General features: G+C 74.8%; 49 protein-coding genes, 1 pseudogene and 1 riboswitch (1 of these 51 running past the window's edge). Of the genes and pseudogenes, 20 read left to right on the forward strand and 30 right to left on the reverse strand.

Features of this window, described 5'->3' with window-relative positions; translation table 11 throughout:
- From LQ51_RS31365 to LQ51_RS17475, 3 genes are all read left to right on the forward strand, one after another.
- Positions 1 to 699 (forward strand): MmpS family transport accessory protein (locus LQ51_RS31365; protein ID WP_231605786.1); only part of this gene is annotated, 699 nt, incomplete at its 5' end.
- Between the two features lie 48 nt (positions 700 to 747).
- A complete protein-coding gene (locus LQ51_RS17470; protein ID WP_046567098.1) occupies positions 748 to 1935 on the forward strand; it encodes a pyridoxal phosphate-dependent aminotransferase in 1188 nt (395 codons plus the stop codon).
- Positions 1932 to 3041, forward strand: coding sequence for a threonine aldolase family protein (locus LQ51_RS17475; protein ID WP_046567100.1), 1110 nt, complete (start codon positions 1932 to 1934; stop codon positions 3039 to 3041). The genes LQ51_RS17470 and LQ51_RS17475 overlap by 4 nt, the downstream gene beginning before the upstream one ends.
- A gap of 196 nt (positions 3042 to 3237) precedes the next feature.
- Here LQ51_RS17475 and LQ51_RS17480 read toward each other — a convergent pair whose 3' ends face one another.
- Positions 3238 to 3843, reverse strand: a complete 606-nt coding sequence (locus LQ51_RS17480) for a PadR family transcriptional regulator (protein WP_052744944.1) — start codon at positions 3841 to 3843, stop codon at positions 3238 to 3240.
- Positions 3844 to 3941: 98 nt separating this feature from the next.
- On the opposite strand from LQ51_RS17480, the gene LQ51_RS17485 reads away from it, so the two are divergent.
- From LQ51_RS17485 to LQ51_RS17495, 3 genes are read left to right on the forward strand one after another with little or no spacing between them, the layout of a single operon-like run.
- The gene (locus LQ51_RS17485; RefSeq protein ID WP_046567103.1) at positions 3942 to 6770 is read left to right on the forward strand and encodes an FtsX-like permease family protein; all 2829 of its coding nucleotides are present in this window, start codon (positions 3942 to 3944) and stop codon (positions 6768 to 6770) included.
- 2 nt (positions 6771 to 6772) lie between these two features.
- The gene (locus LQ51_RS17490) at positions 6773 to 7519 is read left to right on the forward strand and encodes an ABC transporter ATP-binding protein (protein WP_046567105.1); all 747 of its coding nucleotides are present in this window, start codon (positions 6773 to 6775) and stop codon (positions 7517 to 7519) included.
- A gap of 13 nt (positions 7520 to 7532) precedes the next feature.
- Complete coding sequence (locus tag LQ51_RS17495; RefSeq protein WP_046567107.1) at positions 7533 to 10355, forward strand: ABC transporter permease; 2823 nt, start codon at positions 7533 to 7535, stop codon at positions 10353 to 10355.
- A 12-nt stretch (positions 10356 to 10367) separates the two neighbouring features.
- Here the strand turns inward: LQ51_RS17495 and LQ51_RS17500 are convergent, their stop codons facing one another.
- Entirely contained in the window at positions 10368 to 10664 is a 297-nt protein-coding gene (locus LQ51_RS17500; protein WP_046567108.1) for a hypothetical protein, read from the reverse strand.
- A gap of 96 nt (positions 10665 to 10760) precedes the next feature.
- Here LQ51_RS17500 and LQ51_RS17505 point away from each other — a divergent pair, with 96 nt between their 5' ends.
- Both LQ51_RS17505 and LQ51_RS17510 read left to right on the forward strand, forming a co-directional pair.
- Positions 10761 to 13586, forward strand: coding sequence for an ABC transporter permease (locus LQ51_RS17505; protein ID WP_046567110.1), 2826 nt, complete (start codon positions 10761 to 10763; stop codon positions 13584 to 13586).
- 2 nt (positions 13587 to 13588) lie between these two features.
- Positions 13589 to 14335 carry an ABC transporter ATP-binding protein gene (locus LQ51_RS17510; RefSeq protein ID WP_082159501.1) on the forward strand — a complete coding sequence of 249 codons (747 nt, stop codon included), beginning with the start codon at positions 13589 to 13591 and terminating at the stop codon, positions 14333 to 14335.
- A 15-nt stretch (positions 14336 to 14350) separates the two neighbouring features.
- Here the strand turns inward: LQ51_RS17510 and glmM are convergent, their stop codons facing one another.
- The 7 genes from glmM to LQ51_RS17545 all read right to left on the reverse strand — a co-directional run bounded on the left by glmM (position 14351) and on the right by LQ51_RS17545 (position 19785).
- On the reverse strand, positions 14351 to 15706 hold the full coding sequence (gene glmM, locus LQ51_RS17515; RefSeq protein ID WP_046567112.1) for a phosphoglucosamine mutase: 1356 nt from the start codon (positions 15704 to 15706) through the stop codon (positions 14351 to 14353).
- 121 nt (positions 15707 to 15827) lie between these two features.
- Positions 15828 to 16292, reverse strand: a complete 465-nt coding sequence (rpsI, locus tag LQ51_RS17520; protein ID WP_018784602.1) for a 30S ribosomal protein S9 — start codon at positions 16290 to 16292, stop codon at positions 15828 to 15830.
- A 20-nt stretch (positions 16293 to 16312) separates the two neighbouring features.
- Positions 16313 to 16756, reverse strand: coding sequence for a 50S ribosomal protein L13 (gene rplM, locus LQ51_RS17525; RefSeq protein WP_046567116.1), 444 nt, complete (start codon positions 16754 to 16756; stop codon positions 16313 to 16315).
- Positions 16757 to 16965: 209 nt separating this feature from the next.
- On the reverse strand, positions 16966 to 18333 hold the full coding sequence (locus tag LQ51_RS17530) for a nitrate/nitrite transporter (RefSeq protein WP_046567120.1): 1368 nt from the start codon (positions 18331 to 18333) through the stop codon (positions 16966 to 16968).
- A gap of 123 nt (positions 18334 to 18456) precedes the next feature.
- Positions 18457 to 18750 carry a hypothetical protein gene (locus tag LQ51_RS17535; protein WP_046567122.1) on the reverse strand — a complete coding sequence of 98 codons (294 nt, stop codon included), beginning with the start codon at positions 18748 to 18750 and terminating at the stop codon, positions 18457 to 18459.
- Entirely contained in the window at positions 18740 to 19000 is a 261-nt protein-coding gene (locus LQ51_RS17540) for a DUF6364 family protein (RefSeq protein ID WP_046567123.1), read from the reverse strand. Before LQ51_RS17540 ends, LQ51_RS17535 begins: the two co-directional genes overlap by 11 nt.
- Positions 19001 to 19089: 89 nt before the next feature.
- On the reverse strand, positions 19090 to 19785 hold the full coding sequence (locus LQ51_RS17545; RefSeq protein ID WP_046567125.1) for a class I SAM-dependent methyltransferase: 696 nt from the start codon (positions 19783 to 19785) through the stop codon (positions 19090 to 19092).
- A gap of 238 nt (positions 19786 to 20023) precedes the next feature.
- On the opposite strand from LQ51_RS17545, the pseudogene LQ51_RS17550 reads away from it, so the two are divergent.
- The 5 genes and pseudogenes from LQ51_RS17550 (at position 20024) to LQ51_RS17570 (ending at position 27702) form a co-directional block, all read left to right on the forward strand.
- A pseudogene (locus LQ51_RS17550) lies at positions 20024 to 22094 on the forward strand (molybdopterin oxidoreductase family protein).
- Positions 22091 to 23542 carry an FAD-dependent oxidoreductase gene (locus LQ51_RS17555; RefSeq protein ID WP_046567129.1) on the forward strand — a complete coding sequence of 484 codons (1452 nt, stop codon included), beginning with the start codon at positions 22091 to 22093 and terminating at the stop codon, positions 23540 to 23542. The pseudogene LQ51_RS17550 and the gene LQ51_RS17555 overlap by 4 nt, the downstream one beginning before the upstream one ends.
- Before the next feature lie 89 nt (positions 23543 to 23631).
- The gene (gene nirB / locus LQ51_RS17560) at positions 23632 to 26184 is read left to right on the forward strand and encodes a nitrite reductase large subunit NirB (protein ID WP_046567131.1); all 2553 of its coding nucleotides are present in this window, start codon (positions 23632 to 23634) and stop codon (positions 26182 to 26184) included.
- 67 nt (positions 26185 to 26251) lie between these two features.
- Positions 26252 to 26614, forward strand: a complete 363-nt coding sequence (gene nirD, locus LQ51_RS17565; RefSeq protein ID WP_231605787.1) for a nitrite reductase small subunit NirD — start codon at positions 26252 to 26254, stop codon at positions 26612 to 26614.
- Positions 26614 to 27702: a uroporphyrinogen-III synthase gene (locus LQ51_RS17570; RefSeq protein ID WP_046567133.1), complete on the forward strand. Its 1089-nt coding sequence runs from the start codon at positions 26614 to 26616 to the stop codon at positions 27700 to 27702. The genes nirD and LQ51_RS17570 overlap by 1 nt, the downstream gene beginning before the upstream one ends.
- Positions 27703 to 27780: 78 nt before the next feature.
- Here the strand turns inward: LQ51_RS17570 and LQ51_RS17575 are convergent, their stop codons facing one another.
- The 4 genes from LQ51_RS17575 to LQ51_RS17590 all read right to left on the reverse strand — a co-directional run bounded on the left by LQ51_RS17575 (position 27781) and on the right by LQ51_RS17590 (position 32336).
- Positions 27781 to 28398, reverse strand: a complete 618-nt coding sequence (locus tag LQ51_RS17575) for a GTP-binding protein (protein ID WP_046567136.1) — start codon at positions 28396 to 28398, stop codon at positions 27781 to 27783.
- Positions 28379 to 28741, reverse strand: a complete 363-nt coding sequence (locus LQ51_RS17580; protein ID WP_046567137.1) for a DUF742 domain-containing protein — start codon at positions 28739 to 28741, stop codon at positions 28379 to 28381. The genes LQ51_RS17575 and LQ51_RS17580 overlap by 20 nt, the downstream gene beginning before the upstream one ends.
- Positions 28742 to 28809: 68 nt before the next feature.
- On the reverse strand, positions 28810 to 29217 hold the full coding sequence (locus tag LQ51_RS17585) for a roadblock/LC7 domain-containing protein (RefSeq protein WP_046567138.1): 408 nt from the start codon (positions 29215 to 29217) through the stop codon (positions 28810 to 28812).
- On the reverse strand, positions 29214 to 32336 hold the full coding sequence (locus LQ51_RS17590; protein WP_046567140.1) for a sensor histidine kinase: 3123 nt from the start codon (positions 32334 to 32336) through the stop codon (positions 29214 to 29216). The genes LQ51_RS17585 and LQ51_RS17590 overlap by 4 nt, the downstream gene beginning before the upstream one ends.
- Before the next feature lie 447 nt (positions 32337 to 32783).
- Here LQ51_RS17590 and LQ51_RS17595 point away from each other — a divergent pair, with 447 nt between their 5' ends.
- Positions 32784 to 33965 (forward strand): ABC transporter substrate-binding protein, encoded by a 1182-nt coding sequence (locus tag LQ51_RS17595; RefSeq protein ID WP_046567144.1) that lies wholly within the window; start codon positions 32784 to 32786, stop codon positions 33963 to 33965.
- 243 nt (positions 33966 to 34208) lie between these two features.
- Here LQ51_RS17595 and LQ51_RS17600 read toward each other — a convergent pair whose 3' ends face one another.
- On the reverse strand, positions 34209 to 35021 hold the full coding sequence (locus tag LQ51_RS17600; protein WP_046567295.1) for an ABC transporter permease: 813 nt from the start codon (positions 35019 to 35021) through the stop codon (positions 34209 to 34211).
- A 136-nt stretch (positions 35022 to 35157) separates the two neighbouring features.
- The gene (locus LQ51_RS17605) at positions 35158 to 36183 is read right to left on the reverse strand and encodes an ABC transporter substrate-binding protein (protein ID WP_046567146.1); all 1026 of its coding nucleotides are present in this window, start codon (positions 36181 to 36183) and stop codon (positions 35158 to 35160) included.
- Positions 36184 to 36468: 285 nt separating this feature from the next.
- On the opposite strand from LQ51_RS17605, the gene LQ51_RS17610 reads away from it, so the two are divergent.
- From LQ51_RS17610 to LQ51_RS17625, 4 genes are all read left to right on the forward strand, one after another.
- Positions 36469 to 37308, forward strand: coding sequence for an ABC transporter ATP-binding protein (locus tag LQ51_RS17610; RefSeq protein WP_046567148.1), 840 nt, complete (start codon positions 36469 to 36471; stop codon positions 37306 to 37308).
- A 2-nt stretch (positions 37309 to 37310) separates the two neighbouring features.
- Positions 37311 to 38261 carry an LLM class F420-dependent oxidoreductase gene (locus LQ51_RS17615; RefSeq protein ID WP_046567150.1) on the forward strand — a complete coding sequence of 317 codons (951 nt, stop codon included), beginning with the start codon at positions 37311 to 37313 and terminating at the stop codon, positions 38259 to 38261.
- Entirely contained in the window at positions 38258 to 38554 is a 297-nt protein-coding gene (locus tag LQ51_RS17620; protein WP_046567152.1) for a cupin domain-containing protein, read from the forward strand. Before LQ51_RS17615 ends, LQ51_RS17620 begins: the two co-directional genes overlap by 4 nt.
- Before the next feature lie 72 nt (positions 38555 to 38626).
- Positions 38627 to 41593 carry a hypothetical protein gene (locus LQ51_RS17625; protein ID WP_046567154.1) on the forward strand — a complete coding sequence of 989 codons (2967 nt, stop codon included), beginning with the start codon at positions 38627 to 38629 and terminating at the stop codon, positions 41591 to 41593.
- A gap of 174 nt (positions 41594 to 41767) precedes the next feature.
- On the opposite strand, the gene thiC is transcribed toward LQ51_RS17625, so the two are convergent.
- The 7 genes from thiC to thiE all read right to left on the reverse strand — a co-directional run bounded on the left by thiC (position 41768) and on the right by thiE (position 47662).
- On the reverse strand, positions 41768 to 43360 hold the full coding sequence (thiC, locus tag LQ51_RS17630) for a phosphomethylpyrimidine synthase ThiC (protein WP_082159502.1): 1593 nt from the start codon (positions 43358 to 43360) through the stop codon (positions 41768 to 41770).
- 17 nt (positions 43361 to 43377) lie between these two features.
- The gene (gene thiD / locus LQ51_RS17635; RefSeq protein ID WP_046567157.1) at positions 43378 to 44166 is read right to left on the reverse strand and encodes a bifunctional hydroxymethylpyrimidine kinase/phosphomethylpyrimidine kinase; all 789 of its coding nucleotides are present in this window, start codon (positions 44164 to 44166) and stop codon (positions 43378 to 43380) included.
- The gene (locus LQ51_RS17640; RefSeq protein ID WP_082159507.1) at positions 44163 to 44786 is read right to left on the reverse strand and encodes a thiamine phosphate synthase; all 624 of its coding nucleotides are present in this window, start codon (positions 44784 to 44786) and stop codon (positions 44163 to 44165) included. Before LQ51_RS17640 ends, thiD begins: the two co-directional genes overlap by 4 nt.
- 125 nt (positions 44787 to 44911) lie before the next feature.
- A complete protein-coding gene (locus LQ51_RS17645) occupies positions 44912 to 45691 on the reverse strand; it encodes a thiazole synthase (protein WP_046567160.1) in 780 nt (259 codons plus the stop codon).
- A complete protein-coding gene (gene thiS / locus LQ51_RS17650) occupies positions 45688 to 45888 on the reverse strand; it encodes a sulfur carrier protein ThiS (RefSeq protein ID WP_046567162.1) in 201 nt (66 codons plus the stop codon). Before thiS ends, LQ51_RS17645 begins: the two co-directional genes overlap by 4 nt.
- Entirely contained in the window at positions 45879 to 47042 is a 1164-nt protein-coding gene (gene thiO, locus LQ51_RS17655) for a glycine oxidase ThiO (RefSeq protein ID WP_046567164.1), read from the reverse strand. Before thiO ends, thiS begins: the two co-directional genes overlap by 10 nt.
- Positions 47036 to 47662 (reverse strand): thiamine phosphate synthase, encoded by a 627-nt coding sequence (thiE, locus tag LQ51_RS17660; protein ID WP_046567165.1) that lies wholly within the window; start codon positions 47660 to 47662, stop codon positions 47036 to 47038. Before thiE ends, thiO begins: the two co-directional genes overlap by 7 nt.
- Positions 47657 to 47767, reverse strand: a riboswitch (TPP riboswitch). (Overlaps the previous gene by 6 nt.)
- A gap of 120 nt (positions 47768 to 47887) precedes the next feature.
- On the opposite strand from thiE, the gene LQ51_RS17665 reads away from it, so the two are divergent.
- The gene (locus LQ51_RS17665; protein WP_046567167.1) at positions 47888 to 48802 is read left to right on the forward strand and encodes a DUF559 domain-containing protein; all 915 of its coding nucleotides are present in this window, start codon (positions 47888 to 47890) and stop codon (positions 48800 to 48802) included.
- Positions 48803 to 49263: 461 nt separating this feature from the next.
- On the opposite strand, the gene LQ51_RS17670 is transcribed toward LQ51_RS17665, so the two are convergent.
- The 3 genes from LQ51_RS17670 to LQ51_RS17680 form a co-directional block, all read right to left on the reverse strand.
- Complete coding sequence (locus tag LQ51_RS17670; protein WP_197087815.1) at positions 49264 to 50226, reverse strand: aldo/keto reductase; 963 nt, start codon at positions 50224 to 50226, stop codon at positions 49264 to 49266.
- A gap of 83 nt (positions 50227 to 50309) precedes the next feature.
- A complete protein-coding gene (locus tag LQ51_RS17675; RefSeq protein ID WP_046567172.1) occupies positions 50310 to 51986 on the reverse strand; it encodes an ABC-F family ATP-binding cassette domain-containing protein in 1677 nt (558 codons plus the stop codon).
- Between the two features lie 41 nt (positions 51987 to 52027).
- Positions 52028 to 52633: a class I SAM-dependent methyltransferase gene (locus LQ51_RS17680; RefSeq protein WP_046567173.1), complete on the reverse strand. Its 606-nt coding sequence runs from the start codon at positions 52631 to 52633 to the stop codon at positions 52028 to 52030.
- A gap of 442 nt (positions 52634 to 53075) precedes the next feature.
- Between LQ51_RS17680 and LQ51_RS17685 the strand changes: the two genes are divergently transcribed.
- Complete coding sequence (locus LQ51_RS17685) at positions 53076 to 53954, forward strand: hypothetical protein (RefSeq protein ID WP_231605788.1); 879 nt, start codon at positions 53076 to 53078, stop codon at positions 53952 to 53954.
- A 77-nt stretch (positions 53955 to 54031) separates the two neighbouring features.
- On the opposite strand, the gene truA is transcribed toward LQ51_RS17685, so the two are convergent.
- From truA to rpsK, 5 genes are all read right to left on the reverse strand, one after another.
- Positions 54032 to 54865 carry a tRNA pseudouridine(38-40) synthase TruA gene (gene truA, locus LQ51_RS17690; protein WP_046567175.1) on the reverse strand — a complete coding sequence of 278 codons (834 nt, stop codon included), beginning with the start codon at positions 54863 to 54865 and terminating at the stop codon, positions 54032 to 54034.
- 76 nt (positions 54866 to 54941) lie between these two features.
- Positions 54942 to 55505 carry a 50S ribosomal protein L17 gene (gene rplQ, locus LQ51_RS17695; RefSeq protein WP_046567176.1) on the reverse strand — a complete coding sequence of 188 codons (564 nt, stop codon included), beginning with the start codon at positions 55503 to 55505 and terminating at the stop codon, positions 54942 to 54944.
- 34 nt (positions 55506 to 55539) lie between these two features.
- On the reverse strand, positions 55540 to 56562 hold the full coding sequence (locus tag LQ51_RS17700; protein WP_007073009.1) for a DNA-directed RNA polymerase subunit alpha: 1023 nt from the start codon (positions 56560 to 56562) through the stop codon (positions 55540 to 55542).
- Positions 56563 to 56655: 93 nt separating this feature from the next.
- On the reverse strand, positions 56656 to 57282 hold the full coding sequence (gene rpsD, locus LQ51_RS17705) for a 30S ribosomal protein S4 (protein ID WP_046567178.1): 627 nt from the start codon (positions 57280 to 57282) through the stop codon (positions 56656 to 56658).
- A gap of 14 nt (positions 57283 to 57296) precedes the next feature.
- Positions 57297 to 57671: the 3' portion of a 30S ribosomal protein S11 gene (gene rpsK, locus LQ51_RS17710; RefSeq protein ID WP_007073011.1), read on the reverse strand. Its footprint extends 33 nt past the window's final position; the window shows 375 of its 408 coding nt (coding positions 34-408); the start codon falls outside the window, past its right edge; the stop codon is at positions 57297 to 57299.

The following is a 57671-nucleotide window of genomic DNA, read 5'->3' on the forward strand; positions in this document are numbered from 1 at the left end:
CCGGGGCCGGGCGGCTGGCCCACACCGGCAGCGGGCGGCTGGCCCACACCGGGGCCGGGCGGTCCGGGTGCTCCGGCCGGCCCGCCGCCGGCCTCCGGTGGCGGCCCGCCCGTGCCGGTCTGGACCGGCGGCGCGCCCGGTTCGGGCTGGCCCCCGGCCGGCTACCCGCCGCCGTACGCGCCCCCCACGCCGGCGCCGGGCCGCTCCGCCGGCGGGTGGGTGGTGGCCGTCGTGGTGACCGTGGTCGTCGCCGTGGTGCTCGCCTTCTGCGGCTGCATCGGGCTGGGCGTGCTCGGCAGCGTCCTGGACGACCCGGGCGCCTCCGGCGAGCCGTACCACCCGCAGTTCGACGAGCCCGACGCCGTCCCGACCGACGACCCGGCCGAGGAGGCGGGACCGGCCCCGGCCACCACCCCCTCCGGCGGGCCCGGCCGGTTCACGGTGCGGTACGAGGTCACCGGCACGGGCCCGGCGAACGTCCAGTTCTACGACGCCGATGGCGTCTTCCGCACCGCCAACCGGGTGGCGCCGCCCTGGCGGCTGGCGTTCACCGCCAACGACCGGAAGCAGGTGCAGATCGTCGCCCTGGCCGCCGACCAGCGCAACGACGGGGTGACCTGCCGGATCACCATCAACGGCACGGTCGTCTCCCGGGATTCGAGTGCGACGGGCGGGATGGCGAGCTGCTTCGGCTCGTGACGACCGGGCGGTCGTGCGGCATCCGCGCCGGCCCGTAGGCTGGCCGGCGTGAGCACGACCGATCCGCTGGTGGCCCGGATGCGGCCGTTCGGCACCACCATCTTCGCCGAGATGTCCGCGCTGGCCGTCCGCACCGGCGCGGTCAACCTCGGGCAGGGTTTCCCGGACACCGACGGCCCGCCGGAGATGCTCGCGGCCGCCGCCGAGGCGCTGCGCTCCGGCCACAACCAGTACCCGCCGGGCCCGGGGATCTCGGCCCTGCGCGCGGCCGTCGCGGCCCACCAGCAGCGGTTCTGGGGGCTGGCGTACGACCCGGACGGCGAGATCGTGGTGACGGCGGGCGCCACCGAGGCGATCGCCGCGACCATCCTCGCCCTCTGCGAGCCCGGCGACGAGGTCGTCTGCTTCGAGCCCTACTACGACTCGTACGCGGCCTCGATCGCCCTGGCCGGCGCGGTCCGGCGGCCGGTCACGCTGCGCCCCGGCGCCGACGGCCGGTACGCCTTCGACCCGGCCGAGCTGCGCGCCGCGTTCGGGCCGCGGACCCGGCTGGTGCTGCTCAACTCGCCGCACAACCCGACCGGCAAGGTGTTCACCCCGGACGAATTGGCGCTGGTCGCCGAGCTGTGCCAGGAGCACGACACGTACGCGGTCACCGACGAGGTGTACGAGCACCTGGTCTTCACCGACGCCGCCGCGCCGCACGTGCCGCTGGCCACGCTGCCCGGCATGCGCGAGCGGACGCTGCGGATCTCCTCGGCCGGCAAGACGTTCTCCTGCACCGGCTGGAAGGTCGGCTGGGTGAGCGGCCCCGCGCCGCTGGTCGGCGCGGTGCTGCGAGTGAAGCAGTTCCTCACCTTCGTCAACGCCGGGCCGCTGCAACCCGCCGTCGCGGTGGCACTCGCCCTGCCGGACGCCTACTTCACCGACTTCCGGGACGGCCTGCAACGCCGCCGCGACCGGCTCGTCGCCGGCCTGGTGGACGCCGGGTTCGACGTGCTCGCCCCGGAGGGCACCTACTTCGTCACCGCCGACGTGACCCGGCTCGGCGGGCGGGACGGGGTGGAGTTCTGCCGGTCGCTGCCGGAGCGGTGCGGGGTGGTGGCCGTGCCGACCCAGGTCTTCTACGACGACGCGGAGGCGGGGCGGCGGCTGATCCGGTTCGCCTTCTGCAAGCGTCCCGAGGTGCTCACCGAGGCCGTCGCCCGGCTGCGCGAGCTGAAGGAGGGCCGGTGACCGACGGGTACGCCGACCGGCTGCGCCGGATCAGCGCGCAGCGCGGCTGCGACACGATGCTCTCCGGCACCCGGCCGGCCTCGGTGCCGGAGCAGCTGGCGGTGCTCGGCGCCGTGGCCGGCGACGACGCGCTGCCGGACAGCTACGGCGAGGGTGGGGCGGTCGAGGAGCTGGAGGGCCGGGTCGCCGAGCTGCTCGGCGCCGAGGCGGCAGTCTTCTTTCCCACCGGGACGATGGCCCAGCAGGTGGCGATGCGCTTCGGCGCCGAGCTGACCGGCCGGGACACCGTCGGCCTGCACCCGCTCAGCCACCCGCTGCTGCACGAGCGGGACGCGTACGCGGTGCTCGGCGGCCTGCGGGCGGTGCGGACCACCGTGGCGCCCCGCAACCCGACGGCCGAGGAGGTGGCCGCGCTCGACGAGCCGATCGGCACGCTGCTGCTGGAGCTTCCGCTGCGCGACGCCGGGTTCGTGCTGCCGACCTGGGACGAGCTGGTGGCGGTGGTCGGCGCGGCCCGGCAGCACGGGGCCCGGGTGCACCTCGACGGGGCCCGGCTCTGGGAGTCCACCGTCCACCTCGGACGTTCGACGGCCGAGATCGCGGCCCTGGCCGACAGCACGTACGTCTCGTTCTACAAGTCCCTGGGCGGCCACTCGGGCGCGGCCCTGGCCGGCGACGCCGGGCTGGCCCGGTACGCCCGCGCCTGGCGGCACCGGTACGGCGGGAACCTGTTCCAGCAGTGGCCGGCCGCGCTGGCCGCGCTCGGCGGGCTGGCGCGCGAACTGCCCCGGCTGCCCGGGTACGTGGCCCACGCGAGGGTGGTCGCCGGCGCGCTGGCCGCGTTGCCCGGCGCGCGGGTCCATCCGGCTCCCCCGCACACCCATCAGTTCCGGCTCTGGCTGCCGCATCCGGCGGAGGCACTCAACGCGGCCAACCTCGCCCTCGCCGAGGAGGAGCGGGCCTGGTTCGTCGCCGGCTGGCGGGACACCGAGGTGCCCGGCCTGGCGCTGGCCGAGGTGACCGTCGCCGGCCCGGCCCTGGACTTGGGCCCCGACCAGGTCCTCGACCTGGCCGACCGGTTCCTCCGCCGGCTTCCGCCCACCTGACGCACACCCACGCCGGTCCGCCGGTCCGGCCGTCGAGACCCCGGCGGGCCCGCCCGCCGGACCCGCTCAGGGAGACCCGCCGGACCGGCCCTGCGGAGGCCCGGCAGCGGCCCGGGAGCGGCCCGGCAAGCCCGGCGAACCTGGCCCGGCGGACCCGACCCGACGGCCCCGGGGACCCGGCGGGCCGCGTCCGCGGTCAGCCGGCGGCCTGGGCGGGACCGCTCGCCGGGCGCGGCGCGCTGGCCACGGACGGGTTGCCGGTGAGCGTGGCGAGCAGCGCGCCGCCGTCGGCCAGCAGCACCGCCTCGGCGTCGTCGACGAAGGCGAGGTCCGCCTCGACGTGCCGGCTCGCCGCCGCGAGCAGCAGCCCGACCACCGGATCGTCGGTCCGGCGGCGCAGGCCGTCGAGGTTGCGCAGCTCGCGCATCAGGTGGCCGCGCTGGTTGGTGAGGACGGTGCGTACGGTCGCCGCCGCGCCGGACCGGGCGGCGGCGGTGAGCTTCAGGAAGAAGTCGTCCCGGAAGCCGCCGCTGCGCGGGCTCGGTTCGGCGAGCCAGCGGTCCAGCTCGGCCCGGCCGGCCTCGGTGATCTCGTAGACCACCCGGTCCGGCTTCACCGGTTGGGCGTGCCGCTCGGCCACCACCAGCTCGTCCCGGGAGAGCCGGTCGAGGATCTGGTAGAGGTGCCCGATGTTGAGTGGGCCCCACTGCGGGCCGACCGCCGCCTCGAAGGCGCTCTTCAGCTCGTAGCCGTAGCTGGGGCCGCGGGCGAGCAGAGCCAGGACCGCGTGTTGGATCGCCACCGTCTCCTCCGATCCGCTTCCGGACAGCCGTCCGGGTGGAGCCTTGCATTGTGACAATGTATCGCGCACAGTGTGGGCAGCACACGGGGAGGCGCGACATGTTCCATCTGGTCTGGGGGCAACTGCGCGGCCGTGCCGGACGGTCGGTGGCGCTGCTGGTCGGCGTACTGGTGGCGACCACCGGCTTCGTCGTGCTGACCGGCGCCACCACCACGTCCCGGCTGGCCGTCACGGGCATCGTCGAGCGGAACACCGCGGCGGCCTACCAGATCCTGGTCCGGCCCAAGGGGGCGCGCACCCCGCTCGAGGTCGACCGGCGGCTGGTCCGCCCCAACTACCTCTCCGGCCTCTTCGGCGGCATCACCACGGCACAGTACGAGCAGGTCAAGGCGGTGGGCGGCGTCGAGGTGGCCGCGCCCATCGCGATGCTGGGCCACTCCACCGCGCCGGTGCCCCTGTCGTTCGACCTCACCGACGCCGTGGACCGGGGCCTGGACCGCCAGGTGATCCGCGTCGAACCCACCTTCGTGGCCGAACGCGGCCTCTCCACCGCGCCGGCCAAGCCGCGCTACGTGTACGTGACGAAGCACCGCCTCATCTACCCCCGCTTCGACGGCAACCTCAACGAGCCGGCGACGCCGTACACCGACGGCCGGTCGTACCCGTGGGACGACCTGTGCGGGGCCGCCCCGCGGGAGGTGCTGCCGGGCGGGCAGAGCCGCCCGATCTGCGATCCGATGTTCGGCGGGCTCCAGGCCAGCCCGGCCACCCTCTCCGAGCGGCAGGTGTGGGGCGTGACCGCGGCGCGGCTGCTGCCCGACGGCCGGTTCGAGACGGCCGACGGCCTGCTCGAGGCGGACAACGCGCCTACCACCACCGACCGCCTGCTGCTCACCTACCAGCTGACCGTGCCGTTGCTGGTCGCCGCCGTCGATCCCGTCGCCGAGAACCAGCTCGTGGGCCTGGACGCCGCCGTGACCAGCGGGCGACCGCTCCGGGCCGACGACCCGGTCACCGAGAGCCGCGGCGGCACCCTGCTCACCCGTACCGCGCCGGCGCTGATCACCAGCCGTCCCTTCTTCGACAGCGCGGTCCGCGCCCGGTACACCCGGCTGACCACGGTCCAGCCGACCACCGTGCCGCCCATCGACCTCGAACAGACCCTGGGCCGGGCCACCGGGACGCCGGCCGGCACCGGCACCGTCGACGCCGCCGCCGCCTACCGCGCCCAGCTCGCGCAAGGGCTCGCCACGGACGGCTGCTGCCGGGGCCAGCTCCAGCGGATCATCCAGGCGGGGCCGACGACCTACCGCGAGCTGCCGGACGGCACCCTGCGCGCCGACCCGGTCCCGCCCGCCGACCCGGCGGTGTACGGCACCCAGTTCACCTTCAACTTCCTGCCCCGCCCCTGGCTGGCCGAGGACACCGGCTTCCGGCCGGTCCGGGCCCTCGCCGGGAAGGAGGGCGGCGCGACCACCCGGTACCACCAGTGGCAGGCCGTCGGCGGGTTCGACCCGGAGAAGCTGGCCGGCTTCAGCGACCTGGGCACGGTCCCGCTGGAGACGTACGGGGCGCCGCGCGCCGAGGGCGCGGACGAAGGCAGCCGCGCGGCGCTCGGCGGCCAGCCCTTGGAGCCGAGCGGCAACCCGGCCGGCTACCTCTCCGTGCCGCCACTGGTGCTCGTCAACCTCGCCGGCGTGCCGAAGCTGCTGGAGGACGGCAACAGCCCGCAACGCGCCGCGCCGATCAGCGCGATCCGGGTGCGGGTCGCCGACGTGGACGGTTACAGCGAGCGGGCCGCGGAACGGGTGCGCCTGATCGCCGAGCAGATCAACCGGGCCACCGGCCTGGACGTCGACATCACGCTGGGCTCCTCGGCCGCCCCGCAGACCGTGGCGCTGCCGGCCGGCGCGTTCGGCCGCCCCGACCTGCGGCTGACCGAGAACTGGTCGGCGCTCGGCGTCGCCTCCACCATCGTGCGGGCGGTGGACCGCAAGAGCGCCGTGCTGTTCCTGCTGGTGCTGGTGGTCTGTGTGCTCTTCCTCGGCAACGCCGTCTCCGCCGCCGTCCGGGACCGCCGCGCCGAACTGGCGGTGCTGGCCTGCCTCGGCTGGCCGGCCCGCCGGATCGGCGCGCTCGTTCTCGGCGAGGTGGCCCTGCTCGGCCTCGCCGCCGGGCTGCTGTCGCTCGGGCTGGCCGTGCCGCTCGGCGCCGCCCTCGGCATCGGCGTCGACTGGCGGCGGGCGGCGCTCGCCGTACCGGTGGCGCTTCTGCTGGCGCTGGCCGCCGGCCTGGCCCCCGCGCGGCGGGCGGCGCGCGCCCACCCGGCCGCCGCGCTGCGTCCGCCGGTGGCCACCGCGCGCTGGGTACGCCGGCCGCGCACCCTGCCCGGCCTGGCCCTGGCGAACCTGGTCCGCACGCCCGGCCGCACCCTGCTCGGCGCGGGGGCGCTGGCCATCGGGGTGGCCGCGCTGACCGTGGTGGCCGCCGCCACGTACGCCTTCCGCGGCGCCATCGTGGGCAGCCTGCTCGGCGACACCGTGTCGCTGGGTGTGCGCGGCGCCGACACCCTGGCGGCCGTGGCCACGGTGCTGCTCGGCGCCGCGGCGGTCGCCGACGTGCTCTACCTGAACATCCGCGACCGGGGCGCCGAGCTGGCCACGTTGCGCGCCACCGGCTGGACGGACGCGGCGCTGGGCCGCCTGGTCGGCTACGAGGCCTTCCTGCTCGGCGCGCTCGGCGCGGTCACCGGCGCGGGCCTGGGACTCGCCGGCGCGGCCGGGCTGGTCGGCGAGCTGCCGGCGGCGCTGCTCCGGGTGGCGGCCACCGTGGCGGCGGCGGGCGTGCTGGTCACCTGCCTGGCGGCGCTCGTCCCGGCCGCGCTGCTGCGCCGCCTTCCCACCGCACGACTGCTGGCAGAGGAGTGACCATGGATGCGACGACGGGCAGTACGGTGCGCACCGCCGGGCTGGTCCGGCAGTTCCGCAGCGGCACCGAGCGGCTCACCGCCGTCGACGACGTGTCGCTGGAGATCGCGCCGGGATCGGTGGTGGCGCTGACCGGGCCGAGCGGCTCGGGCAAGTCCACCCTGCTGCACCTGATCGGTGCGATCGAGCAGGCGGACCGCGGCACGGTGACGGTGGACGACGTGGAGGTCACCGGCCTGCGCCGGGCCGCGCTGGCCCGCTACCGGCAGCGGGTCGGTTTCGTCTTCCAGCGCTACCACCTGCTGCCGGCGCTGACCGTGCTGGACAACGTGATCGCGCCGGTGCTGCCCCGCCGGGGCCGCGCCGACCACGCGGTCCGCGCCCGGGAGCTGCTGGAGGCGGTCGGGCTCGCCGGCCGGGAACGCGCCCTGCCCGCCCAGCTCTCCGGCGGCCAGCAGCAGCGGGTGGCGATCGCCCGCGCGCTGATGGGCGCGCCCCGGCTCCTGCTGGCCGACGAGCCGACCGGGAACCTCGACTCGACGACCGGCACCCAGATCCTGGACCTGCTGCTCGACCTGCGCGACCGGCACGGCATGACGGTCCTGCTGGCGACCCACGAACGGGCCATCGCCGCCCGGTGCGACCGCCTGATCCGCCTCGCCGACGGCAAGCTCGTGGAGGACATCGACCTCACCGACGGGGAGGACCCGGCCGACACCCTCGACCGCGCCTCCCGGCTGCGTCTCTAGCCGAGGGGATCGGATGTTCCGGTTCATCTGGCGCCAACTTCGTGGACGCCCCGGTCGTACGGTGGCGCTGCTGGCCGGCGTGCTGGTGGCCACCACCGGTTTCGTCGTCCTCACCGAGGCGACCACCACCTCGCGGCTCGCCGTGAAGGGCAGCCTCGAACGGCACACCCGTGCGTCCTACGACATCCTCGTCCGTCCCACGGGCAGCCGCACCCCGCTGGAGGCGCAGCGCGGGCTGGTCCGGCCCAACTACCTCTCCGGGCTCTTCGGCGGCATCACCACGGCGCAGTACGACCAGGTCAAGGCCGTGCCGGGGATCGAGGTGGCCGCGCCCATCGCGATGCTCGGCCACGCCGACCAGGTCGTCAGCGGCTCGCTCGACCTCACCGGCGCGGTCAACCCCGCCCTGGACCGGCAGGTCATCCGGGTCGACCTGACCTTCGCCACGGACCGGGGCAAGTCCGTCGGGCGGGCCAAACCCCAATACCTCTACCTGACGAAGCGTCCGTTGATCTTTCCGGACTTCTCCGCGTCGCCCGGCCCGACGCTCCGGTACACCGACGGCAACCGGTACCCCATCGACGTCTGCGGACGGGAGTACGCGGTCCCACGCGAGGTCCAGCCGGACGGGCGCTCGCTGCCGGTCTGCGACCCGTTGTCCGTGGCGACCGACGGCGCGGCCGGGTCGACCATGTCCGAACTCGACATGACCTCGCTCAGCGCGGCCCACCTGCGGCCGGACGGGCGATTCCAGTACGGCGCGGCCCGCGGAGGCAAGGCGCCGGCGCCCAGCGACCGGCTGCTGCTTCCGGTCGGGATCAGCGTCGCGATGCTGCTGGCCGCCGTCGACCCGGAGGCCGAGAACCGGCTGGTGGGGTTGAACGGGGCGATCCAGGACGGCGTGCCGCTGCCGGCGGATCGCCGGCCGGCCCGGGTGGACTACGGCTGGGGTCACGCCACCGAGTTTCCCGTCCTCGCCACCAGCCGTCCGTTCGTCGACGGGTCGGTCTCGGCCACGTACCGCCACCTCGTCCCGCCCCGGATAGCCGGCCTGCCGGCGGACCGGGTCGGCGCCACCCTGGCCACACTTCCCGGCACCCCGGCGGGCGGCGGGCGGGAGGACTTCGCCGACCGCTACCTCGGGGACATCCGGAAACTGATCGAGCGCCCCGCCGAGTGTTGCGGCGGCGTGCTCGACCTGCTGTTGCAGGCCGGCCCGGTCGACTACGACGCCGGAGCGGATGGCGTCCTGCGGCCACGCACGGTCGCGGTCGACCCGTCGGTCTACGGCTCCGAGTTCGTGATCAAGCGGCAGCGGTCCTGGCTCACCGACGACACGTCCTTCCGGCCACTCAGCCAGGTGCCGACGAGCCCCGGCGGCAGCGCCATCGCCCCCAGCTGGCGCCCGGTCGGCACGTTCGACCCGCTCCGGTTGACCGGGTTCGACGACCTGTCCCGGGTCCCGCTGGAGACGTACGAGCCGCCGACCGTCGAGGGCGGCGACGACCGCAGCCGGCGTGTTCTGGGTGACCGGCCGTTGCTGCCCAACGGCAGCCCCGGCGGCTACCTCTCGGCGCCGCCGCTGCTGCTCACCAACCTGGCCAGCGTCCCGGAGCTGCTGGTCGCCGCGCCCGCCCGGCAACGCGCGGCGCCGATCAGCGCGATCCGGGTCCGGGTGGCCGACGTGGACGGTTACAGCGAGCGCGCGGCCGAGCGGGTCCGCCTGATCGCCGAGCGGATCGCCACCACCACCGGCCTGGACGTGGACATCACCCTCGGTTCCTCGCCCGCCCCGCAGACCGTTGACCTGCCCGCCGGCGCGTTCGGCCGGCCCGACCTGCGGCTGACCGAGAACTGGTCCGCCCTCGGCGTCGCCTCGGTCATCACGGAGGCCGTCGACCGCAAGAGCGCCGTCCTGTTCGCGCTGGTCCTCGTGGTCTGCGCGCTCTTCCTCGGCAACGCCGTCACGGCCGCCGTCCGCGACCGCCGTGCCGAACTCGCCGTGCTGGCCTGCCTCGGCTGGTCCGCCCGCCGGATCGGCGCGCTCATCCTCGGTGAGGTCGCCACGCTCGGCCTGGCCGCCGGGCTGCTCGGCGTCGGCCTCGCGGTGCCGCTCGGCCACGCCCTCGGCATCGAGGTGCAGCGGCAGCGGGCGCTGGTCGCCGTACCGGTGGCGCTGCTGCTGGCCGTGGTCGCGGGGCTGGCCCCCGCGCTGCGCGCGGCCCGGGCCCACCCCGCCGCCGCGCTGCGCCCGCTGGTGACCGGCACTCTCCGCGCCCACCGCACCCGGAGCATCGCCGGAATGGCGCTGGTCAACCTGGCCCGCGTGCCCGCCCGCACCCTGCTCGGCGGTGCCGCCCTGGCCATCGGCGTCGCCTCGCTCACGCTGGTCATCGCGGTCAGCTACGCCTTCCGCGGCGCGATCGTCGGCAGCCTGCTCGGCGACACGGTGTCGCTGGACGTACGCGGCGCGGACACCCTCGCCGCCGTGGCCACCGTGCTCCTCGGCGCGGCCGCCGTAGGCGACGTGCTCTACCTGGATGTCCGGGACCGCGCCACCGAGCTGGCCGCCCTGCAGGCGACCGGCTGGACCGACGGGGCCCTCACCCGCCTCGTCGGCTACCAGGCCCTGTTCCTCGGTGGTCTCGGCGCGCTCACCGGCGCCGGCCTCGGGCTGGCCGGCGCGGCCTGGCTCGTCGGCGAGCTGCCGGCCACCCTGGTCGCCGCCGCCCTGCTGGCCGCCCTGGCCGGCGTGCTGATCACCTGCCTGGCCGCGCTCGTGCCCGCCCAGCTGCTGCGTCGGCTACCGACCGCGCAGCTGCTGGCGCAGGAGTGAGCCGGGCCGGGGTCAGCCGACCGAGCTGGCGGTCCGCACCTGCTCGGCGATGCGTTCGGCGACCGACCGGGCGGTGGCCTCGGTGGCGAGGCCGGCGAGCGTGGCGCCGCCGTCGGCGAGCAGCGCCGCCTCGGCGTCGTCGACGAAGGCCAGGTCGGCCTCGACGTGCCGGCCGGCAGCCGAGAGCAGCAGCCGGACCACCGGATCGTCGGCGCCGCGCCGCAACCCGTCGAGGTTGCGCAGCTCCCGCAAGAGGTGGCCGCTGGGCCCGCGGGCGAGCAGGGTCAGGACGGCGTGCTGGATCGCCACCGTCTCCTCCGATCCGGTTCGCGGCAGGCACCCGGGAGGGGCCTTGCATTGTGACAATGTATCGAGCACAGTGGGCTCAGCACACGGGGAGGCGCGATGGTCGGGTTCGTCTGGGGTCAGCTTCGCGGCCGTGCCGGCCGGTCGGTGGCGCTGCTGGTCGGCGTACTGGTGGCCACCACCGGTTTCGTCGTCCTCACCGGCGCCACCACCACCTCCCGGCTCGCCGTCACCGGCACCGTCGAGCGGAACACCCGCGCCGCCTACGACATCCTGGTCCGGCCGAAGGGCACCCGCACCCCGCTGGAGGCGGAGCGCGGGCTGGTCCGGCCCAACTACCTCTCCGGCACCTACGGTGGCATCACCACCGCCCAGTACGACCAGGTCAAGGCCGTCGACGGGGTGGACGTCGCCGCCCCGATCGCCATGCTCGGCTACTCCACCACGTCGATCGAGATGCCGCTCGACGTCACCGAGGCGGTCGACCCGGCGCTGGACCGGCAGCTCGTCAGGATCGACCGCGAGTTCCTCGCCGAGCGCGGCCTCAGCCACGTCCCGGCCCAACCCACCTACGTGTACGTGACGACGCACCCGCTGGCCTATCCGATCATCGGCGACGAGTACTACCCGGACGCGGTGCGCTACACCGACGGGCGGACCTACGACACCGACGGCTGCGGGCTGCTGCCCCGCGAGACGCTGCCCGGCGGGCGTACCGCGCCGATCTGCGACCTCCAGGTCGAGCAGGGCAACGCGATGCAGGACCTCAGCGAGCGACAGCTGTGGGAGGTGGAGGCGTTCCGGATGCTGCCCGGGGGCCGCTTCCTGCCCTCGACGGTGCGGTCCACCGCCGAGCCGGACAAGCCCGTCCCGCCGGTCTCCCGCCTGACGGTCACGGTGCGTCTCACCGTGCCGCTCCTGCTCGCCGCCGTGGACCCGGCGGCCGAGCAGCGACTGGTCGGCCTCGGCGACGCGGTGGTCGCCGGTCGGCCGCTCGCCACCACCGACACCACCGTGGTGACCAAGGTGCGCGGCGGGCTGTCCAGCCGGACCCTGCCGGTGCTCGCCACCAGCCGTCCGTTCCTCGACGGCGCGATCCGGGCCACCTACACCCGCTTCCCGCTGAACCGCAGCATCGCCGGCGTGCCACCCGGAGAGCTGGCCGCACGGCTGCGCGGCGCGCCGGCGACCCCGGCCGGCGGCACGGAACGGGACGCGTTGAGCGCGTACCGGTCGCAGCTCGACGCCGGACTCGGCCCCCGCACCTGCTGTCACGGTCAACTCCAGATCGTGGTGCAACCGGGGCAGGCCGCCTACGACCAGTCGCCCGACCGCACGCTGCGGGTCCGTCCGACCCCCGCGGACCCGGCCGTGTACGGCGACTCGCAGGACCTGGTCACGCTGCCCCGGCCGTGGCTCAGCGAGGACACCGGCTACCGGCCGCTGACCCAGTTGCAGCTGGGACGCGGCGCCCAGGACGCCCGGCAGTGGCAGGCCGTCGGGCTCTTCGACCCGGAGAAGCTGACCGGGTTCAGCGACCTCGGCAGGGTTCCGCTGGAGACGTACGAGCCGCCGCGCGCGGCGGGGGCCGACGACCGCAGCCGCGCGGCGTTGGGCGGACGGCCGCTGGAGCCGAGCGGCAACCCGGCCGGCTACCTGTCCGCACCGCCGCTGCTGCTCACCAGCCTCGCCAGTCTGCCCGGCCTGCTCTCCAACGGCAGCAGTCCACAACGCACCGCGCCGATCAGCGCGATCCGGGTCCGGGTGGCCGACGTGGACGGCTACAGCGAACGCTCCGCCGAACGGGTCCGGCTGATCGCCGAGCGGATCGCCACCACCACCGGCCTCGACGTCGACATCACCCTCGGCTCCTCCCCCGCCCCGCAGACCGTCGACCTGCCCGCCGGCGCGTTCGGTCGCCCCGACCTGCGGCTCACCGAGAACTGGTCCGCCCTCGGCGTCGCCTCGGTCATCACCCGGGCCGTGGACCGCAAGAGCGCCGTGCTGTTCGCGCTGGTGCTCGTGGTCTGTGCGCTCTTCCTCGGCAACGCGGTCACCGCCGCCGTCCGGGACCGCCGGGCCGAGCTGGCCGTGCTGGCCTGTCTCGGCTGGCCGGCCCGCCGGATCGGCGCGCTCGTCCTCGGCGAGGTCGCCGCGCTCGGACTGGTCGCCGGGCTGCTCGCCGTCGGCCTGGCCGTGCCGCTCGGCCACGCCCTCGGCATCGGCGTCGACTGGGGGCGAGCCCTGCTCGCCGTACCGGTGGCCCTGGTGCTGGCGCTGGTCGCGGGCCTGGCGCCGGCGCTGCGGGCGGCGCGCGCCCACCCGGCCGCCGCCCTGCGCCCGCCGGTGGCCGGCGCCCTGCGCGCCCGCCGGACGCGGACCGTCGCCGGGATGGCGGTGGTCAACCTGGCCCGTGTGCCCGGACGCACCGCACTCGGCGCCGCCGCGCTCGCCATCGGCGTGGCCGCGCTCACCCTGGTCGGCGCCGTCTCCTTCGCCTTCCGCGGGGCCGTCGTCGGCAGCCTGCTCGGCGACACCGTGTCGCTGAGCGTGCGCGGCGCGGACACCCTGGCCGCCGTGGCCACCGTGCTGCTCGGCGCCGCCGCCGTCGCCGACGTCGTCTACCTGGACGTCCGCGACCGGGCCACCGAGCTGGCCACCCTGCGGGCCACCGGTTGGACCGACGGCGATCTCGCCCGCCTGATCGGCTACCAGGCCCTGTTCCTCGGTGGGCTCGGCGCGCTCACCGGCGCCGGCCTCGGCCTCGGCGGCGCGGCCTGGCTCGTCGGCGACCTGCCGGCCGCGCTGGTGGCCGTGGCCGCGGTGGTCGCCGCGGCCGGGGTGCTGGTCACCTGCCTCACGGCGCTCGTACCGGCCGGCCTGCTCCGCCGGCTGCCCACCGCCCAACTGCTCGCCGAGGAGTGACCATGGACCCGACCACCGGAAGCACCGTGCGCGCGGACGACCTGGTCCGCGAGTTCCGGTCCGGCACCGAACGGCTCACCGCCGTCGACGGGGTGTCGCTGGAGATCGCGAGCGGCTCCGTGACGGCGCTCACCGGCCCGAGCGGCTCCGGCAAGTCGACGCTGCTGCACCTGGTCGGCGCGATCGAACGGGCCGACCGGGGCAGCCTCACCGTGGACGACGTGGAGATCACCGCGCTGCGCCGGGCCGCGCTGGCCCGCTACCGGCAACGGGTCGGCTTCGTCTTCCAGCGCTACCACCTGCTACCGGCGCTGACCGTGCTGGACAACGTGATCGCGCCGGTGCTGCCCCGCCCCGGCCGGGCCGACCACCAGGCCCGGGCCCGCGAGCTGCTGGCCGCCGTCGGCCTGGCCGGGCGGGAACGGGCCCTGCCGGCCCAGCTCTCCGGCGGGCAGCAGCAGCGGGTGGCCATCGCGCGGGCGCTGATGGGCCGGCCCCGCCTGCTGCTGGCCGACGAGCCCACCGGCAACCTGGACTCCACCACCGGCGCGCAGATCCTCGACCTGCTGCTGGAGCTGCGCGAGCGGCACGGCATGACGATCCTGCTGGCCACGCACGAGCGGGCCATCGCCGCCCGCTGCGACCGGCTGATCCGGTTGGGCGACGGCCGGATCGTCGAGGACGTCGACCTCACCGACGGCGAGGACGCGGCCGACACGTTCGACCGGGCCTCCCGACTGCGACTCTGACCGCCGCGGTGCCGCTCAGCCGACCGGGCTGGCGGTACGCACCTGCTCGGCGATGCGTTCGGCGACCGACCGGGCGGTGGCCTCGGTGGCGGCCTCGACCATCACCCGGACCAGCGGCTCGGTCCCGGACGGGCGCAGCAGCACCCGGCCGGTCTCGCCCAGCTCGGCCTCGGCCCGCTCCACCTCGGCGCGGACGGCCGGCGCGGCGGCACCCACGGTACGGTCCCCCACCGGCACGTTGATCAGCACCTGGGGCAGCTTGGTGACCACGGACGCCAGCTCGGCCAGGGACGCGCAGGTGGCGGCCATCCGCGCCATCAGGTGCAGCCCGGTCAGCACCCCGTCGCCGGTGGTGGCGTACGCGGGCAGCACGATGTGGCCGCTCTGCTCGCCGCCCAGCGCCAGGCCGGAGGCGTGCAGCTCCTCCAGCACGTACCGGTCGCCGACCTTGGTCTCGACCAGCCGGATGCCCTGGGCGGACATGGCCAGCCGCAGGCCGAGGTTGCTCATCACGGTGGCGACCAGGGTGTCCTGGGTCAGTTCACCGGCGTCCCGCATGGCCAGGGCGAGGATCGCCATGACCTGGTCGCCGTCGACCTCCTCGCCGTCGGCGGTGACCGCGACGCACCGGTCGGCGTCGCCGTCGTGGGCGATGCCCAGGTGCGCGCCGTGCTCGACCACGGCGGCGCGCAGCGCCTCGATGTGGTTGGAGCCGCACTCGTCGTTGATGTTGAGCCCGTCCGGCTCGGCGTGGATGGCGATCACCTCGGCACCGGCCTCCTGGTAGGCGGCCGGTGCGACGTCGGCCGCCGCGCCGTTGGCGCAGTCGACCACGACCTTGATCCCGTCGAGGCGGTGCGGCACGGTGCCGACCAGGTGCTGGACGTAGTGGTCGGCGCCGTCGAGCAGGTCGTTCACCCGGCCGACACCGGCACCGGTGGGGCGCGCCCAGGCGGTGGTGGCGTTCGCCTCGACGGCCGCCTCGATCCGCGCCTCGATCTCGTCGGGCAGCTTGTGCCCACCGGCGGCGAAGATCTTGATGCCGTTGTCCGGCATCGGGTTGTGCGAGGCGGAGAGCATCACGCCCAGGTCGGCCTTGATTTCGGCGGTGAGGAACGCCACCGCCGGGGTGGGCAGCACGCCGACCCGGACCACGTTGGCGCCGGCGCTGGTCAGGCCGGCGACGACGGCCGCCTCCAGCATCTCGCCGCTGGCCCGGGTGTCCCGGCCGACCACGGCCAGCGGCGGATGGCTCCGGTCCGCCTCGGCCAGCGTGTGCGCGGCGGCCACCGCGACCGCGAGCGCCAACTCCGGGGTGAGATCCGCGTTCGCCCGCCCGCGTACGCCGTCCGTGCCGAACAACCGGCCCATACCCGCCAACCTCCGATGGAACTGCCGCTGAGGAGAGGAGAAAGACGGACGGCCGGGTCCTCCTCCCGCGGTGGGGAGGCGGACCCGGCCGTCCGTCAGAAGTACACGGCGCTGGTGGTGATCAGCGCTTCGAGTACTGAGGAGCCTTGCGGGCCTTCTTGAGGCCGTACTTCTTGCTCTCCTTGACCCGGGCGTCGCGGGTCAGGAAGCCGGCCTTCTTGAGGGCCGGGCGGTCGTCCGGCTCGCTCACGATCAGCGCCCGGGCGATGGCCAGGCGCAGCGCGCCGGCCTGGCCGGTGGTGCCGCCACCCCGCAGGTTGGCGATCACGTCGAAGGCCTCGGGCTTCTCGGCGGTGACCAGCGGGTCCTTGATCAGCTGCTGGTGCACCTTGCTCGGGAAGTAGGCCTCGAGGTCACGGCCGTTGCAGGTGATCTTGCCGGTGCCGGGGACGATGCGGACCCGGACGATGGCCTCCTTGCGCCGACCCACGGTCTGGATCGGGCGGTCGCCACGGGGCGCGCGCGCGACGGGCGCCGGCGCCTCGGTGGCCTCGGGGGCGACCTCGGTGGCGGTGATGTCGGTCATGCTGCTTCCTTCGCCCGCGCTCACTGCGCGATCTGCTTGATCTCGAACGGCACCGGCTGCTGCGCGGCGTGCGGGTGCTCGGCACCGGCGTAGACCTTCAGCTTCTTGAGCAGCTGACGGCCCAGCTTGTTGTGCGGGAGCATGCCCTTCACGGCCAGCTCGATGGCCCGCTCGGGCCGCTTGGTCAGCAGCTCGTCGTAGCCGACCTGCTTCAGACCACCCGGGTAGCCGGAGTGCCGGTAAGCGATCTTGGTCTGCCGCTTGTTGCCGGTCAGCGCGACCTTGCCCGCGTTCACGATGACGACGAAGTCGCCCGTGTCGACGTGCGGCGCGAAAGTCGGCTTGTGCTTGCCACGCAGCAGCGTGGCGGCGTGGGTCGCGAGGCGGCCCAGCACGACATCAGAGGCGTCGATGACGTGCCACTGACGCTCGATCTCACCCGGCTTCGGGCTGTACGTACGCACAGGTCTACCTTGTCTCGTCGTCGGTCTGGGGTCGCGCGCCGAGGTGACCAGGAGCTCCCAGCCGGACCAGCGCGCACGAACGACCAAGCGTACCTGATGCGGCACGCCTAAGAATGTCGTACAACAGCAGGCAACGATACCCGGCCGTCGGGCGGCAGGTCAAAACGGGGTGTCACCCCGGGTGGCCTGCGGCTCTCCCATGGCGGAGGTCACACGCCGGCCAGCTTACGCCGCCCCGGCCGCAGGTAGACCGCCCAGGTCACCAGGAAGCAGAGCGCGTACCAGCCGATGAAGGCCAGGTAGGCGGCGTCGGCGGTGCCGGCGGCGAGGAAGGACTGCCGGAAGGCCACGTTCACCAGCACCCCGCCGGACGCGCCGACCGCCCCGGCGATCCCGATCAGCGCCCCGGAGAGCCGCCGCGCCCGCCGGTCGGCCGCCGCCCGGTCCCCGGTCAGCTCCGCCTCGATGATGGCCCGAGCCCGGAAGATCGCCGGGATCATCTTGTAGGTCGACCCGTTGCCGATCCCGGAGAAGACGAAGAGCGCCAGGAACCCGGTCAGGTAGAGCGGGAAGGAGCGGTCCCGGGCGGCGTAGAGCACCAGCCCGGCGCCGGCGGCCATCGCCACGAAGTTCCAGAAGGTGACCCGGGCCCCGCCGAGCCGGTCGGCGAGCTGGCCGCCGAGCGGCCGGATCAGCGAGCCGATCAGCGGCCCCAGGAAGGTCAGCCAGGCGGCGTCGACCGGCGTCGGGAACCGGTCGTGGAACTGGAGCTGAAGCACCTGCCCGAAGGCGAAGCCGAACCCGATGAACGAGCCGAAGGTGCCGATGTAGAGCAGCGACATCACCCAGGTGTGCGGGTCGCGGGCGGCCGCGCGCAGCGCGCCCGGCTCGTTGCGCGCCCCGGGGATGTTGTCCAGCCAGCGCGCCGAGGCGAGCGCCGCGAGCACGATCAGCGGCAGGTAGACCGCCGGCACCAGCCGGGGGTACGCGGCGCCCGCGGTGGCCAGCACCGCCAGCCCGACGAGCTGCACGGCCGGCACGCCGAGGTTCCCGCCGCCGGCGTTGAGCCCGAGCGCCCGGCCCTTGAGCCGCTCCGGGAAGAACAGGTTGATGTTGGCCATCGAGGAGGCGAAGTTGCCTCCGCCCACCCCGGTGAGGCAGGCCAGCACCATGAGCGTGGCGTACGACACCCCGGGCTCGATCAGCACCGCCATGGGCACCGCCGGCACCAGCAGCAGCAGGGCGCTCACGATGGTCCAGTTCCGCCCGCCGAAGCGGGCCACGGCCAGCGTGTACGGCAGCCGCAGCACCGCCCCGAGCGCGGCCGGCACGGCGGTGAGCAGGAACTTCCCGGCCGGGTCGATGCCGTACTGCGGGCCGAGGAAGAGCACCATCACCGACCAGAGGCTCCACACGGAGAAGCCGACGTGCTCGGTGAAGATCGAGACGTACAGGTTGCGGCGGGCGACCGGCGCGCCGGTCGTCGCCCAGAACTCGGGCTCCTCGGGGCGCCATTCGGTGATCGGGCCCCGGTGGCCGGCGGCGGCCGGGGTGCGGGGGGACACGAGCGTGCTCACGGCGGCTCCTCCTCGTCGGCGACGAGGGGGACGCTAGGAACGGGCGGTTTCCCGGCCGTGCCCGTCGAGGGTCGGTTCGGCAACGGAGATCGCACGTCCGCCGCGGGGCGGTCGTGAACCGGCTCAGAGCTCCTGGAGTATGCGCAGCGCCCGGCCGACCCGCCGCATCGTCTCAGTGTCGGCCACGTCCACGCACTCGGTGAACCACTTCTTCATCGGCGAGGAGAGCCGGTCGGGCATCACCACGTAGCCGCCCATCGCGACGGCGAGCGGCGAGTCGCGCAGCAGCGCCTCCTCGACCACCTCGGCCACGATCACGATCGGCACCTCGGTGGAGTTGTAGACGTCGGAGCTGATCACCAGTCCGAGCCGTTCCCGGGCGCCGGAGATGCGCCAGATCTCGCCCCTACGCAGCACGCGGTCCCTCGCCGCCGAAGAGCGCGTCGTCGACCATGGCGGCCTCCCGGGCGTCGGCCAGCGCGGCGGACTCGAGGTCCAGTCCGGCGCGGCCGAGCGCCGCGGCGTGCGCGGTGAAGACCTCGCGCAGCGCCTTCTCCCGGGCGGCCTGGTCCATCCAGGCGGAGAGGGAGAGCCCTTCCCGCTTGGCGAACCGGCGCGCCTCCTCGATCGTCTCGTCGGAGAACGACAACGTCACCTTGGCGGTCATGCCGGACAGATTACCCACTGGTATGACCGCCAGTCATCCCCGCTCGCACCCACCGCCGAACCGGACACCGGGCCCGCGCCCGGGCGCCGTCAGGGGCGGCGGCCGCCGAGCACCGCGAAGCGCCAGGACTTGAAGAAACAGTCCACGTCGGCCAGGCCGGCCGCACGGAGCCAGTCGAGCTGGTCCGGCACCGACGCCGGGCGGTCGTGCCGCATCCGCTCGCGGGCACCGGCGATCTCCTCGGCGTCCGAGCCGAGCGCGGTGATCTGGGCGGTCCACACCTCGTCGTACCGGCGGTCGAGCGCCGGGGTCGGGCCGGCCACCTGCTCGGCGTTGACGAAGACCCCACCGGGCCGCAGCGCCTCGGCCGCCCGCCGGTAGAGCGCCCGCTTGCCGTCGTCGTCGAGGTGGTGGATGGCCAGCGCGGAGACCACCGCGTCGTAGCGGCCGGCGGGCAGCGGGTCGGTCAGGTCGGCGTTCACGGTCCGGTGCGGCGCACCCCGGGCGGCCAGGTGACCGGTGGCCACCGCGAGCATCCCGGGCGCGGCGTCGAGCAGGGTCAGCCGCACCCCCGGGACCGCCGCGGCGAGCAGCAGGGAGAGCAGCCCGGTGCCCGCGCCCAGGTCCAGCACCTCGGGGGTACGCCCGGCGGCGAGCGCCGCCCGCAGCGGCGGCGCGGCCACCTCGACCGCCGTGCCGTAGAAGGCGTCGAAGCAGGGCACCAGCCGCCGCCGCGCCTCGTCGTAGCTGCCCGCCACCGCGTCGAACGCGTCCGCCACATCCATCGCGCGCCTCCCATATTTCGAGACAGTTTTCCCACATTCTAAACCCACCGGTCCGGTCCGTCACTCCCGTGCGGTGTGAGCCGCTCTTGACAGGACCGAAACAGAAGGGACCCGGACCGGAAACCGCCCACCGGCACGCTCTTCGGACATGACGGAGGGTGCACGCGTGGCGACGCGACCGGAGGCGCGGCCCCGGGAGGCGGTCACCCACTGCCCGTACTGCGCCCTCCAGTGCGGCATGGTGTTACGCCAGACCGGCCGGCGGATCGAGGTGACCCCGCGGGAGTTCCCCACCAACCGGGGCGGCCTCTGCCAGAAGGGCTGGACCTCCGCCGAACTGCTCGACCACCCGGACCGGCTGACCACCCCGCTGCTGCGCGACCGGCCCGGCGCCGGACTGCGGCCGGCGAGCTGGGACGAGGCGCTGGACCGGGTCGCCGCCGGACTGCGGTCGATCCAGCAACGGCACGGGCCCGACGCGGTGGCGGTCTTCGGCGGCGGCGGGCTGACCAACGAGAAGGCGTACGCCCTCGGCAAGTTCGCCCGGGTGGCGCTGCGCACCCGGCACATCGACTACAACGGACGGTGGTGCATGTCCTCGGCCGCCGCGGCCGGACTGCGCGCCTTCGGCGTCGACCGGGGCCTGCCCTTCCCGCTGGCCGACCTCGGCCGGGCGGACACCCTCCTGCTGGTCGGCGCGAACCCGGCCGAGACCATGCCGCCGCTGCTGCGCCACCTCACCGAACAGCGCGAGCGGGGCGGCCAGCTGATCGTGGTCGACCCCCGGCTCACCGCCACCGCCCGCCAGGCCTCCCGGCACCTGCAACCACTGCCCGGCACCGACCTGGCGGTGGCCAACGCGCTGCTGCACATCGCGCTCACCGAGGGCTGGCTCGACCGGGCGTACGTGGCGGACCGGACGACCGGCTTCGACGAGGTCCGGCGAACCGTGGCCGGCTACTGGCCGGCCGAGGTGGAGCGGCTCTCCGGGGTGCCGGTGGCCGACCTGGAGGCGACCGCCCGGGCCCTGGCCACCGTGGACCGCGCGATCATCCTCACCGCCCGGGGCGCGGAGCAGCACGCCAAGGGTGTGGACACGGTCACCGCGTTCATCAACCTGGCGCTCGCCCTGGGCCTGCCCGGCCGCCCCGGCTCCGGGTACGGCTGCCTCACCGGGCAGGGCAACGGGCAGGGCGGCCGGGAGCACGGGCAGAAGGCCGACCAGCTCCCCGGCTACCGGCGGATTGACGACCCGGCGGCCCGCGCGCACGTCGCCGAGGTCTGGGGGGGTGGATCCCGCGGCGCTGCCCGGGCCCGGCGTGCCGGCCTACCAGCTGCTCGATTCGCTGGGCACCGCGGCCGGTCCCCGGGCGCTGCTGGTCTTCGGCTCCAACCCGGTGGTCTCGGCACCCCGCGCGGCGCGCGTCGAGTCCCGGCTGCGCGACCTGGACCTGCTGGTGGTCGCCGACTTCCTGCGCTCGGAGACGGCCGAGCTGGCCGACGTGGTGCTGCCGGTGGCCCAGTGGGCCGAGGAGGACGGCACGATGACCAACCTGGAGGGGCGGGTGCTGCGCCGCCGGGCGCTGCGCGAGCCACCGCCCGGAGTCCGGACCGACCTCGAGGTCCTCGCCGCCCTCGCCGCCCGCCTGCACGGAGCGGGTCCCGCCCGTCGCGACCTGCGGAGCAAGGAGCCCCACCAGACACCGGAGGGGGCGTTCCCGACCGATCCGCGCGCGGTGTTCGAGGAACTGCGCCGGGCGTCCGCCGGCGGTCCGGCCGACTACGCCGGCATCAGCTGGGACCGGATCGACGCCGACACGGGCGTCTTCTGGCCCTGCCCGGATCCCGACGCCCCGGACACGCCCCGGCTCTTCGCCGACCGGTTCCCCACCCCGGACGGGCGGGCCCGGTTCCGGCCGGTGACCCACCGGCCGGCCGCCGAGCCGGTCTGCGGTGACTACCCGCTGCACTTCACCACCGGCCGGGTGCTTTCCCAGTACCAGTCCGGCGCGCAGACCCGGCGGGTGGCCGCGCTGCGCCGGGCCGCCCCGGGTGGCTTCGTCGAGCTGCACCCGGACCTGGCCGAGCGGCTGGGCGTGACCGACGGCGAGGAGGTGCGGGTGGTGTCCCGCCGGGGCGAGCTGCGGGCCCCGGCCCGGCTCAGCGCGACGATCCGGCCGGACACGGTGTTCGCCCCGTTCCACTGGCCGGGCGCGGCCCGGGCCAACTCGGTGACCAACGACGCCGTCGACCCGGTCTCCGGCATGCCGGAATTCAAGATCTGCGCGGTCAGGGTGGAGAAGCCATGAAGGTCGTGATCGTCGGGTACGGGATGGCGGGCGCGCGGCTCGCCGCCGAGCTGCACGCCCGGGACGGGGACCGGAAGGTCACCGTGCTCGGCGCGGAGCCGCACCGGGCGTACAACCGGATCATGCTCTCCACCCTGCTCGCCGGGAAGATCGACGAGCCGGACGTGGAGCTGGCCGAGGTCGCCGGGCAGGGCGTGGACGTCCGGACCGGCGCCGCGGTCACCGCGATCGACCGGGCCGCCCGGGAGGTGTGCACCGCCGACGGCGAACGGATCGGCTACGACCACCTGGTGCTGGCCACCGGCAGCCGGGCGCTGGTGCCGCCGCTGCCCGGGCTCGACCCGCTGCCCGAGCGGGTGGTCCCGTTCCGCACCCTGGACGACTGCCGGCGGATCCTCGCCGCCGCCCGGGGCGCCCGCAGCGCCCTGGTGCTCGGCGGTGGGTTGCTCGGGCTGGAGGCGGCCCGCGGGCTCGCCGCCCGAGGGCTGGCGGTGACCGTGGTCCACCCCGTCGGGCACCTGATGGAACGGCAGCTCGACCGGTCGGCCGGGGCGGTGCTCGCCGGCACCCTCGCCGGCCTCGGCGTGGAGACCCGGCTGGGGGTGCTGGCCACCGGGGTGGCCGCCGACGCCGACGGTGTCCGCCTCGACCTCGCCGACGGCGACCCGCTCGCCGCGGACCTGCTCGTCCTCTCCTGCGGGGTACGCCCGGACACCGCGCTGGCCGCGGCCGCCGGGCTGGCCGTGGAGCGGGGCGTGGTGGTGGACGACCGGATGCGGACCAGCGACCCGCGGATCTCCGCGATCGGCGACTGCGCCCAGCACGGTGGCACGCTGACCGGGCTGGTCGCTCCCGCCTGGGCGCAGGCCCGGGTGGTGGCCGAGGTGCTCGCCGGCGGTGACCCGCTCGCCCGGTACCGGCCCCGACCGGTGGTGACCCGGCTCAAGGCGGCCGGCATCGACCTCGCCGCGATGGGCGACGCCGCCGAGGCCCCGGCCGACGGTGGGCCGGTCGACGGTGGGCCGGTCGAGGAGCTGACCTTCGCCGACCCGGCCCGCGGCACGTACGCCCGGCTGCGCATCCGCGACGAGCGGTTGACCGGCGCGATCCTGCTCGGCGACAACCCGGCCGTGGGCACGGTGGTGCAGCTCTTCGACCGGGGCGCCCCGGTGCCGACGGACCGGCGGTCGCTGCTGCTCGGGCGGGCGTACGGGGCCGCCCCGGCCAGCCCGGCCACGTCCCCGGCGCTGATGCCGGACGCGGCCACGGTGTGCCAGTGCAACGACGTCAGCAAGGGCGCGCTGGTGGCGTGCTGGCGCTCCGGCGCCCGGACGGTCCCGCAGCTGGCGGCGGAGACCCGCGCCACCACGGGCTGCGGCGGCTGCCGGGACGCGGTGGCCGGCATCGCCGGCTGGCTCGCCGAGGCGGATCCGGTGGCGGCGCGATGAACGGGCCGCACCGACGGGTCGGATCGGGCCGGCGCGACGGCACACCGCCGGCCGCCGGCCGGGGAGGGAACACGCGTGGAGGTGACGCGATGAGCGAGCGGGATGCCGGCACCGGTGGCGGGCGGCTGGTGGTCGTCGGCAACGGCATGGTCGGGCAGCGGTTCGTCGAGGCGCTGCGCGCCCGGGACCACGACCGGCGGTGGCGGGTGACGGTGCTCGCCGAGGAGCGGCGGCCGGCGTACGACCGGGTGCGGCTCTCCGCCTTCTTCGACGGGGTGAGCGCCGAGGAGTTGAACCTGCACACCCCGGACGACGGGGTGGAGCTGCGGCTGGGCGAGCCGGCGCTGGCCGTCGACCGGGCGCGGCGGGTGGTGCGCACCGCGGCCGGCGAGCATCCGTACGACGCGCTGGTGCTGGCCACCGGCTCGTCCGCGTTCGTACCGCCGGTGGACGGCACCGACCTGCCGGGGGTGTTCGTCTACCGGACCCTGGACGACCTGACCGCGATCCGGGCGCACGCCGCGGGCCGGCGCACCGGCGCGGTGATCGGCGGCGGGCTGCTCGGCCTGGAGGCGGCCAACGCGCTGCGCCTGCTCGGCCTGGCGACCAGCGTGGTGGAGTTCGCGCCCCGGCTGATGCCGGTGCAGGTGGACGAGGCCGGCGGGGCGATGCTGCGCCGCTACGTCGACGACCTGGGCGTCACGTCGTACCTCGGGGTGGCCACCAGCGCGCTGCGCCCCGGCCCGGACGGCACGGTCGGCGCGCTGGAACTCGCCGACGGCCGGACCGTCGAGGCGGACCTGGTCGTGGTCGCCGCCGGCATCCGGCCCCGGGACGAGCTGGCCCGGGCGGCCGGGTTGCCGCTCGGCCCGCGCGGCGGGGTGCTGGTCGACGCGAGCTGCCGCAGCGCCGACGAGCGGATCTGGGCGGTCGGCGAGTGCGCGGCGGTGGACGGCACCTGCCACGGCCTGGTCGCCCCCGGGTACGCGACCGCCGAGGTGGTCGCCGACCGGCTGCTCGGCGGGGCGGCCACCTTCCCGGGCGCGGACACCGCCGCCAAGCTGAAGCTGCTCGGGGTCGACGTGGCCTCGTTCGGCGACGCGCACGGGGTCACCCCGGGCTGCCTCGACGTCACCTACACCGACCCGGCCACCCGGTCGTACGCCAAGCTGGTCCTCTCCGACGACGCGACGACGCTGCTCGGCGGGGTGCTGGTCGGGGACGCGAGCGCGTACCCGACGCTGCGGGCCAGTGTCGGCGGGCCGCTGCCGGCGCCGCCGCTGGCGCTGCTGGCCCCGGCCGGCGGTCCCGGCGCCGGCGCCGGTGCGCTGCCGGCCGGCGCGCAGGTCTGCTCCTGCAACGCGGTGACCCGCGCCGACATCGACGCGGCCATCGCGGGCGGGGCGGGCGACGTGCCGGCGCTGAAGGCCTGCACCCGGGCCGGGACGAGCTGCGGCTCCTGCGTGCCGATGCTCAAGCAGCTCCTCGACGCCGCCGGGGTGCGGCAGTCGACCGCGCTCTGCGAGCACTTCGACGCCAGCCGGCAGGAGCTGTTCGACCTCGTCCGGGTCCGCGGCATCCGGACCTTCTCCCGGCTCATCGCCGAACACGGCCGGGGCCGCGGCTGCGACATCTGCAAGCCGGTGGTGGCCTCGATCCTGGCCTCGCTGGGCAGCGGCCACGTGCTCGACGGCGAGCAGGCCTCGTTGCAGGACACCAACGACCACTTCCTGGCCAACCTGCAACGCGACGGCAGCTACTCGGTGGTGCCCCGGATCCCCGGCGGCGAGATCACCCCGGAGAAGCTGATCGTGATCGGCGAGGTGGCCCGGGACTTCCAGCTCTACACCAAGATCACCGGGGGGCAGCGGATCGACCTGTTCGGGGCCCGGGTCGAGCAGCTCCCGCAGATCTGGCGGCGGCTGGTCGACGCCGGCTTCGAGTCCGGCCACGCGTACGGCAAGGCGCTGCGCACGGTCAAGTCCTGCGTCGGCGAGACCTGGTGCCGGTACGGGGTGCAGGACTCGGTCGGGCTGGCGGTCGCGTTGGAACTGCGCTACCGGGGGCTGCGCGCGCCGCACAAGCTCAAGTCGGCGGTCTCCGGCTGCGCCCGGGAGTGCGCCGAGGCCCGCAGCAAGGACTTCGGCATCATCGCCACCGAGACCGGCTGGAACCTCTACCTGGGCGGCAACGGCGGCTTCCGCCCCCGGCACGCCGACCTGTTCGCCACCGACCTGTCCACCGAGGATCTGGTCACCCTGATCGACCGGTTCCTCATGTACTACATCCGCACCGCCGACCGGTTGCAGCGCACCGCCGCCTGGATCGAGGCCATGGACGGCGGCCTGGACCACCTGCGCTCGGTCATCGTGGACGACTCGCTCGGGCTCTGCGCCGAACTCGACGCGGCGATGACCCGGCACGTGGCGTCGTACTCCGACGAGTGGCGGGACGTGCTGGAGGACCCGGAGCGGCTGCGTCGCTTCACCTCGTTCGTCAACGCGCCCGAGGTGCCCGACCCGTCCATCACCTTCGCCGTCGAGCGCGGCCAGCCGGTGCCGGCGCGCGGGGCGCCGTCGGGCTCCGCCGCCGACCGCCGCCCCCGGCCCGTCGCGCTGGGCCTGCCGGAGGTACGCCGGTGAGCCGGCGATCAGCCAGACGTACGCCGCGGCGGCCGGCCGGGGCGGGGAACTTCAGCGAGGTGACGCGATGACCGTGGCGACGATGAGCCGGACCGCGACCCGGGGCTGGACGGCGGTCTGCCCCCTGGACCGGCTGGACCCCGACCGTGGGGTGGCCGCGCTGGTGGACGGGGTGCAGGTGGCCCTCTTCCGGACCGGCGGCGAGCTGTACGCGGTGGACAACCTGGACCCGGTCGGCGGCGCGTACGTGATGTCCCGGGGCATCGTGGGCAGCCGGGGCGGGCTGCCCACCCTCGCCTCGCCGCTGCACAAGCAGGTCTACGACCTGACCACCGGGCGCTGCCTCGACCTGGCCGGGGTGGCGCTGCGGCGGCACGAGGCGCGCTGCCGCGACGGGCTGGTCGAGGTGCGGCTGCGACCGGAGCAGTGATGCGGGACGAACTGGCCGGCTTCACCATCGGGGTGACCGCCGACCGGCGGCGCGACGAGCTGGCCGCGCTGCTGCAACGGCGCGGCGCGCGGGTGGTGCTCGCCCCGGCGCTGCGGATCGTGCCGCTCACCGACGACACCGAGCTGCGCGAGGCCACCCGGGCCTGCCTCGACCAGCCGCCGGACGTGCTGATGGCCAACACCGGCATCGGCATGCGCGGCTGGTTGGAGGCGGCCGAGGGGTGGGGCCTGGCCGAGCCGCTGCGGGGCGTGCTCGGCCGGTCGTACGTGGTGGCCCGCGGCCCGAAGGCGACCGGCGCGATCCGCGCCGCCGGCCTGCGCGAGCACTGGTCCCCGGCCTCGGAGAGTTGCGAGGAGGTGATCGACCATCTGGTCCGGCGGGGGGTGGCCGGCGCCGTCGTGGCCATGCAGCTGCACGGCGAGCGGCAGCCGGAGTGCACCGAGGCGCTGGAGGCGGCGGGCGCCACGGTGATCGAGGTACCGGTATACCGGTGGGCCCCACCCACCGACCCGGCCCCGCTGCACCGGCTCATCGACCTGGTCGCCGGGCGGCTGGTGGACGCGGTCACCTTCACCTCGGCCCCGGCCGCGGAGGCGCTGCTCCGCGCGGCCGGGGACCGCACCGAGACGGTGCTCGCGGCGCTGCGCGGGGATGTGCTGGCCAGTTGCGTCGGCGCGGTCACCGCCGAGCCGCTGGTGCGGCGGGGGGTGCCGGTCAGCGCGCCGAACCGGGCCCGCCTCGGTGCCCTGGTCCGGACGATCGTCGACGAGTTGCCCCGGCGCACGGTCACCGTGAAGGCCGGCGGGCACCTGCTGACCCTGCGCGGGCACGCGGCCGTGGTCGACGGCGAGCTGCGGCCGCTCGCCCCGGCCCCGATGGCGGTGCTGCGGGCGCTGGCCGCGTCGCCCGGGAAGGTGCTGTCCCGCACCGCGTTGCTGCGTACGCTCCCCCGCGGCGCCGACGAGCACGCCGTGGAGATGGCGGTCGCCCGGCTGCGGGTCGGGCTGGCCGCCCCCCGGGTGGTCCAGACCGTGGTGAAGCGGGGCTACCGGCTCCGGGTGGACTGAACCGGCCCGGGGCCGGCCGGCGCGGCGGCCCCGAGGTGGTGGTCGAGCCCGCCACCGGGCACCGGCCCGGTCGGCCGCTCAGCCGACCGGGGTCGCGAAGCCGTGTTCGGCCTGGAGGCGGAGCATGGCGTGCTCGACGACGGTCACCAGCACCTGCTTGACCGATTCGCGCTGCCGCGCGTCGCACATCACCAGCGGCACGTCCGCCGAGATGGCCAGCGCCTCGCGGACCTCTTCCACCTCGTAGTGCGGGGCGCCGTCGAACCGGTTCAACGCCACCACGTACGGCAGGTTGCGGTTCTCGAAGTAGTCCAGCGGGGCGAAGGCGTCGGTGATCCGGCGGGTGTCGACCAGGACGGCCGCGCCCACCGCACCCCGGATGATCTCGTCCCACATGAACCAGAAGCGGGTCTGGCCGGGCGTGCCGAAGAGATACAGGATCAGGTCCTCGGCCATGGTGATCCGGCCGAAGTCCATGGCGACCGTGGTGGTCTCCTTGCCGGGCACCTTCGACGGGTCGTCGATGCCGACGCCGGCCGCGGTCATCAGCGCCTCGGTGGTCAGCGGCTGGATCTCGGAGATCGCCCCGACCATGGTCGTCTTGCCCACGCCGAAGCCGCCCGCGATCACGATCTTCGCGGAGATGATCTCCCGGCTGCGGTTCGCCCCGGCGGGGTCATAGTTCGCGAAGTCCACTTAGCACCCTTCCAAGCAGGTTCATCCGCGCCGCGAACCCCGTCGCGGGAGCGGCAGTGTGTAGCGTCAGCAGGCCCTCGGCCACCATGTCGGCGACCAGCACCCGGGTGACGCCCAGCGGCATCCGGGTGTACGCGGCGATCTCGGCGAGCGACTGCGGTCGACCCTCGCAGACCGAGGCGATGCGGTACTTGTCGTGGCCGGCGAACCGCGCCTCGGCCACCTGGGTGGCGGTGCCGGAGAGCACCGCCTCCAGCGCGATGTTCTGCAACGGTTCGGTCCGGCCCCGGGTGACCGCGTACGGACGCACCAGCGCCCCACGTGGATCCCGCCGTGGTTCCATCTCGCGATCACCTCCCTCCGTACGGAGCCGGCTCGGCTCCGGATCACCCAGTCACACGGACGCGCCGGTCAGGACCGGACGGCGTCCCTCGGCAGCGGGGACAGCGCCTGGCCGACCCGCTCCACCAGCAGCGCCATCTCGTAGCCCACCTGGCCTACGTCACAGCTGCGGGCCGCCAGCACCGCCATCGACGAGCCGTCGCTGATGGACATGAGGAAGAGGTATCCGCTGTCCATCTCGATGACCGTCTGGAGCACACCCCCGGCGCTGAACATCCGGGCGGCACCCTCGGTCAGGCTCACCACGCCGGAGGTGATCGCGGCGAGCTGGTCGGCCCGGTCGGCCGGCAGGTCCCGGGAGGAGGCGAGCAGCAGCCCGTCCGCGGACACCGCCACCACGTGGGCGATGCCCGCCACGCTGTCGGCGAAGTTGGTGAGCAGCCAACCCATGTCCTGCATGGCCGCTGGCCTGTTCATCGGTTCGTCTCCTTGGTCGAGGTGCTGTTCAGGTCCGCGCCGGCCGTCCGACCCCGCTGAACACCGCGGTGGTAGGCGGACAGCAGGCCGCGTACTTCGTCCGGCGTGCGCCGGGTCTGGGCCCGGCCACCCTTGGGTTCGATGCCGCCGGGCACGAGCTGGGCCTGCGGCACCCGCTTGGGCAGGCCGGAGCGGGTGGTGCCGGCGGCGGTGGGCTCCGCCGCCCGGCTGGCCCGCGACCAGCCCTCGTCGGCCGCCGTCCGCCACGCTCCCGGGTCGATGGCCGGCGGCACCGGCGGCGGTGCGGCGGCGGCCGGCACGGGTGGCGGCGCGGCGGCTGCCGGCACGGGTGGCGGCGCCGCGGCGGCGGGCACGGCCGACGCCGGCGGGGTGTACGGCGGTGGCGTCGTCAACCCCGCGGCCTGGGCTCCCGGGGTACGCGTCGGCAGCCGCGGCGGGGTGGCCGCGGCGACCGGCTGGGCCGGCGCGGCGGGCGGCTCGTCGAAGGCGGGACGGGCGAAAATGGTCGTCTCGTCCTCGCCGTGCGAGCGGAACCAGACGGCCTCCATCTCCCGGAATATCGGCGCCTCGGCCGGCTGTTCCGGCCGGGACACCGTCGGGGTGGCCGGGGCCGTCTCGACGGCGGGTGCCATGGCGGCCGGCTGGTACGCCGGGGCGGGCGGGTAGCCCGCCGGCTGGTAGGCCGACGGCGCCGGCGAGGCCTGGTCCGCCAGGTCCCCCGGGCTCCGCTTCGGCAGCGGGTCTCGCGTCGGGTACCCGTGGCCCGACCCGCCGGCCGCGTAGCCGGCCCCGGAGACGGAGGGCGCCGCGGCGGGCGGCGCGGACGCCACCGGCGCGGCCGACGGCATCGTCGGCAGGCTGGGCAGCGCCCCGGTCGCGCCGCCCAACTGGACGGCCGGGCCGGTGTCCCGCGCCTCGGCGCCGCCCTGCCAGCGGGCCGGCGGCGCGGCGCTGCGCCACTGGTCGGCCAGGGTCGCCGTGCCGCCGCGCCCGGCGCCGGCCAGCGACTCCGACCCGGCGCCCAGCTGGCTCAGCGGCGACGGCTCGACGGCGAGCGGCTGACGTGACCGGTTCAGCGGGGCCTGGCCCCGGTTGGCCGGCAGCACCACCGCGGAGTTCGGCAGGGTCACCTGGGCGACGGTGCCACCCTCGACATTGCGGCGCAGCTCCACCCGGATGCCGTAGCGGGACGCCAACCGGCTCACCACGGCCAGACCCATCAGCCGGAACGCGGCCACGTCGACCGTGGGCGGCGCGGCCAGCCGGCGGTTCAGCGAGTCCAACTGCTCGTCGCTGAGCCCCAGGCCGCGGTCCTCCACCTGGATCAGCACGTAGTCGCGGATCCGCCGGCCGTCGGCAACCACGGTGGTGTTCGGCGGGGAGAACCGGGTGGCGTTGTCCAGCAGCTCGGCGACCAGTCGGACCACGTCGTTGACCGCGTGCGCGGCGACCGAGATGTCGGTGTCGACGGTGCCGAACTCGATCCGGTTGTAGAGCTCGACCTCCGACTGGGCGGCGCGCAGCACGTCCACCAGGAGCGCGTCCTCGCGGCGCGGCACGGCAGAGTCGGCGCCGGCCAGCACCAGCAGGTTCTCGTCGTTGCGGCGCATCCGGGTGGCCAGGTGGTCGAGCTCGAAGAGCTGGGCGAGGCGCTTGGGGTCCTCCTCGCCGCGCTCGATCGCGTCCAGCTCGCCGATCATCCGGTCGACCAGGTTCTGCGAGCGGCGGGCCAGGTTGAGGAACATCGCCGAGACGCTGGTCCGCAGGGCGGCCTGCTCGGCGGCCACCCGGACCGCCTCCCGGTGGACCACGTTGAAGGCCGCGGCCACCTGACCGACCTCGTCGCGGTTGGTCAGCTTGATCGGGTCGCGGACCTGCTGGACGATCTCGTCCACGCCGCCGTCGCCGATCGCGTTGACGTTCTGCAGCCGGCCCACCGCTTCGGGCAGGTCGTGGTTCGCCACCGCCAGCGCGCCCTCGCGCAGCCGGCGCAGCGACTCGTTGAGCGAACGGGCCAGCACGACCGCCAGGGTCACCGCGACGATCAGGGTGAGCAGGACCAGCAGGCTCTCCACCACGGCCTGCTGGATGACGTCGCTGCGGACGTCGTCGGCGTCGGCGAGCAGCCGCTCCAGGAGCTGGACCTCGGCCCAGCGCATCAGGTCGTTGACCGCGCCGATCGCCTCGGCGGCGTCCTTCGGGCTCACCAGCGAGGTCTGGTTGACCGAGCGGGACAGGTCGTTGGCGACCCGGTCGGCGAGTTGCACGGCGTCACCGGAGACGGTGCCGTCCACCAGGGACCGCTGCGCCGGCTCGGCGGCCCGGGAGAACGACAGCAGCGCCTCCTGCTGGCCGGTCAGGGTGGCCACCAGGGAGGAGTACTGCTCCTCGTCGAGCTGGCCGGCGGCGAGGGCGGTGAACGCGACCGCCTGCTCCTGGGCGACCTGCTCCTTCGCGTGGGAGAACGCGGCCACGGCGCGGCGGGCGTCGGCGATGCGCTCGGCACCGGGCTGCTGGGCCAGGGTGTCGCCGTACGCGACGAGGTCGCTGAGGATGATGCCGTAGCGCAGGCTGGCCTCGGCCACCGGCATCTGCTGCCGGTCCAGCACCTCCTGCCGGGTGCCGTTCAGCGTGGCCAGGTGGTCGTCGATGACCTTCAGCCGGGTCCGCACCGACGCCGGCACGTCGCCGATCCGCCCCCGCTCCTCGCGGTACGCGGCGATCCGCTCGTCGGTGCTGCGGACCCGCAGGTTGTAGTTGTCCGGCTTGCGGTCGTCCCCATTGTTGTCGTCCGGCTTCTGGTCCTGCGCGGCCAGGTAGACCAACGCCGCCATCCGCTCCTTGTGCAGGTCCTGGGTGAGCGCCGAGACGTCGATCGACAGCGCGGTGAGCGACCGGATCCGGGTCGCCTCGTACGCGCCCTGGCCGGTCGAGACGAGTCGGATAGTTGCCAGTGCCATGACAGCGGCGACCGGAACGACCAGGATGAGGGCGAGCTTCGACCGGATCCGCGCGTCACGCAGCCGAGGCAGCCGCCGTCGCCGGTTCCGGCGGCCGGATCCGGTGCTCTCGGGCAGGGTCGTAGGTCCGGTGCTCACGACATCGCCTCCGTCGTTTCTTCCACGCCTGACCCGCCGACCCGTGCCTGGAGCGGCGGGCGGCGCCGCGCGCGGCACGGCCGCGATTTCATCAGACGAGATGCAGTTTGGGAAGCCGCAGTGGGACAGGAAACGGTTGGCAGGGGCGCAACCCGTGCAGCGGTCAACTAATACCTTCATTTCCGCAGGCCCCTGAACAGGGCATGTAACTCCAGAGTGGTCGGTCGCTTCTGCGCAGTAATTGCCGGTTAACGTTTCGTGTCCCCACCATGTGGGATGGGTGTCCCGAAACCGCTCCTGGCATCGCCGCTTGACCACACGCCCCGGCATTGGCAAGGTTTTGCAGGCTTCGCGCACACCGTACGGCACACCAATCCCGTTCCTCTACTGAGGACGGATGAGCGGCGGTGATCGGGCCCGCGCCCGCGCCGCACCTGGAGGACTGAGTTGAGCCCCATCCGCTCCGCGAGCATCGCGGCGCTCGCTTCGGCCGTGCTGGCCACCACGCTCACCGGCTGCCAGTTCGGCGGGGAGCAGCAGGACGACAGCCCCATCGTGATCGCCGCGGACCTCGAACTGTCGGGCGCCTCCGCGGCCCTCGGCAAGGTGTACCAACGGGCTCTCGAACTGAAGGTCGAGCAGTTGAACTCGTCCGGCGCACTCGGTGCCCGGAGGATCGACCTCAAGGTGAAGGACAACCGCTCCGACGCCGCCGAATCCTTGCGTAACATCAACGATTTCAGCAGTGACTCCCGGGTCAGCGCCATCATCATGGGCGGCTGCAACGAATGTGCCGTCAACGCCGTCCGCACCATCGGCGAGAAGCACATTCCGACCATCGCCCTGGCGTCCGCCGGCGCGATCACCGAACCGGTCGCCGAACGCCGGTACCTGTTCAAACTCGCCCCGAACGCGAGCGACAGCGCCGCGGCGATCACCGCCGAGTTGGGGCGGCGCAGCGTCAAGAAGGTGGCCCTGCTGCACAGCGACGGCAGCTACGGCAAGGAAGGCCTGACCGCGCTGCGCCGCCAGTTCAACAAGACCGGCATCCGGCTGGTCGGCAACGAGTCGGTACGCGTCACCGACACCGACGTGAGCGGCCAGGTCGAGGAGCTCGTCGACGAAAAGCCGCAGGCCATGGTCCTCTGGACACCTCCGGAGCAGGCCGCGCTCGCCGCGGCCAGCGCCCGGCAGAACCGGTTCGCCGGCCACCTGTTCTTCGACGCCTCGGCGGCCGGCGACCTCTTCCTCGGCGCCTCCGCCCAGTCCACCGAGAAGGCCACCCTGATCTTCACCCAGACCATGGTGATCGACGACGTCATCGCCACCACCCCGGCCAAGGCCGCCCGGCGACAGTGGTTCCAGGAGTACACGGCCCGCTTCGGCGGCTACAACGGCTTCTCCTCGTTCGCCGCCGACGCGGTCCAGCTCATCGCCAACGGCGAGCTGCGGGCCGGGGCGAAGCCGGGCACCGTCGACCGGGAGGCGCTGCGCGACTTCCTGGAAACCTCGCAGCTCGACGGGCTCTCCGGGCCGATCCGGATGACGCCGGACAACCACTCGGGGCTGATGCCGCAGGCGTTGACGACGCTGGTGGCGCGGGGTGGGCGGTGGCGGCTCGCGGGGTAGTGGTCGCGGTTGGGGGTGTGGCCTCGGCGTGGTGGGTGTGGCCCCGGCACAACCGGCTCCGGGCGGTCAGGCTTGATCCCTCCGCCGGTTGCGCCGGGGCCACACCTTCGGTGGGCGCTCGCCGACCGTCCCTCTGGTGGTCTCGGGGGTGCTCGGTCGACGTCGCGTCCCCGGTCGACGTCGCGTCCCAGTGGATGGGACGCCTCGGCGTCGCGGTCGGCCTCCCTGGGGAGGCCGACCGGGTCAGCGGGCGGAGGTGGTGGCCCGCACCCAGGGCAGGGCGAGACGCTCCAGGACGCTGAGGGCGGCGTACAGGACGATGCTCATCAGCCCGACCAGGACGATGGCGGCCCAGGCGGTGGGGGTGTCGCCGACGCCGTTGTACTGCAGGATCTGGTAGCCCAGACCGGGCTTGTCCGAGTAGAACTCGCCGATCACCGCACCGATCGCGGCCAGCGGCATGGCCACCTTCAGCCCGACGAAGATCTGCGGCAGCGCGGCCGGGAAACGCACCTTGCGGAAGGCCTGCCACCAGGACGCATTCAGCGAGCGGCCCAGTTCCGCCAGGTCGGCCGGGGTGGTGGTCAGCCCGGTCGCGGTGGACAGCACGATCGGGAAGAAGCACAGCAGGAACACCATGGTCAGGATGGGCTTGTGCCCCCAGCCCACCGCGACCACCAGCAGCGGACCGAACGCGATCTTCGGTACCGCGTTGACGGCCACCAGCAGCGGCGAGAACATCCGCTCCACCCGGCTGGACGCGGCCAGCGCCATCCCGATCAGCACGCCGGCCACCGACGAGAGCAGGAAGCCCAGCACGGTGACCCCGGTGGTGATCCCCAGCGCCGGCAGCAGCACGTCCGTGGCGGCGGTCATCCCGCGCCACACCGCCAGCGGCGGCGGCAGCGCCGCCGGATGGACCAGATGCAGCCCCGAGGTCACCAGCCACCACGCGGCCACCGCGATCAGCAGGCCGAGCGCCGGCATCCCCACCGCGGCCGGGCGTACGGCCAGCCGGGCCGGAACGGCGGCGGGCGGCAGGGACGCCTCGGGCAGTGACGGGTCGGGCCGGACTCCGGTCACCTGTGCCAACGTGTCCTCCTCTCTCCGCCGGCCGCGGGGCCGGCGCGCGAAGGGGTGCGCCCCGCCGGAACCCCGGCGGGCGCGCACCCCCGTTGTCCGAGCCGACCGGTCAGGCCTTCGGCACCAGGTTGAAGTCGATGATCTCCTCCGGGGTGAGGTTCTGCTTGAGCGCGCCGGCTCCCTGGAGCAGGGCGATGGTCTTGGCCACCCGGGCGCTGTCCACGGTGCCGATCGCGGTGCCGGTGTTGCTGGACCGGACGTACGCGGCCATCAGCTGGAGCTCGGCGGAGGCCGCCTCCGGCACGGCGGTCGGGACGTTCTTCTTCAGGATCGTCCCCGCCTCGTCCGGGTTGGCCAGCGCGTATTCCAGGCCCTTGAGCAGCGCCGCGGTGAAGCGCTTGACCATCTCCGGCTTCTCCTTGGCGATCTTGGTGGAGGTGACCAGCACGTTGCCGTAGAGGTCCTGCATGACGTTGCTGTAGGGCAGCATGACCGGCTTCTTCTTGGTGACCGCCGCGATGGTGGGCTGACCCACGACGAACTGGCCGATGCCGTCGACCGAGCCGGAGGCGAGCGTGCCGATCAGCGTCTGCGGCTCACCGTTGACCCAGGTCACCTTGCTGGCGTCGACGCCGGCCAGCTTGGCGTACGTCGGGAAGAGCATGCGCACGACGGAGGCCGGGCTGTCGGCGAGCTTCTTGCCCTCGAGGTCCTTCGGGGTGGCGATGTTCTTGCCCTCGACCGACGCGATGGCGGCCATGGTGCGCTGCTGGACCGCCGCCACCGCGACAAAGTCCTTGGCCTGCCCGTTGGCGAGCACGAGGATGGCGCCGGTCAGGTCGATCGGGGCGAAGTCGGCCTGCCCGGTGGCGACCTGGACCACGCCACCGGTGCCCTGGCCGGGCTTGATCTCGACGTCGAAGCCGGCCTCCTTGAAGAAGCCCTTCTCCTTCGCGACCCAGGCGTACGAGTCACGCCCGAAGTTGCCAAACGAAGTGAGGTAGGTCACTTTCTCCAGCGCCGCACCGCCGGCAGGCTTGTCCTCGGACTTGTCCGAGTCGCTGCTGCACCCGGAAACCAGGGCGAGTGCGGTCGCCAACGCGGCGGCGGCGACCGTACGGGTCAGCCTTCTCATCAGTGCACCATGTCCTTTCCGACCAGGGCATGCTCGCCCGGACGGGTCGTGGTTCCGACGATGTCGGCGGGAGGGGCAGCCGACGGGATCGTCGTGAGGGGACTCTTCGCGCGCAACAGCGTACGAGAAGCTCCCGGGACCGACGTCCGGTGCTCGGTTGCGGAACGGAAACGAAGTTGCCTGACGGAAAGTGGACTGACGTCCACCCCGGACGGTGCTATAGGGAGCCCGTCCCGCTACGCTAGCCCGACTCGCGTTCGCGACGTGGAAGGGAGCCGGCGGGAGATGATCCGACTGTCCGGGGTGTCCCGCACCTTCGACGGCCGCTCGGGGCGGGTGGAGGCGCTGCGCGACATCGACCTCGACGTCGCCGAGGGTGAGTTCGTCGCCGTGGTCGGCCGCTCAGGGTGCGGCAAGTCCACCCTGCTGCGCATGATCGCCGGCCTGCTGCCGGTGACCGCCGGCGAGATCACCGTGGCCGGTACGCCGATCACCCGGCCCCGCCGGGACATCGCGATGCTGTTCCAGCGGCCCGCCCTGCTCCCCTGGCGCTCGGTGCTGGACAACGTCCTGCTGCCGGTGGAGATCTTCGGCTGGCGCCGGGCCGGACACCGGGACCGGGCCCGCCAACTGCTGGAGATGACCGGGCTGGGCGGGTTCGAGAAGCGCCTGCCGCACGAGCTGTCCGGGGGCATGCAGCAGCGGGTCTCACTCTGCCGGTCGCTGATCGGTGAGCCCCGGGTGATGTTGATGGACGAGCCCTTCTCGGCGCTCGACGCGCTCACCCGGGAGGAACTCTCCGGCGAGCTCCAGCGGGTGCACATGGAGACGAAGGCGACCATCGTCTTCGTCACCCACTCGATCGACGAGGCGGTGCTGCTCGCCGACCGCGTCGTCGTGCTCAGCCCGCGTCCCGGCCGGATCCGCGAGGTGGTCGAGGTCAAGGTGCCCCGGCCGCGCACGCTGGGCCGCAACGCGCACCTGGCCGAGGTGGCCCGGATCAGCGCCGAGCTGCACGAACTGCTGATGGAACGGGACGGGCCGAGCGGGCCCGCACCGGCCGGCCCGGTCGAGCCGGCCGACGGGACCGGGACGCCGACGACCGCCGGCGCGGGAGGGCAGTGAGCATGCGGGTGACGGTCTTCACCGAGCCGCACCGGGGCGCCAGCTACGACGACCAGCTCCGGTTCGCCCGGCGGGTGGAGGAGACGGGCTTCGACGGCTTCTTCCGGGCCGATCACTACCAGGCGATGGGCGACGAGCCGGGGCTGCCCGGCCCCACCGACGCCTGGCTGACCCTGGCCGCGCTGGCCCGGGAGACCTCCCGGATCCGGCTCGGCACCCTGGTCACCTCGGCCACCTTCCGGCCGCCCGGGCCCCTCGCGGTGATGGTCGCGCAGGTCGACCAGATGAGCGGCGGCCGGGTCGAGCTGGGCATCGGCGCCGGCTGGTACGAGCGGGAGCACACCGCGTACGGCATCCCCTTCCCCGGGGTCGCCGAGCGGTTCGACCGCCTCGCCGAGCAGCTCGAGGTCATCACCGGGCTCTGGCGCACCCCTACCGGCGAGACGTACAGCTTCAAGGGCGAGCACTACCAGCTCGTGGACGCGCCCGCGCTGCCGAAGCCGGTGCAGCGCCCCGGCCCGCCGGTGATCGTCGGGGGGCGCGGGCCACGCCGCACCCCCGACCTGGCCGCCCGGTACGCCGACGAGTTCAACATGCCGTTCAAGACCGTCGCCGAGACGGCCGCCGCCTACCAGCGGGTCCGCGAGGCGTGCGAGCGGACCGGGCGGGCCGCCAGCGGCCGGCCGCCGCTGGTGCTCTCCGCCGGGGTGGTGGTGGCAATCGGGCGTACCGACGCCGAGGCGCAGCGCCGGGCCGCACCGCTGCACGTCAAGAGCGCCCTGCCGCCGGAGGACCCGGTGGTCGGCTCCCCCGCCCAGCTCGTCGACCGGCTCGGCGAGTTCGCCGGCATCGGCGCCACCCGGGTGCACCTGCGCCTGATCGACTTCGACGACCTCGACCACCTGGAGCTCATCGCCGCCGAGGTCCTGCCCCAGCTGGACGGAGCGCGGTGACCGGCACCGAGCTCGGCCCGGTGGGCCAGGAGATCGTGTACGAGAACGACCGGGTCCGGGTCTGGCACATCCGCCTCGAGCCGGGCGAGCGGCAACCGCTGCACCGGCACGACCATCCGTACCTGGTGGTGGCGGTCCAGGGCGCGCGGAACGTGGTGCAGACGGTCGACGGCAGCACGATCGACGCCGATGAGCCGACCGGCGGGGTGGTTTACCGCGACCCGGGCGCGGTGCACATGCTGACCAACGTCGGCGACACCACCTACCTGGCCCGGTTGGTCGAGCTGAAGTAAGGACGCCGACACCAGCGCGCCAGGTGGCCTCCTTGGTGGCGATCGGGGGCACCGGGCCGTAACGTGCCCGACATGGCCTTTCGGACGTGGGGCAGGCTGCTGCTCACGGCGCTCGGCGTGAGCATGCTGACCGGAGCCGGCCAGCTCGGCATCGCGTACGGCTTCGGCGTCGTACGCCTCGACGGCGCGTTCGCCGACGGCACGGTCAACCGGTGGCCCGCCCAGCTCGCCTGGGTCGGCTGGTTCGCGGCGATCGCCGCGGTGGCGGGCGCGGTGGTGACCGAACGCCTCGCCCGCCGGGACGGTTCCCCGGCCGGCGGCACCGCCGAACAGCTCGCCATCGCCGGCGTCGCCGCGCTGGGCGCGACCGTGGTCGCACCGCTCTGCATGCAGCCGGCCCGCGCCGCCGAACTCGACGGTACCGTCGACCCGGTCTGGGCGGTCGGCATCTGCGCCATCCTCGGCGCGCTGATCGGGGCGGGCGCGGCCGTCGCCGTCCTGCTCAAGCCACCGTTCGGGTGGAACATCGCGCTGACCGCCGGGCTCGTCTGGCTGCTCGCGCTGATCTCCGCGGCGCCGACGGTCGCGTCGACCGAGCCGCTGCGCACCGTACGCCTCGGGGTCCTCGAACCATCCTGGCTGGACGCCGCGGCGGCGCAGCGCCTCGCCATGCTGGTCCTGCCCGCGATGTCCCTGCTGGCCGGGGCGGCGATCGGCGCGCTGGCCCGGCGGCACGGCCACCTGCCGCTGATCGCTGGTGCGGCCGGGGCGGCCGGGCCGGTCCTGCTGGCCTTCGCCTACCTGACGGCCGGGCCCGGCAACGCCGCCGACCGGTACCAGCTCGCCCCCTACTACGGCGCGCTCCTCGCGGTCGCCGCCGGCGCGCTCGGCTCGACCGCCGCCACGGTGCTGCGCCGGCCCGCGCCGGACGCCGACGGCGACGCGATCGCGCCCACCGACATCCTCCAGCCTCTCCCGGCCGCACCGGCCGGCCCGCCGCTCGCCGCACCGGCCGGCTCAGCGCTCGCCGCTCCCGCCGGCGCCGACCCGGGTGCCGGCGCCCACCGGGGTACGGCCGCCGAGCCGGGTCGGGCCGGCCGGGCCGACGGCTCGCCCACTCCCGCGCACTGGGACTGGCCGGAGTCGTCCGGCCTCGCCCCCGCCGGCCGGAGCCTGCCCCGGCAGACCGTCACCGACCGCGCCGTCGTTCCAGCCGCTCCCGGCCTCCAGGACGGCACCGGAGCGGACCGGCCGCCGACCCCGACGGAACCGACAGGCCCGACCCCGACGGTCGAGGCGACCGCCGCGGATTCGGGCGACGCGGCCGGCACGGCCATCCCGGCCGGCACGGCCACCCCGGCGGGCACGGCCACCCCGGCCGGCATGGCCACCCCGGCCGGCATGGCCACCCCGGCCGGCACTGCTACGCCGGCCGGCACGGCTACCCCGGGCAGCACGGAGTCGGCGCCCGGGGGCGGGTCCCTGAGCGACGCCGGCGACCGCCACCTCGACGACCTGGCCCGGAACCTGCCCAGCGCCGGGCTGCCGCCGCCGGCCCGGCGGACCTCCGCCATCGACGTGCTCGCCGCCGGCCGCCCGGCCGCGCAGCCCGGCCCGGAGCCGGTCGCCCCCGGTCGGGCCCCGGCGTCGTCCCTCGCCCCGGCACCGCCGACCGAGGATGCCGCCGGACCGGTGCCCGCCGGACCGGAGCCGGCCGGACCGGTGCCCGCCGGACCGGAGCCGGCCGGACCGGTGCCCGCCGGACCGGAGCCGGCCGCGGGGACGCGACCGAGCACCCCGGCGGCCCCGACCGCGCCGGCCGACGAGCCATCCCGGCACCCGGACCCGACCCGGCGGGACGTCGGTCCGGCCCGCCGCGCCGAGCCGGCCGCCGCGGCTGACGGCCGGGGCGACGCCGTGGTGAGCGCGGCGCCGACCAGCACCGCCGCGGGACGGCCGGTGGACGACGAGGCCGCCCCGGCGGAGGGCACGACGAAGCCCGCCCGCGGCGGGCGCGCCCGGCGGGGCCGCAAGCCGGCGTCGGCCGCCGGCGGACCGTCCGCCGCCGCGCCCGTCGCCGGAGCCGACCGGCCGGCGGCCCCGCCCCCGGCCGCCGCCACCGAGCCGGGCCGAGCGGACCACGAAGACACGCCCGCCGCCAGCCGCGCGGATCACGACCAGACCCGGCCCACCGGGCAGGCGGACCACGACCGGACAGCCGCCGCCCACATGGACCACAACCGGACACCGGCCGCCAGCCGCACGGACCTGGGCCGAACACCCGCCGCTGGCCGCCCGGACGACGACCGCACGCCCGCCGCCGGCCGGGCGGACCACCACGGGACACCCGTCGCCGGCGACGGTCCGGGCAGCGAGGAGGTGGAGCGGCCCGGTCGCCGCTTCTTCTTCGACGAGCCGGCCGGCGGCGAGGGCCCGCCCGCGTCGCCCCGGCCGCGCTTCCCGATCTTCGAGGATGCGCCGGACCGACCGGGCGAGGTCCGGCCGGCCTGGCCGATCGCGCCCGGGCCCGCGCCGGGCTGGTCGGCCACCCCGCGCGGCACCCCCACCCCCGGCCCGGTGGGCGTTCCGGAGGCCGGCCCGGCCGCCGAGCCCGACCCGGCGTCCGCACCACGCCCCCGGCACCGGGCGCTGCCGGACCTGCGCGCGTCCAACTGGGAGGCCCTCGCCAACGCCCGGCCCGCCCCGGCGGCGGGGCCCGGTGGCCGGCACGCCGATCCGCAGCCGGCCGGCCCGGAGCCCGGGCCGGCCGAGCCGGCCGAGGGCGCCGGGACGGCTGAGCCGACCGGGACGGTCGAGGAGACGTCGGGCGAGGAGACGGCGGGCGGAAAGGCGAAGTCCCGCCGGGGACTGTTCCGGCGTAACCGGGGCAAGGCGGCCGAGCCGGTGGAGGCCGACCGCGGGTCGGAGCCGCTGCCGGCCCAGGACGAGGAGTTCGTCGACTGGGTCGCCGGCCTCGCCTCCGACGACAACGCCGAGGACGCCCGTTCCCTGCGTACCGGCCGGCACCACCGCGACTGACCCGCCGGGTGGGTCCGGGCCGACCAACGGCCCGGCCCCACCGACCCGCCCGACCTGCCCAACCCCACCGGACCGTCCGGCCCAAGACCGCCCGGTCCCGCCGGACCGTCCGGCCCACGACCGCCCGGTTCCGCCGGACCGCCCGTCCGACCGCCCGGTTCTGGGTAGCAGCGGTCAGGCCTGGGGCAGGTAGACCCGCCCGCCGGCGTTGACGAACTCCTCGGACTTGTCCCGCATGCCGCGCGCCGCGTACTCCTTCAGCTCCTGGGTGATCTTCATGGAGCAGAACTTCGGCCCGCACATCGAGCAGAAGTGCGCGGTCTTCGCCGGCTCGGCGGGCAGCGTGGCGTCGTGGTACGACCGGGCGGTCTCCGGGTCGAGCGAGAGGTTGAACTGGTCCTCCCAGCGGAACTCGAACCGGGCCTTGGAGAGCGCGTCGTCCCAGGCCTGCGCCCCCGGGTGCCCCTTGGCCAGGTCGGCCGCGTGCGCGGCGATCTTGTACGCGATCACGCCCGCCTTCACGTCGTCCCGGTCCGGCAGCCCGAGGTGTTCCTTCGGGGTGACGTAGCAGAGCATGGCGGTGCCGAACATGCCGATCATCGCGGCGCCGATGGCCGAGGTGATGTGGTCGTACGCGGGGGCGATGTCCGTCGTGAGGGGACCGAGCGTGTAGAACGGCGCCTCGTGGCACCACTCCTGCTGGCGGTCCACGTTCTCCTTGATCTTGTGCATCGGCACGTGCCCCGGCCCTTCGATCATCACCTGTACGTCGTGCGCCCAGGCGACCTTCGTCAGCTCACCGAGCGTGCGCAGCTCGGCGAACTGCGCCTCGTCGTTGGCGTCCGCGATGGAACCCGGCCGCAGCCCGTCGCCGAGGGAGAACGTCACGTCGTACGTCGCGAGCAGCGAACACAGCTCCTCGAAGTGGGTGTAGAGGAAGTTCTCCTCGTGGTGCGCCAGGCACCAGGCCGCCATGATCGATCCACCCCGGGACACGATCCCGGTGACCCGGTCCACGGCCAGCGGCACGTACGGCAGCAGCACCCCGGCGTGCACGGTCATGTAGTCCACGCCCTGCTCGGCCTGCTCGATCACGGTCTCCCGGAACACCGCCCAGGTCAGCTTCACCGGGTCGCCGCCGACCTTCTCCAGCGCCTGGTAGATCGGCACCGTGCCGATCGGCACCGGCGAGTTGCGCACGATCGCCTCGCGGGTCTCGTGGATCCGCTTGCCGGTGGAGAGGTCCATCACGGTGTCCGCGCCCCACCGGGTCGCCCAGGTCAGCTTCTCGACCTCCTCGGCGACCGACGAGCTGACCGCCGAGGTGCCGATGTTGGCGTTCACCTTGACCAGGAACGCCCGCCCGATGATCGCCGGCTCGCACTCCGGGTGGTTGACGTTGAGCGGCAGCACCGCCCGCCCCGCGGCGATCTCGTCCCGGACGAACTCCGGCGCCACGCCCTCCCGGATCGCCACGAACTCCATCTCCGGGGTGACGATCCCGGCCCGGGCGTAGCCGAGTTGCGTCGGGCGCTTCCCGTCGACGCCGCCCAGCGGGGTGCCCGCACCTCGCACGGGGGCGACGTCGCCCCGGGCGGCGATCCACGGCCCGCGCAGCGGCGGCAGCCCGACCGCCGGGTCCGAGCCCGGACCCGAGGTGTCGTAGAGGCGTACCGGCGGGTTGTCCCCGGCCAGTTCCACCTCGGCGAACGGCACCCGGAGGTCCGGCCGGGACCCCTCCACGTAGACCTTGCGTCGTGCCTGCATGACAGCCTCCCTGTCGCTCATGCGGACCAGCCGAAGTGGTCCAGCGGGCCGCGTCCCGCGCCCAGCGCCCAGTCGCGCGCGCCGGTCAGCGCGCGGGTCACGTACTCCTTCGCGACGGCGACCGCGACCGGCACCGGATCGCCGGCCGCCAGCCGGACCGCGATCGCCGCCGAGAACGAGCAGCCGGTGCCGTGGTTGTGCCGGGTCGCCACCCGGGGCGCGCGCAGCAGCGTGGTCCGGCCCGCGCCGGCCAGCACGTCCACCGACTCGCCGCCGGCGTCCACGTCGCCGCCGGTCACCACCACGTGCGCCGGGCCCGCGGCCGCCAGCGCCTCGGCCGCCGCGACCATCTCCTCGACCGTGTTCACCGGGCGTCCGGTGAGGGCCGCGGCCTCCGCGCGGTTCGGCGTCGCCACCTCGGCGTACGGCAGCAGCCGCTCGACCGCCTCCACCACGCCGAGCCGGTGCCCGCTGGTGGCGACCAGCACCGGGTCGACGACCAGCCGGGGCAGCCGCCCGGCCCGCGCCGCGTCGGCCACCGCGCCGGCGACCGCCGGGCTGCCGAGCATGCCGGTCTTCACCGCCCGCACGGCGAAGTCGCCGAGCACGCTGTCGAGCTGGTCGCGCACGGTCTGCGGGGGCAGCGGCAGGACGGCGTCCACGCCCCGGGTGTTCTGCGCGGTGACCGCCGTGAGCACGCTCGTCCCGTACGCCCCGAGCGCCGCGAACGTCTTGAGGTCCGCCTGGATGCCGGCGCCGCCGCCGGAGTCTGATCCGGCGATGGTGAGGGTGGTCCTCGGGGTCATGGTGCTCCCTCGGTGGTGGCGGTGGGGGTTCGCCCGGTCGACCGGTGGGCCGCGGCGGTGAGGGCGGCGGCGACCTCGCCGGGGTCGCCGGCGCGCATGACGGCGCCGAGTACGGCGACTCCGGTGGCGCCGGCCGCGACGCAGGCCCGCACCTGCTCCGGATGCTCGATGCCGCCGAGGGCGAGGACGGGTACCGGGCTGCACCCGGTCAGCTCGCGCAGCCCGTCCGGGTGCAGCGGTGGTCCGTAGCCGGGTTTGGTGCTGGTCGGGAAGACCGGCGACAGCGTGACGTAGTCCTCCGTGCTGAGCCGAGCCAGCTCGCCGGCGTCGTGGCAGGACCGCCCGACCAGTCCCGCGGCCGGCGGCGGGTACGGGCCGGCGGCGGGCAGGTGCACGGCGCCCCCACCGAGCGGGTCCGGGCCGGCGACGATCAGCGTGCCGTCCACCTCGGCGAGGACCGCGCGCAGCTCGACGGCGAGCGCGCGGCGCGCGGCGGGCGGCAGGTCCTTCTCCCGCAGCACCACCCACCGCACTCCCCCGCCCACGGCCGCCTCGACGACCTCGACCAGCGGTCGCCGCGCCACCCGCCGGTCGGTCAGCAGCACCACGCCCGACGGCACGGCCCGGCCCGGCGTCCCGGCGGGCTCCGGCTCCTCGACGGCCCGGCGCCCACCCGTCCGGCGGTGTCCGGTGGGCGTGACCTCGACGGCGGGGCGGGCCGGGGCGGCGGGCGGGGCCTGCGGGCTCACAGGTCGGGCCGGCCGTCGTCGGGGGTGGACGCGAGCGCGTGGAAGCGGCGGGCGATCCGGCCCGCCCCGTACGCGAGCCGCCCGGCCTCGACCGCGTACCGCATTGCGGTGGCCATGGCCACCGGGTCGGCGGCCCGGGTCACCGCGCTGGCCAGCAGCACCGCGTCGCAGCCCAGCTCCATGGCGAGCGCCGCGTCGGAGGCGGTGCCGATGCCCGCGTCGAGCACCACCGGCACGTCCACGCTCTGCCGGATGAGCCGGATGTGGTGCGGGTTGCTCACCCCCAGCCCGGAGCCGATCGGCGACCCCGCCGGCATCACGGCGGCGCAGCCCACGTCGGCCAGCCGCCGCGCCAGGACGGGATCGTCCGACGTGTACGGCAGCACGGTGAACCCGTCCGCCACCAGCTCCTCGGCGGCGCGCAGCAGCTCCACCCCGTCCGGGAGGAGCGTGCGCTCGTCCCCGATGACCTCGAGTTTCACCCAGTCGGTCGCGAACGCGTCGCGGGCCAGCCGGGCCACCTTCACCGCCTCGGTCGCGGTGTGACAGCCCGCGGTGTTCGGCAGCAGCCGTACCCCGCACCGCTCCAGCAGGTCGAGCAGGCCACCGGCGCTGCCCGGCGCGGTGTCGACCCGGCGCAGCGCCAGCGTGACCAGTTCCGTGCCGGAGGCCCGGATCGCCTGTTCCAGCACGTGCAGGTTGGCCGCGCCGCCGGTGCCGAGGACGAGCCGGGAGCCGAAGGTGACCCCGCCGATCTCCAGGGGCATGCCGCTCACCCGCCCTGCGCGGCGCTGAGCACCTCGACCCGGTCACCGTCGTGCAGCACCGTGGCCGGCCAGCCGCCGCGCGGCACCACCTCGCCGTTGACCGCGACCGCGAGGCCGCGTTCCTGGGTGGTGACCGCGCGGACCAGCTCGGCGACGGTGACGCCGCCCGGCAGGTCCCGCCCCGCGCCGTTGACGATCAGTCGCACGTCTCCTCCTCGGTGTCGGATGGGGCCCGGACCGGTCCGGGCCGGCCGGCGAACCGGGCCGCGTCGAAGGGCGCGAGCAGCGGATCCGGCACACCGGTGACAACCAGGTCGGCGACCAGGTCGGCGGTTACCGGGGTGAGCACGATGCCGTGCCGGTGGTGCCCGGTGGCGACGAGCACACCGGGGCGGCCGGGCAGCGCCCCGATGATCGGCGCGTTGTCCGGGGTGCCGGGCCGCCACCCGGCCGCCGCCTCCACCAGCTCGTACTCGGCCAGTTCGGGGACCAGGTCGACGGCGGCGCGGAGCAGCCGCAGCACCGCCCCCGCGGTCACCATCGGGTCGGCGCGCTCCTCGACGGTCGCCCCGACCACCACCTCGCCGCTGTCCCGGGGCACCAGGTAGACCGGCTCGCCGTCGGCGTACCCGCGGATCACGTGCCGAAAGCCGGGCGGGCCGCCGCCGGGCGCGCGGAGCCGGAGCACCTGCCCCTTCACCGGCCGGACCGGAAGGCCGGTGAGCGCCGCCGCGCCGCAGCCGGCCGCCACCACGACCACCCGGGCAGCCAGCTCGGACAGCGCGCCGACCGCCGCGGGTCGCAGCACCGCGCCGGCCCGCTCGGCCGCCGTCCGCAGCGCGGCGACCAGCCGGCGCGGGTCGACCTGGTGGTCGCCGGGCGCGAGCGCCCCGCCGCGCACCCGGGGCGCCAGCGCCGGCTCGCGGTCCCGCAGCGACGAGGGGCGCAGCGGCGTGATCGGCAGTCCCAGGCCCTGCTGGTACGACCAGAGCCGGCGCGCCTCGGCCAGGTCGTCCGCGGTGAGCCCGACCACCAGGGTGCCGTCGGTGCGGTACCCGAGGTCGGCGCCGGCGGCCCCGGCCAGCTCGGCGGCGAAGCCGGGCCAGCGGGCGGCGGACTCGGTGAGCAGTTCGGTCAGCTCCCGCTCCCCGAAGTACGCCTCGGCGACCGGCGCCAGCATCCCGGCCGCTACCCGCGACGCGCCGGAGCCCGGCGCCGCGTCGTGCACGCTCACCCGCAGCCCGCGCTGCGCGCACCGCCAGGCGATCGCCAGCCCCACCGGCCCGGCCCCGACCACCGCCACGTCGGTCGCGACGGTGCCCCGGCCGGCACCGGTGGCGACCGCGCCCCCGCTCAGCACGTCAGCGCCCGGAGCAGCTCGGCCGTCGCACCGGCGGGATCCGCCGCGGCCGACAGCGCCCCGACCACCGCCACCCCGTACGCCCCGGCGGCCCGCAGCGCCGGCACCGACGCGGCGGTCACCCCGCCGATCGCGATCACCGGCACGCCCACGGCCCCGGCGACCGCCCGGATTCCCGCGGGGCCGATCGGGTCGGGCAGCCCGGACTTGGTCGTGGTGGCGTAGCACGGCCCCACGCCGAGGTAGCTGGCCCCGGCGGCGACCGCCGCGGCGGCGGTGACCGGTTCCCGGGCCGTCGCGCCGAGCACGGCGGCGGCACCGAGCACCCGGCGGGCGGCGGGCACCGGCAGGTCGTCCGCGCCCACGTGCCCGCCGTCGGCGGCCACCGCCAGCGCCACGTGCAGCCGGTCGTTGACCAGGCAGGTCGCCCCGTACGGCCGGCACAGCCCGGCCACCCGCCGGGCCAGCTCGTACGTCTCCCGGTCGGTGGCGTCGTCGGCCACCCGGACCTGGACCACCAGTTCGGCGCCGGCCACCGGCAGCGCGGCCCGCAGCACGCCGAGCGGGTCCCGACCGGGCCGGGTGTCGGTGATCAGATGCAGTCGCCCCAGGGACGGCACGGCAACACTCCTCCCTGCGCCGGCATTACCCGGATCAGGTTCGACGGTCGGGGGCTACCAGCCCCCCTCTCAGCCCGGTCCGCACCGGGCTCCCGTGGGTCACTTGCGGCCTACCGTACGACGTTCCCCCCGATCCGCCAAGGGCGGGTGACACTTTTCCCATCCACCGTCGCGAGTGGATGACCGGGACGGCGAGTGATCTTCCGATCACGCCATGCTGTCCGGATGTCCTCGCCTGCCCGCGTTCCGCGCCGGTTGTCGTTCCTGCCGTTCCGTGGCAGTTCCGCCGTCGCCGAAGGCCAGTTGACCTGGGCAATGATGCGCGGACCCGCCTGGCGGCGGCTGCTGCCCGACGTCTACGTGCACCGCGACGGCTACCGCGCGGACGACCATCGGATGTGGTGCGAGGCCGTCGCCCTGCGCCTGCCGCCCGGCGCCGCCGTCGCCGGGCGCAGCGCCGCGTACCTGTGGGGCGCCGACCTGCTCGACCTGACCGCCCCGGTCACCGTACTGCTGCCTCGGACGGCCCGGATGCGCCCGCATCCCCGGGTACGCATCGTCCGCTCGGTGCTGCCGGACACCGACCGGACCCGGTTCGCCGGGCTACCGGTCACCACGGCCCTGCGCACCGCCTTCGACCTCGGCCGGCAACCGGCGCGCACGGACGCCCTGGTCGCCGTCGACGCACTGCTGAACCGGCGGGTGGTCAAACTGACCGACCTGCGGGCGTACGCCGCGGCGCGGTCCGGCTGGCCGGGCACCAGGCTGCTCCGCGAGGTGCTGGCGCTTGCGGAGCCGCTGAGCGAATCACCGATGGAGACCCGGCTCCGACTGCTGCTGCTCGACGCCGGGCTCGGGCCGCTCGTCGCCCAGCACGACGTGCTCGACGCCCGAGGTCGCTTCGTCGGACGGGTGGACCTCGCCTGGCCGGCCCGCCGCGTCGCGGTCGAGTACGACGGAGACCACCACCGGGAACGTACCCACTTCCGCCAGGACGTCGCCCGGCTCAACGCGCTCCGGGCGGCCGGTTGGCTGGTCCTCCGCTTCACCGCCGACGACGTGCTCCGCCACCCGCGCGCCACCGTCGCCCTGGTCCGCCAGGCCCTAGCCGAACGCGCTGCCGCCCCGCGCCGCCACTGACCCCGGGCAGCCCGGCTCGTCGCGCGCCCTCGCTGACCGGTACAGCGTCGTCGCCGTGCCGGGCTGTGCGTAGCCGCGACCGCTCGGCGATGGCGCCGACCCGGCCGGCGACCGCCGCTCGATTGATCACTGTGGACATCGAACGCCATGCCCCCGCCCAGCGGGGCCCGGACGTCGCCGGTGGAACGCCATGGAGGTCAAAGGGCGCTTTTGACCTCCATGGTGTTCCACCGAGGCCGAAACTCGCGGCGTGCCCGGCCCGCTGCGGCCCGGCACCCCACCCGCAGAGCCATCGACCCGGTCCGCAACGCCAGTGACCCGCCCTATCCGCCGGCAGTCGGGCCGCGCAGGAGCGACCGGCACGCAGGGCGCGACGGCCCGGTCAGCGTGGCCCGGTGGCCGGGGGCGGAAAGCAGGCCGCCCCGGTGCCGGAGACGGCACCGGGGCAGCGCTGAGCCCGGTCAGAGGATCGCGTCGAGGGCGTCCAGGTCGTCGTCGGTGGGCTGCCAGGTGCCCGCCTCGGCGTTGGCGCGTACCTGCTCAGGGGTGGTGGCTCCGGCGATCACCGAGGTGACCGCCGGCCGGGCGGCCAACCCGCCGATGGCCACCTGGAGCACACTGAGCCCGCGCTCGGCCGCGTACGCCTCGATCGCCTCGATGGTGTCCCAGTCGGCTGCGGCGAGCCGCTCGGCGTATCGGCCGCCACCGGCGAGCCGGCTGCCGGCCGGGGGCGTCTCGTTCCGCTTGTACTTGCCGGTGAGCAGCCCGTTGGCGAGCGGGAAGAACGGCAGCATGCCCAGGCCGAACCGCTCGCAGGCCGGGATGACCTCGGCCTCCACGCTCCGTTCCAGCAGCGAGTAGTGGTTCTGCGCGGAGATGAAGCGGGTTCGGCCCTGCGACGACGCGGTCCAGTCGGCGTCGGCGATCTGCCAGCCGGCGAAGTTGGAGTTGCCGAGGTAGCGCACCTTGCCGGCGCGGACCAGGTCGTCCAGGGCGGCGAGGGTCTCGTCGATCGGGGTGCCGGGGTCCGGCTCGTGCATCTGGTAGAGGTCGATGTGGTCGGTGCCGAGCCGGCGCAGCGACGCCTCGACCGCGCGGGCGATGTACCGGCGGGCGCCCCGGGCGCCGTGGTCGGGGCCGTTGAGGCCGTGCATGGCCATGCCGAACTTGGTGGCGACCACCACGTCGTCGCGGCGCCCCTTCAGCGCCTCGCCCAGCAGTTCCTCGGAGCCGCCCTGCGGCTCGCCGTAGATGTCGGCGGTGTCGAAGAAGTTGATCCCGGCGTCGAGCGCGGCGTCGACCACCGCGCGGGTGCCGTCGCGGTCGAGCTTGCGGCCGAAGTTGTTGCAGCCGATGCCGACCACGGACACCACGAGCCCGGAGTCGCCCAACCGGCGATAGGTCATCTCAGTCACGAGATCCACCCTATGCCGCCGGCCAGCGGGTCACCGCTGGAGCCGGCACGCCAGCCGGCCGGCGCGGAACCGGTCGACGAGCGCGTCGTCGGTCAGCGGACGTCCCAGACCGGCTCGGGTGTCTCCACCACCTCTCCGTCGCCGCGGAACAGCACGAACCGGTCGAACGAGCGGGTGAACCAGCGGTCGTGGGTCACCGCGATCACCGTCCCGTCGAAGGCCGCGAGCCCGGCTTCGAGCGCCTCGGCGGAGGCCAGGTCGAGGTTGTCGGTCGGCTCGTCGAGCAGCAGCAGGGTCGCCCCGGACAGCTCCAGCAGCAGCACCAGGAAGCGCGCCTGCTGCCCGCCGGAGAGCGTGCCGAAGCGCTGGTCGCCCTGCCCGGCCAGCTCGTACCGGGACAGCGCCGCCATGGCCGCGTGCCGGTCCATCCCGGCCCGGTGTTCGTCGCCCCGCCACAGGATGTCGACCAGTGTCCTGGCCATCAGCTCGGGCCGGTCGTGGGTCTGGGAGAAGTGGCCGGGCCGGACCCGGGCGCCCAGGCGGACCACCCCGTCGTGGGTGACGGGTGCCAGCTTCGCGCCCTCCGCCGGGACGCTGGCCGGGTCGGGGTCGGTGCCGCCGCGGGCCAGCAGCCGCAGGAAGTGCGACTTCCCGGTCCCGTTGGCACCGAGCACCGCCACCCGGTCGCCGTACCAGAGTTCCAGGTCGAAGGGGTAGGTCAGGCCGTCGAGTTCGAGCTGCTCGGCGATGACCGCGCGCTTTCCGGTCCGCCCGCCGCTCAGCCGCATCCGGATGTCCTGGTCCTTCGGGGGTACGGGCGGCGGCCCGGCCTCCTCGAACTTGCGCAGCCGGGTCTGCGCGGCCTGGTAACGGGAGGCCATGGCGTCGTTGTACGCGGCCTTCTGCTTGTACATGAGCATCAGCTCGCGCAACTTCTGGTGCTCCTCGTCCCAGCGGCGGCGCAGCTCGTCGAGTCGGGCGTGTCGGGCCACCCGCGCGGAGTGCCAGCTCGCGAAGCCGCCCGGGTGCACCCAGGCGCTGCCGCCCTCGACGGCGACGACCCGGTCGGCGGTCTGTGCCAGCAGCTCGCGGTCGTGCGAGACGTAGAGCACGGACTTGCCGGACTCGCGCAGCCGGCCCTCCAGCCAGCGCTTGCCGGGTACGTCGAGGAAGTTGTCCGGCTCGTCGAGCAGCAGCACCTCCTCGGGGCCACGGAGCAGCAGTTCCAGCGCGAACCGTTTCTGCTGGCCGCCGGAGAGGGTCCGCACGGGTCGGTCCCGGGCGGCGTCCCAGGGCAGGTCGAGCACGATGGTGGCCACCGTGTCGAAGAGCACCTCGGCGTCGTACCCGCCGGCTTCGCCCCAGGCCGCGAGGGCGTCCGCGTACGCGAGCTGGGCCTTGCCGGCGGCGCTGCTGTACTTGCCGCGGACCTCGGCCGCGCGCATGGCCGCCTCGGTCTCGGCGAGCCGGCGGCCGGCGTCGCGCAGCGCCGGCGGGGCGAGCGAGAGCGCCAGGTCGGCGAGGGTCGACTCGTCCCCGATCATGCCGATGAACTGGCGCATCACGCCGAGCCCGCCGGAGCGGGCGATGGCGCCGGTACGCACCGGCAGGTCGCCGGCGACCATCCGCAGCAGGGTGGTCTTGCCGGCGCCGTTGGGTCCGACGAGGGCCACCTTGGCGCCCTCACCGACCCGGAACGACACCTCGGCGAAGAGCTCCCGGCCGTCCGGGAGGGTGTGCCCGACCCCTGCCACGTCCACGTATCCCACGTCGGCATCCTGCCCGAGGGGCGGGGGCGGGCGACACTCGTTTACCGGGTGACCCGCAGCACCCGGAAGCCCTTCTGGCTGGCGTGCCGGGTCACCTGCCAGCCCTGGTCGGTCAGCCAGCGCTGCAGCGAGTCGCCGCCGAGGTGCTTCGCGACGACCAGCCACGCCACCCCGTCCGGGGCGAGCCGGGGCAGCCAGTGCCGGAGCAGGTCGTGCAGTTCGGACTTGCCGACGTGGATGGGCGGGTTGGACCAGATCTGGGTGAAGGTGACCTCGGCCGGTACGTCGTCCGGCGCGACCGCCCGGACCCGTCCGGCCGCGCCCACCCGGGCGGCGTTCGCGGCGGTGAGTTGCCGGGCCCGCTCGTTGACGTCGACCGCCCAGACGGTGGCGGCCGGCGCGCTGGCGGCCAGGACGCAGGTGATGGGGCCGAAGCCGGAGCCGATGTCGAGCAGCGGACCGGTGACGTCGGGCGCCGGCAGCGGGGCCTTGCGCAGCAGGACGGCGGTGCCGGGGTCGAGCCGGGCGGCGGAGAAGACCCCGCTGGCGGAGGCGAGGGTGTAGTCCCGCCCCGCCACGGAGAACTCGACCTCGCGCGGCTGGGCGGCGCTCGTGGGCTGCGCGGTGAAGTAGTGGTCGCCGGTCACGCGGGGCATTGTCGCACCGGGACGGGTGGGCGTCGGAGACGGTGTGCGGGACCGGGTCGGACGCCACTCCGCCCGGATTTCCCGATATTACCCTCGAAAGGGACAATCGACCCCTACTGTGTCTCACATGGTGTATCGGTACGAGTCCGATGAGGACGCCTTCCTGGAGTACCCGGGGTCCGGGCCGGACCCGTCCGCGCCGGGCGCCGCGCCACCGCCGCCGGCGGGCCCCTCGCCGTCCCGCTTCCCCACCCCGTCACTGCCGCCGGCCCGGGTCGCCCGACCGCCCGCCGACACCGCCCCGGCGCCCGCCCCAGCCCCAGCCCCGGCCCCGGCTCCGCTGCCCGCCCCGGCCCCGCCACCGGTTCCGGCTCCCCCGCCGGCCCCCGTGCCGGGCCGGTTCGATCCGGACGTCCCCCGGGCCACCGCACCGCCGGCCGCCGTGCCAGGCCCCGCGCCGGCCGCCGTCTTCCGGACGACCGAACCGCTGGACCTGTCCCGTCCCAGCCGGGCGGAGCGCAGGCGCGGTGGGGGGCGCGCCTGGCAGGCCCTGATCGGCGGCGCCGCCGTCCTGATGCTGCTCGCCCTCGGCGGGTTGGCCGTGGCCGCCCTGCTCGACGATCGCACCGGCACGCCGCAGGCCGGCACGCCCACCGGGCAGCCCGTGGTGGAGCAGTCCGCCGCGGCCGACGGGACGGACCTGGACTCCCGGGATACCGACCAGCTGGCGCTCACCGTCAAGGAGGTCTTCCCCGGCAAGAGGCTGGTGGTCGCCGACGGTCAGCCCGCGTACCCGGTGCTCAAGACCCACTCCAGCGGCAGCTGTGGCGTCGCGGTGACCGGGGAGATCGCCGACCTGCTCACCTGGCTCGGCTGCAACCAGGTGGTCCGGGCGACCCTGCGCTCCCCCGACGGCGACCACCTGCTCACCGCCGGGCTGTTCAACCTCACCGACGTGGCCAGCGCGCAGCGCGCCCGGGACCGGATCCGCCAGCTGCTCGACGAACGGCAGGGCCGGTTCCGGGGCATGGCCGCCAACGAGGACACCGAGGCCGTGGCGAAGGCCGCCGCCCGCATCGGCTGGCAGGTACGCGGCCACTACATCGCGTACTGCCTGGTCACCCGGGCCGACGGGAAGAAGATCGCGGCCACCGACAGCCGGACCCGCGAGATCCTGTACGACATGATCGAGGTCTACCTGAACCGGGGCGTGCTGGAACGCCGGGCCAACGGCGGGGTGGCCAACCAGCCCACCGACACCACCTCGGACGGTCCCGCCGGTCAGGACGGCACCGGCAACCGGAACTCCTCGGACAACTGACCCGACCCAGCCGACGGCCCGCCGTTTCCCGTCCCGGGGCGGCGGGCCGTCCGGCGTCCGTCGCTCGCCGAGGCGGGTCAGCCTTCGGCGACGGGCACGCGGAGCCGGCGGGTGAGGTCGGCGCGGCGGGCGTACTCGGCCGGGTCGTCGGGGTAGCCGACCGCCACCAGGGCCAGCCCGTGCGCGGGCGCCACGGTCACCTCGCTGGACCGCTCCCGGCGGCGCAGCAGGCCTGCCGGCCATTCGACCGGCCGGCGGCCGTCCCCGGCCACCAGCATGGCGCCGACCAGGCTGCGCACCATGTTCTGGCAGAACGCGTCGGCCTGCACGGTGGCGACCAGGATGCCGTCCGGGTCGCGCCGCCAGTCCAGCCGGGTCACCTCGCGCAGCGTGGTGGCGTTCTCCTTGCGCCGGCAGTACGCGGCGAAGTCGTGCTCCCCCACCAGGCCGGCCGCGGCGGCGTTCAGCGCCGCCAGGTCGAGCGGCTTCGGCCAGGCGAGGGTGTCGGTACGGCGCAGCGGCTCGGCGCCCCACGGGGCGTCGGTCACCCGGTACTCGTAGCGACGGAAGGTCGCCGAGAAGCGGGCGTCGAAGTCGGCCGGCACCTCGGTCATGGCGCGTACCCGCACGTCGGGCGGGAGCAGCCGGGCCAGCCGCCGCAGCAGCCGCCCGTCGTGCTGCCGCCACACCTCGGTGGGCAGGTCGAGGTGGCAGACCTGCCCGGTGGCGTGCACGCCCGCGTCGGTCCGGCCGGCCACGGTCAGTCCGGTGGCGGTGCCGGCGCCGAGGACCAGGTCCAGGGTCTCCGTCAGCACCCCGGCGACCGTGCGCCGGGTGGGTTGGGGCGCCCAGCCGGAGAAGTCGGTGCCGTCGTAGGAGACGTCCAGCCGGAGCCGGGTCCGCTCGTCCACCTCGTACCTCCCGTTGACGGCGTCAGGCCCGGCACCCCACGCGGGGATGCCGGGCCCGACGATGCTGCCGGTGCGATCAGGCCTTGTCGTTCTCGGTGGCCTCGTCGCTGTCCTCGCGGGCCGCGGCGGTGTCACCGGAGGCCGAGACCGGAGCCTCGGCGTCCTGGTCGGCGACCTCGCTGGACCGCGGGGTCTCCTCGGCCGGGGCCAGGGCCTCGACCTTGTCCTGCTGCGCGGCCTTGCGGGCGGCGGTCTTCTTGTTCGCCTTCGGCTCGGCGACCTGAAGCTCCTCCACCAGCTCGATGATCGCCATCGGAGCGGCGTCACCCTTGCGCGGACCGGTCTTCACGATCCGGGTGTAGCCACCGTTGCGGTTGGCGTACCGGGGCGCGATCTGGTCGAACAGGGCGTAGACCACGTCCTTGTCCTTGACGACGCCCAGCACCCGGCGGCGCGAGGCGAGGTCGCCGCGCTTGGCCTTGGTGATGAGCTGCTCGGCCAGCGGACGCAGCCGCCGGGCCTTCGTCTCGGTGGTCTGGATCTTGCCGTGCTGGAACAGCGCGGTGGCCAGGTTGGCCAGCATCAGCCGCTCGTGCGCGGGGCTGCCGCCGAGGCGGGGGCCCTTGGTGGGCGTGGGCATGCTTGGTGCTCCTCAGGTGTGGCGGCAGCGCGGACTAGAGCTGCTCGGTCTCGCGGTAGTCGTCGGTGTCGTAGTCGGCCTCGCCGAAGGCGTCCACGACGTGCGCCGGGTCGAAGTTCGGAGCCGAGTCCTTCAGCCCCAGGCCCATCCCGGCGAGCTTCATCTTGACCTCGTCGATCGACTTCTGGCCGAAGTTGCGGATGTCGAGGAGGTCGGCCTCGGTACGCCCGATCAGCTCACCAACGGAGTTGATGCCCTCGCGCTTGAGGCAGTTGTAGGAGCGGACGGTCAGGTCCAGCTCCTCGATCGGCAGGGCCAGGTCCGCCGCCAGCTGGGCGTCCTGCGGGGACGGCCCGATGTCGATGCCCTCGGCGGTCTCGTCCAGCTCGCGGGCCAGCCCGAACAGCTCCACCAGCGTCGAGCCGGCGGAGGCCAGCGCGGTACGCGGGCCCATCGACGGCTTGGTCTCGACGTCGATGATCAGCCGGTCGAAGTCGGTCCGCTGCTCGACACGGGTCGCCTCGACGCGGTAGGTGACCTTGAGCACCGGCGAGTAGATCGAGTCGACCGGGATCCGGCCGATCTCGGCGCCCGCCTGCTTGTTCTGCGCCGCCGTGACGTAGCCACGGCCCCGCTCGACGGTCAGCTCCATGTCGAGCCGGCCCTTGCCGTTGAGGGTGGCGAGCTTCAGGTCCGGGTTGTGCACCGAGACACCGGCCGGGGGCTGGATGTCACCGGCGGTCACGTCGCCCGGGCCCTGCTTGCGCAGGTACATGCTGACCGGCTCGTCGTGCTCGGAGCTGACGCAGAGCTCCTTGATGTTCATGACGAGCTCGACCACGTCCTCCTTGACCCCGGGGATGGTGGTGAACTCGTGCAGCACACCGTCGATCTTGATCGAGGTGACGGCCGCACCCGGGATGGACGACAGCAGCGTACGCCGCAGCGAGTTGCCCAGGGTGTAGCCGAAGCCCGGCTCCAGCGGCTCGATGGTGAACCGGGACCGGGTCTCGTTGATCGACTCTTCGGAGAGAGACGGTCGCTGGCTGATGAGCATTTTTTCTCTTCTCTTCCGGGGCGCCCGCCATATGACGCCCGACGAAACTGTTCCGGTGGCCCGCCCCGGAGGGCGGGCCACCGCAACGAGCCCTTACTTGGAGTAGAGCTCGACGATCAGCTGCTCCTGGACCTGGGTGTCGATCACCTGGCGGGCCGGGAGCGAGTGCACGAGGATCTTCATCTGGCTGGGGATGGCCTCGAGCCACGCAGGAACGGTCTTGGAGCCGGCCTCGGCCTGCGCGACGATGAACGGGGTGAGCTCCTTGCTCTTGCCCCGGACCTCGACGATGTCGTGCTCCTTGACGCGGTACGACGGGATGTCGACCTTCTTGCCGTTCACCGTGAAGTGACCGTGCTTGACCAGCTGACGGGCCATGTCCCGGGACTTGGCGTAGCCGGCCCGGTAGACCACGTTGTCCAGCCGCGACTCGAGGATCTGCAGGAGGACCTCACCGGTCTTGGCCTGCTTGGCCACGGCCTCCTCGTAGTAACCGCGGAACTGCTTCTCCAGCACGCCGTAGACCCGGCGAGCCTTCTGCTTCTCACGGAGCTGGAGCAGGTACTCCGTCTCCTTCGTGCGGCCGCGGCCGTGCTGCCCGGGCGGGAACGGCCGGGACTCGAACGGGCACTTCGGGCCATCGCACTTGCTGCCCTTGAGGAACAGCTTCATCTTCTCCCGCCGGCAACGGCGGCAGTCAGCACCGGTGTAACGAGCCATCTCTCTCTAACCTCTCAGACCCGGCGACGCTTCGGCGGACGGCATCCGTTGTGCGGCTGCGGGGTGACGTCGGAGATCTGCCCGACCTCGAGGCCCACGGCCTGCAGCGAACGGATGGCGGTTTCCCGGCCGGAGCCGGGACCCTTGACGAACACGTCGACCTTGCGCATGCCGTGCTCCATGGCCCGACGCGCGGCGGCCTCGGCGGCCAGCTGCGCGGCGAACGGAGTCGACTTGCGGGAGCCCTTGAAGCCCACCTGGCCAGCGGAGGCCCAGGAGATGACCGCACCGGTCGGGTCCGTGATGGACACGATGGTGTTGTTGAAGGTGCTCTTGATGTGCGCCTGCCCGTGGGCGACGTTCTTGCGTTCCTTGCGCCGGACCTTCTT

The sequence above is a fragment of the Micromonospora sp. HK10 genome (genome assembly GCF_000982955.1).
Classification (GTDB): domain Bacteria; phylum Actinomycetota; class Actinomycetes; order Mycobacteriales; family Micromonosporaceae; genus Micromonospora.

Bases quoted from the DNA above. Each gene is read 5' to 3' on its own strand.
- LQ51_RS17485 (WP_046567103.1), top strand. From the start codon at position 3,942: ATGTTCCATCTGGTCTGGGGGCAACTGCGCGGCCGTGCCGGACGGTCG.
- LQ51_RS17490 (WP_046567105.1), top strand. From the start codon at position 6,773: ATGGATGCGACGACGGGCAGTACGGTGCGCACCGCCGGGCTGGTCCGG.
- LQ51_RS17495 (WP_046567107.1), top strand. From the start codon at position 7,533: ATGTTCCGGTTCATCTGGCGCCAACTTCGTGGACGCCCCGGTCGTACG.
- LQ51_RS17505 (WP_046567110.1), top strand. From the start codon at position 10,761: ATGGTCGGGTTCGTCTGGGGTCAGCTTCGCGGCCGTGCCGGCCGGTCG.
- LQ51_RS17510 (WP_082159501.1), top strand. From the start codon at position 13,589: ATGGACCCGACCACCGGAAGCACCGTGCGCGCGGACGACCTGGTCCGC.
- glmM (WP_046567112.1), bottom strand. From the start codon at position 15,706: ATGGGCCGGTTGTTCGGCACGGACGGCGTACGCGGGCGGGCGAACGCG.
- rpsI (WP_018784602.1), bottom strand. From the start codon at position 16,292: ATGACCGACATCACCGCCACCGAGGTCGCCCCCGAGGCCACCGAGGCG.
- LQ51_RS17540 (WP_046567123.1), bottom strand. From the start codon at position 19,000: ATGACCGCCAAGGTGACGTTGTCGTTCTCCGACGAGACGATCGAGGAG.
- LQ51_RS17545 (WP_046567125.1), bottom strand. From the start codon at position 19,785: ATGGATGTGGCGGACGCGTTCGACGCGGTGGCGGGCAGCTACGACGAG.
- LQ51_RS17555 (WP_046567129.1), top strand. From the start codon at position 22,091: ATGAAGGTCGTGATCGTCGGGTACGGGATGGCGGGCGCGCGGCTCGCC.
- nirB (WP_046567131.1), top strand. From the start codon at position 23,632: ATGAGCGAGCGGGATGCCGGCACCGGTGGCGGGCGGCTGGTGGTCGTC.
- nirD (WP_231605787.1), top strand. From the start codon at position 26,252: ATGACCGTGGCGACGATGAGCCGGACCGCGACCCGGGGCTGGACGGCG.
- LQ51_RS17570 (WP_046567133.1), top strand. From the start codon at position 26,614: ATGCGGGACGAACTGGCCGGCTTCACCATCGGGGTGACCGCCGACCGG.
- LQ51_RS17580 (WP_046567137.1), bottom strand. From the start codon at position 28,741: ATGGAACCACGGCGGGATCCACGTGGGGCGCTGGTGCGTCCGTACGCG.
- LQ51_RS17585 (WP_046567138.1), bottom strand. From the start codon at position 29,217: ATGAACAGGCCAGCGGCCATGCAGGACATGGGTTGGCTGCTCACCAAC.
- LQ51_RS17605 (WP_046567146.1), bottom strand. From the start codon at position 36,183: ATGAGAAGGCTGACCCGTACGGTCGCCGCCGCCGCGTTGGCGACCGCA.
- LQ51_RS17610 (WP_046567148.1), top strand. From the start codon at position 36,469: ATGATCCGACTGTCCGGGGTGTCCCGCACCTTCGACGGCCGCTCGGGG.
- LQ51_RS17615 (WP_046567150.1), top strand. From the start codon at position 37,311: ATGCGGGTGACGGTCTTCACCGAGCCGCACCGGGGCGCCAGCTACGAC.
- LQ51_RS17625 (WP_046567154.1), top strand. From the start codon at position 38,627: ATGGCCTTTCGGACGTGGGGCAGGCTGCTGCTCACGGCGCTCGGCGTG.
- thiC (WP_082159502.1), bottom strand. From the start codon at position 43,360: ATGCAGGCACGACGCAAGGTCTACGTGGAGGGGTCCCGGCCGGACCTC.
- thiD (WP_046567157.1), bottom strand. From the start codon at position 44,166: ATGACCCCGAGGACCACCCTCACCATCGCCGGATCAGACTCCGGCGGC.
- LQ51_RS17665 (WP_046567167.1), top strand. From the start codon at position 47,888: ATGTCCTCGCCTGCCCGCGTTCCGCGCCGGTTGTCGTTCCTGCCGTTC.
- rplQ (WP_046567176.1), bottom strand. From the start codon at position 55,505: ATGCCCACGCCCACCAAGGGCCCCCGCCTCGGCGGCAGCCCCGCGCAC.
- LQ51_RS17700 (WP_007073009.1), bottom strand. From the start codon at position 56,562: ATGCTCATCAGCCAGCGACCGTCTCTCTCCGAAGAGTCGATCAACGAG.
- rpsD (WP_046567178.1), bottom strand. From the start codon at position 57,282: ATGGCTCGTTACACCGGTGCTGACTGCCGCCGTTGCCGGCGGGAGAAG.